Source organism: Siccibacter turicensis LMG 23730 (assembly GCF_000463155.2).
Lineage (GTDB): Bacteria > Pseudomonadota > Gammaproteobacteria > Enterobacterales > Enterobacteriaceae > Siccibacter > Siccibacter turicensis.
In genome coordinates this window covers 566,052-623,722 of record NZ_AWFZ01000028.1, presented here as the reverse complement: position 1 = coordinate 623,722, position 57,671 = coordinate 566,052, and the positions used below count along the sequence as shown (strand labels likewise).

General features: G+C 58.9%; 47 protein-coding genes (2 of these 47 cut by a window edge). 20 read left to right on the top strand and 27 right to left on the bottom strand.

Annotation, left to right across the window (positions count from 1 at the left end; translation table 11 throughout):
- The 3 genes in view from DW58_RS07290 to DW58_RS07280 are tightly spaced (at most 34 nt apart) and all read right to left on the bottom strand, a layout consistent with a single transcriptional unit that may run on beyond the window.
- Positions 1-49: the 5' portion of a glycoside hydrolase family 88 protein gene (locus tag DW58_RS07290; RefSeq protein ID WP_024547761.1), read on the bottom strand. 1,142 nt of this gene lie to the left of the window's left edge; the window shows 49 of its 1,191 coding nt (coding positions 1-49); it begins with the start codon at positions 47-49; the stop codon falls past the left edge of the window.
- Between the two features lie 23 nt (positions 50-72).
- Positions 73-1,341, bottom strand: coding sequence for an oligosaccharide MFS transporter (locus DW58_RS07285; protein WP_024547762.1), 1,269 nt, complete (start codon positions 1,339-1,341; stop codon positions 73-75).
- A gap of 34 nt (positions 1,342-1,375) precedes the next feature.
- A complete protein-coding gene (locus tag DW58_RS07280) occupies positions 1,376-3,208 on the bottom strand; it encodes a DUF2264 domain-containing protein (RefSeq protein WP_024547763.1) in 1,833 nt (610 codons plus the stop codon).
- A 214-nt stretch (positions 3,209-3,422) separates the two neighbouring features.
- Here DW58_RS07280 and DW58_RS07275 point away from each other — a divergent pair, with 214 nt between their 5' ends.
- Complete coding sequence (locus DW58_RS07275; RefSeq protein ID WP_024547764.1) at positions 3,423-4,307, top strand: helix-turn-helix transcriptional regulator; 885 nt, start codon at positions 3,423-3,425, stop codon at positions 4,305-4,307.
- A 44-nt stretch (positions 4,308-4,351) separates the two neighbouring features.
- On the opposite strand, the gene artJ is transcribed toward DW58_RS07275, so the two are convergent.
- The 6 genes from artJ to DW58_RS07245 form a co-directional block, all read right to left on the bottom strand.
- Positions 4,352-5,080 carry an arginine ABC transporter substrate-binding protein ArtJ gene (gene artJ, locus DW58_RS07270; protein ID WP_024547765.1) on the bottom strand — a complete coding sequence of 243 codons (729 nt, stop codon included), beginning with the start codon at positions 5,078-5,080 and terminating at the stop codon, positions 4,352-4,354.
- Positions 5,081-5,347: 267 nt separating this feature from the next.
- A complete protein-coding gene (gene artM / locus DW58_RS07265; RefSeq protein WP_024547766.1) occupies positions 5,348-6,016 on the bottom strand; it encodes an arginine ABC transporter permease ArtM in 669 nt (222 codons plus the stop codon).
- On the bottom strand, positions 6,016-6,732 hold the full coding sequence (artQ, locus tag DW58_RS07260) for an arginine ABC transporter permease ArtQ (RefSeq protein WP_024547767.1): 717 nt from the start codon (positions 6,730-6,732) through the stop codon (positions 6,016-6,018). The genes artM and artQ overlap by 1 nt, the downstream gene beginning before the upstream one ends.
- Positions 6,733-6,740: 8 nt before the next feature.
- On the bottom strand, positions 6,741-7,472 hold the full coding sequence (gene artI, locus DW58_RS07255; protein WP_024547768.1) for an arginine ABC transporter substrate-binding protein ArtI: 732 nt from the start codon (positions 7,470-7,472) through the stop codon (positions 6,741-6,743).
- A gap of 19 nt (positions 7,473-7,491) precedes the next feature.
- Positions 7,492-8,220, bottom strand: coding sequence for an arginine ABC transporter ATP-binding protein ArtP (gene artP, locus DW58_RS07250; RefSeq protein WP_024547769.1), 729 nt, complete (start codon positions 8,218-8,220; stop codon positions 7,492-7,494).
- Between the two features lie 212 nt (positions 8,221-8,432).
- The gene (locus tag DW58_RS07245) at positions 8,433-8,966 is read right to left on the bottom strand and encodes a lipoprotein (RefSeq protein WP_024547770.1); all 534 of its coding nucleotides are present in this window, start codon (positions 8,964-8,966) and stop codon (positions 8,433-8,435) included.
- A 126-nt stretch (positions 8,967-9,092) separates the two neighbouring features.
- On the opposite strand from DW58_RS07245, the gene DW58_RS07240 reads away from it, so the two are divergent.
- Positions 9,093-9,416 carry a heavy metal-binding domain-containing protein gene (locus DW58_RS07240; protein ID WP_024547771.1) on the top strand — a complete coding sequence of 108 codons (324 nt, stop codon included), beginning with the start codon at positions 9,093-9,095 and terminating at the stop codon, positions 9,414-9,416.
- Positions 9,413-10,243, top strand: a complete 831-nt coding sequence (locus DW58_RS07235; RefSeq protein ID WP_024547772.1) for an N-acetylmuramoyl-L-alanine amidase — start codon at positions 9,413-9,415, stop codon at positions 10,241-10,243. Before DW58_RS07240 ends, DW58_RS07235 begins: the two co-directional genes overlap by 4 nt.
- A 435-nt stretch (positions 10,244-10,678) precedes the next feature.
- On the opposite strand, the gene DW58_RS07230 is transcribed toward DW58_RS07235, so the two are convergent.
- The 3 genes from DW58_RS07230 to poxB all read right to left on the bottom strand — a co-directional run bounded on the left by DW58_RS07230 (position 10,679) and on the right by poxB (position 14,592).
- Entirely contained in the window at positions 10,679-11,692 is a 1,014-nt protein-coding gene (locus tag DW58_RS07230) for an NAD-dependent epimerase/dehydratase family protein (protein ID WP_024547773.1), read from the bottom strand.
- Between the two features lie 145 nt (positions 11,693-11,837).
- Entirely contained in the window at positions 11,838-12,839 is a 1,002-nt protein-coding gene (gene ltaE / locus DW58_RS07225) for a low-specificity L-threonine aldolase (protein ID WP_024547774.1), read from the bottom strand.
- A 34-nt stretch (positions 12,840-12,873) separates the two neighbouring features.
- Positions 12,874-14,592 carry a ubiquinone-dependent pyruvate dehydrogenase gene (poxB, locus tag DW58_RS07220; protein ID WP_024547775.1) on the bottom strand — a complete coding sequence of 573 codons (1,719 nt, stop codon included), beginning with the start codon at positions 14,590-14,592 and terminating at the stop codon, positions 12,874-12,876.
- Positions 14,593-14,744: 152 nt separating this feature from the next.
- On the opposite strand from poxB, the gene DW58_RS07215 reads away from it, so the two are divergent.
- Positions 14,745-15,176, top strand: coding sequence for a DoxX family protein (locus DW58_RS07215; RefSeq protein WP_024547776.1), 432 nt, complete (start codon positions 14,745-14,747; stop codon positions 15,174-15,176).
- A 60-nt stretch (positions 15,177-15,236) separates the two neighbouring features.
- Here DW58_RS07215 and hcr read toward each other — a convergent pair whose 3' ends face one another.
- From hcr to aqpZ, 4 genes are all read right to left on the bottom strand, one after another.
- Positions 15,237-16,205 carry an NADH oxidoreductase gene (gene hcr / locus DW58_RS07210; protein WP_024547777.1) on the bottom strand — a complete coding sequence of 323 codons (969 nt, stop codon included), beginning with the start codon at positions 16,203-16,205 and terminating at the stop codon, positions 15,237-15,239.
- Between the two features lie 10 nt (positions 16,206-16,215).
- Positions 16,216-17,868 carry a hydroxylamine reductase gene (hcp, locus tag DW58_RS07205; RefSeq protein ID WP_024547778.1) on the bottom strand — a complete coding sequence of 551 codons (1,653 nt, stop codon included), beginning with the start codon at positions 17,866-17,868 and terminating at the stop codon, positions 16,216-16,218.
- Positions 17,869-18,011: 143 nt separating this feature from the next.
- The gene (locus tag DW58_RS07200; protein WP_024547779.1) at positions 18,012-18,911 is read right to left on the bottom strand and encodes a LysO family transporter; all 900 of its coding nucleotides are present in this window, start codon (positions 18,909-18,911) and stop codon (positions 18,012-18,014) included.
- A 133-nt stretch (positions 18,912-19,044) separates the two neighbouring features.
- Positions 19,045-19,740 carry an aquaporin Z gene (aqpZ, locus tag DW58_RS07195; RefSeq protein ID WP_024547780.1) on the bottom strand — a complete coding sequence of 232 codons (696 nt, stop codon included), beginning with the start codon at positions 19,738-19,740 and terminating at the stop codon, positions 19,045-19,047.
- A 319-nt stretch (positions 19,741-20,059) separates the two neighbouring features.
- On the opposite strand from aqpZ, the gene DW58_RS07190 reads away from it, so the two are divergent.
- Complete coding sequence (locus tag DW58_RS07190) at positions 20,060-21,712, top strand: ATP-dependent endonuclease (protein WP_024547781.1); 1,653 nt, start codon at positions 20,060-20,062, stop codon at positions 21,710-21,712.
- Positions 21,713-21,715: 3 nt separating this feature from the next.
- Here the strand turns inward: DW58_RS07190 and DW58_RS07185 are convergent, their stop codons facing one another.
- Positions 21,716-22,660 (bottom strand): VirK/YbjX family protein, encoded by a 945-nt coding sequence (locus DW58_RS07185; protein WP_024547782.1) that lies wholly within the window; start codon positions 22,658-22,660, stop codon positions 21,716-21,718.
- Positions 22,661-22,820: 160 nt separating this feature from the next.
- Between DW58_RS07185 and macA the strand changes: the two genes are divergently transcribed.
- Both macA and macB read left to right on the top strand, forming a co-directional pair.
- Positions 22,821-23,936 (top strand): macrolide transporter subunit MacA, encoded by a 1,116-nt coding sequence (macA, locus tag DW58_RS07180; protein ID WP_024547783.1) that lies wholly within the window; start codon positions 22,821-22,823, stop codon positions 23,934-23,936.
- Positions 23,933-25,879 carry a macrolide ABC transporter ATP-binding protein/permease MacB gene (gene macB / locus DW58_RS07175; RefSeq protein WP_024547784.1) on the top strand — a complete coding sequence of 649 codons (1,947 nt, stop codon included), beginning with the start codon at positions 23,933-23,935 and terminating at the stop codon, positions 25,877-25,879. The genes macA and macB overlap by 4 nt, the downstream gene beginning before the upstream one ends.
- 74 nt (positions 25,880-25,953) lie before the next feature.
- Here the strand turns inward: macB and cspD are convergent, their stop codons facing one another.
- A complete protein-coding gene (gene cspD, locus DW58_RS07170; protein WP_024547785.1) occupies positions 25,954-26,178 on the bottom strand; it encodes a cold shock-like protein CspD in 225 nt (74 codons plus the stop codon).
- A 321-nt stretch (positions 26,179-26,499) separates the two neighbouring features.
- Here cspD and clpS point away from each other — a divergent pair, with 321 nt between their 5' ends.
- Both clpS and clpA read left to right on the top strand, forming a co-directional pair.
- Positions 26,500-26,820, top strand: coding sequence for an ATP-dependent Clp protease adapter ClpS (gene clpS / locus DW58_RS07165; RefSeq protein ID WP_024547786.1), 321 nt, complete (start codon positions 26,500-26,502; stop codon positions 26,818-26,820).
- A 30-nt stretch (positions 26,821-26,850) separates the two neighbouring features.
- On the top strand, positions 26,851-29,127 hold the full coding sequence (clpA, locus tag DW58_RS07160; RefSeq protein WP_024547787.1) for an ATP-dependent Clp protease ATP-binding subunit ClpA: 2,277 nt from the start codon (positions 26,851-26,853) through the stop codon (positions 29,125-29,127).
- A 152-nt stretch (positions 29,128-29,279) separates the two neighbouring features.
- Here clpA and infA read toward each other — a convergent pair whose 3' ends face one another.
- The 5 genes from infA to trxB all read right to left on the bottom strand — a co-directional run bounded on the left by infA (position 29,280) and on the right by trxB (position 35,139).
- On the bottom strand, positions 29,280-29,498 hold the full coding sequence (gene infA / locus DW58_RS07155; RefSeq protein WP_001040187.1) for a translation initiation factor IF-1: 219 nt from the start codon (positions 29,496-29,498) through the stop codon (positions 29,280-29,282).
- A gap of 285 nt (positions 29,499-29,783) precedes the next feature.
- On the bottom strand, positions 29,784-30,488 hold the full coding sequence (gene aat / locus DW58_RS07150; protein ID WP_024547788.1) for a leucyl/phenylalanyl-tRNA--protein transferase: 705 nt from the start codon (positions 30,486-30,488) through the stop codon (positions 29,784-29,786).
- 46 nt (positions 30,489-30,534) lie between these two features.
- Positions 30,535-32,256, bottom strand: a complete 1,722-nt coding sequence (gene cydC, locus DW58_RS07145; RefSeq protein WP_024562460.1) for a heme ABC transporter ATP-binding protein/permease CydC — start codon at positions 32,254-32,256, stop codon at positions 30,535-30,537.
- Positions 32,257-34,023 carry a heme ABC transporter permease/ATP-binding protein CydD gene (gene cydD, locus DW58_RS07140; protein WP_024550909.1) on the bottom strand — a complete coding sequence of 589 codons (1,767 nt, stop codon included), beginning with the start codon at positions 34,021-34,023 and terminating at the stop codon, positions 32,257-32,259.
- Between the two features lie 147 nt (positions 34,024-34,170).
- Positions 34,171-35,139, bottom strand: a complete 969-nt coding sequence (gene trxB / locus DW58_RS07135) for a thioredoxin-disulfide reductase (protein ID WP_024550910.1) — start codon at positions 35,137-35,139, stop codon at positions 34,171-34,173.
- A 482-nt stretch (positions 35,140-35,621) separates the two neighbouring features.
- Here trxB and lrp point away from each other — a divergent pair, with 482 nt between their 5' ends.
- The 6 genes from lrp (at position 35,622) to DW58_RS07105 (ending at position 45,269) form a co-directional block, all read left to right on the top strand.
- Positions 35,622-36,116, top strand: coding sequence for a leucine-responsive transcriptional regulator Lrp (gene lrp / locus DW58_RS07130; RefSeq protein WP_024550911.1), 495 nt, complete (start codon positions 35,622-35,624; stop codon positions 36,114-36,116).
- A gap of 120 nt (positions 36,117-36,236) precedes the next feature.
- Positions 36,237-40,193 carry a DNA translocase FtsK 4TM domain-containing protein gene (locus DW58_RS07125; protein ID WP_024562461.1) on the top strand — a complete coding sequence of 1,319 codons (3,957 nt, stop codon included), beginning with the start codon at positions 36,237-36,239 and terminating at the stop codon, positions 40,191-40,193.
- Positions 40,194-40,328: 135 nt separating this feature from the next.
- Positions 40,329-40,940 carry an outer membrane lipoprotein chaperone LolA gene (gene lolA / locus DW58_RS07120; RefSeq protein WP_024548385.1) on the top strand — a complete coding sequence of 204 codons (612 nt, stop codon included), beginning with the start codon at positions 40,329-40,331 and terminating at the stop codon, positions 40,938-40,940.
- 8 nt (positions 40,941-40,948) lie between these two features.
- Positions 40,949-42,292, top strand: coding sequence for a replication-associated recombination protein A (locus tag DW58_RS07115; protein WP_024548384.1), 1,344 nt, complete (start codon positions 40,949-40,951; stop codon positions 42,290-42,292).
- A gap of 200 nt (positions 42,293-42,492) precedes the next feature.
- Positions 42,493-43,785: a serine--tRNA ligase gene (gene serS, locus DW58_RS07110; protein WP_024548383.1), complete on the top strand. Its 1,293-nt coding sequence runs from the start codon at positions 42,493-42,495 to the stop codon at positions 43,783-43,785.
- Between the two features lie 335 nt (positions 43,786-44,120).
- Positions 44,121-45,269 carry an MFS transporter gene (locus DW58_RS07105; RefSeq protein ID WP_024548382.1) on the top strand — a complete coding sequence of 383 codons (1,149 nt, stop codon included), beginning with the start codon at positions 44,121-44,123 and terminating at the stop codon, positions 45,267-45,269.
- Positions 45,270-45,331: 62 nt separating this feature from the next.
- On the opposite strand, the gene pflA is transcribed toward DW58_RS07105, so the two are convergent.
- From pflA to ycaO, 4 genes are all read right to left on the bottom strand, one after another.
- A complete protein-coding gene (pflA, locus tag DW58_RS07100) occupies positions 45,332-46,072 on the bottom strand; it encodes a pyruvate formate lyase 1-activating protein (RefSeq protein WP_024548381.1) in 741 nt (246 codons plus the stop codon).
- Positions 46,073-46,275: 203 nt separating this feature from the next.
- Complete coding sequence (gene pflB / locus DW58_RS07095) at positions 46,276-48,558, bottom strand: formate C-acetyltransferase (RefSeq protein ID WP_024548380.1); 2,283 nt, start codon at positions 48,556-48,558, stop codon at positions 46,276-46,278.
- 47 nt (positions 48,559-48,605) lie between these two features.
- On the bottom strand, positions 48,606-49,463 hold the full coding sequence (gene focA, locus DW58_RS07090; RefSeq protein WP_024548379.1) for a formate transporter FocA: 858 nt from the start codon (positions 49,461-49,463) through the stop codon (positions 48,606-48,608).
- A gap of 398 nt (positions 49,464-49,861) precedes the next feature.
- Positions 49,862-51,625 (bottom strand): 30S ribosomal protein S12 methylthiotransferase accessory factor YcaO, encoded by a 1,764-nt coding sequence (gene ycaO / locus DW58_RS07085; RefSeq protein WP_024548378.1) that lies wholly within the window; start codon positions 51,623-51,625, stop codon positions 49,862-49,864.
- A gap of 140 nt (positions 51,626-51,765) precedes the next feature.
- Between ycaO and DW58_RS07080 the strand changes: the two genes are divergently transcribed.
- The 5 genes from DW58_RS07080 to rpsA all read left to right on the top strand — a co-directional run.
- Positions 51,766-52,458, top strand: a complete 693-nt coding sequence (locus DW58_RS07080) for a DUF421 domain-containing protein (RefSeq protein WP_024548377.1) — start codon at positions 51,766-51,768, stop codon at positions 52,456-52,458.
- Between the two features lie 163 nt (positions 52,459-52,621).
- Positions 52,622-53,707, top strand: a complete 1,086-nt coding sequence (gene serC / locus DW58_RS07075) for a 3-phosphoserine/phosphohydroxythreonine transaminase (protein WP_024548376.1) — start codon at positions 52,622-52,624, stop codon at positions 53,705-53,707.
- A 71-nt stretch (positions 53,708-53,778) separates the two neighbouring features.
- A complete protein-coding gene (gene aroA / locus DW58_RS07070) occupies positions 53,779-55,065 on the top strand; it encodes a 3-phosphoshikimate 1-carboxyvinyltransferase (RefSeq protein ID WP_024548375.1) in 1,287 nt (428 codons plus the stop codon).
- A gap of 175 nt (positions 55,066-55,240) precedes the next feature.
- Entirely contained in the window at positions 55,241-55,924 is a 684-nt protein-coding gene (gene cmk / locus DW58_RS07065) for a (d)CMP kinase (protein ID WP_024548374.1), read from the top strand.
- A 119-nt stretch (positions 55,925-56,043) separates the two neighbouring features.
- Positions 56,044-57,671: the 5' portion of a 30S ribosomal protein S1 gene (rpsA, locus tag DW58_RS07060; RefSeq protein ID WP_024548373.1), read on the top strand. The gene runs 46 nt beyond the window's last position; only the first 1,628 of its 1,674 coding nucleotides appear in the window; the start codon lies at positions 56,044-56,046; the stop codon falls past the right edge of the window.

Here is a 57,671-nt window from a genome sequence, read left to right as displayed (position 1 = left end):
CGGACGCGGGCGGGGGCGTGAGAGGCTCGTAAGCGATATCGTGCAGCATGGTCTGCTCCTTTTGCTGGCAGGTTAGTTCTTCACCGGTTCGGCATGTTCAGGTTCGACGTAGCTCCCGTCGCGTTTGCTCTGGCACGCCGACAGGGTAAAGGCCGAAATCAGGGTAAAGGTGAGGGCAATGGCACCCATCAGAATGTAGGTCTGCTCGAAGCCGATGCGGTCATAGAGGTAGCCCGCCGGGGAGGAGATCACCACGTTACCGACGTAGAGCATCGCCTGATAGCCGAGCAGATACATGGTGGCATTGACGCGCTTGTCGAAATGCTCGGCGATGTATTTGAACACCGACACCAGCAGCAGGCAGATCTCCAGCCCGTAGAGCGGTTTGAGCACCGAAATCAGCAGGTGCGAGTCGCACACGCCGGAGATAATCAGGCGCGCGCCCACCACCAGCCCGACGATCAGCAGCCCTTTTTTGGCCCCGACGTAGTTCACGAACAGCGGGATCACCATGTACATCAGGAACTCCATCCCGGACTGCACGGTGCCGAGATAGCCGAACACCGCGTTGCCCTGCTGTACGTCGTCAAAGAAGGTGACGAAGTAGCGGGAGAACTGCTGCTCGGCGATAAACATCATCCAGGCAACCCCCGCCACGTAGAGGCAGAAGGCCCAGAATTTGCGGCTGCGCATCAGCTCCACCACATCGCTGAACACAATTTTCTGCTTCGACAGCACCTCACTGGCATTGGCGGTGTGGGCATTAACCTTGAGGCTCAGCAGCACGATCAGCATCACCACCGAGGTGACGCTGCCAAGAATAAAGTTCCAGGCCGGGGAGAGGTTGAACAGCAGGCCGGAGAACGAGGACGCCACCGCCCAGCCAAGGGAGCCCCACATGCGGATTTGACCAAACTCCATGCCGTTGAGCCGGCTGTAGCGGTCGGTGTAGGACTCGCAGGCCGCGACCCCGGCGTACCAGGCGAAGCTCAGGTAGATTGCCCCGACGATGATCCCCAGCATGGTGTGGGAGATAAGCAGCGGCTGGTAGACGTAGATAAAGAACGGCGCCATCAGCGCAGACATGCCCACCACGAAGTAGAGCAGGTACTTGCTCATGCCGATCTTATCGAGGATGTAGCCGTAGATTGGCTTTAAGATCACCGAAAAGATGCCGTTGACCGCAAACACCGTACCGATCACCGACCCGCTCAGGTTGGTTTTTTGCCCCAGCCAGATGGCGAGCAGACCGATGCTCGCCGACCAGGTGAAGAAATAGAGGAAGATAAAGGTACTGATCTTGAAATATTCTTTTTTGTTTGCCGCAGTAATATTTTTCATACGGGCCTCGCCAGAGAGAAGGATGGTCTTGCTATCAAAGGGAAATCATCGTTTCGCGGCCGTCCAGCGTGACGCACAGGGCATCGGCGCTGCGCGTCAGCCGCGGTGCCGCGGACGGTAAAATCGGTGCCGTCACGCCTGCCGCCACCGCGCAGCACAGCCAGTGCACGCCGGGCTGAAGGTCAACGCGCAGGTGCGGAATGACGGCGCATTCGGCAAACATGATGCTGCTGTTAGGAGGCGTGACCACGTGGCCCGCCGCGCGCGGCGTCGGATCAGCGAGATCGACGATGCAGCTGCTGCCAATCGCGCTGGTAATCAGCGTCGCACCGGGGCGTTCATCCACCTCCGTGACGCCCGGCTGGTGGATGGCCGCGAACCCGCCTTCAACGCTGTCGAGCGCCCGCGCGCTGTCGATGCGGTGCACCCGCACGTGCCAGTCGCCGCAGGGGATAAGCCAGGTTGAAACATGCACGTCGTGCCAGGGGGACCAGTGCGACAGAATGTGGGTGTCGGTGGTCTGAACGCTGTCGCACCCGCGTCGCCCGCGGTAGTAGCCGTCGTGCTCGCTCAGCAGCAGCATCGAATCGCAGGCGGCATGCCTGATGCCGTAGCGCCCGCGCTCAAGGGTGAACCCGAACACCGAGGAGTAGGCGAATTTGGTGTATTTCGCCTCGGTGTTGACGTAGTTGTTCAGCTCCAGCTGTCCGGAGGTCAGTAGCCAGGCGTGCCGGGAGGCTTCGCTGTGAACCAGCAGCTGATCGGCGGCCTTAATAGCGCGAGTGCGTGGCAGCGTGGGCAGCGGCTGCTCCTCGGCCTGCCAGAACGAATGCGATTCCGGCAGGGCAAGGATCAAAAAGGTTTTCAGCGCCCAGTACGGCGAGCCGGGGGAGTTGTAGTCCTCGCACATCACCAGATTGGGGCAGGCATAGCCGAGGGTCAGGATACCGTCGCGGTCAAGGATCGGTTTGTCGAACCACCAGCGCAGGTGCCGCAGCACAATGCCCTTCACCACGCCGGGAGAGAACCCCTCAAGACCGGCGAACGCGGCGGCGCTCCAGAAGGCGACCATCGCAAAGCGGTACGTGAGGCTGCGCCCGAACGGGATCGAGGCGCCGTCGGTGGCCGAGAAGTAGATAAAGTCGGCGGCAAACAGGCTGGCGCGGCTGCGCAGGGTAACGGCGCGCTCGGGGTCGTCATCGGCCATCAGGGTGGCGTAGAGCAGGCCGTAGAAGTGGAACGCCATTGAGATATAGTAATCTTTAGGCCGTCCCGGACCGTCGGAATACCAGCCGTCGCCCAGATAGTAGGCCTCCATCATCGCGAAACGGCGTTCAATCGCCTCACGCTTCCACGGCAGTCCGGCGCGCTTAAAGCCCAGCTGCACCAGAATCGCAAAGTAGTTCCAGTTGCTGTCCGGCATCTGCGCGTCGTCGATCTGGCTCAGCCAGGTAAACAGGTTCTCCCGTTCACGGGCGGAGAAGTGACGCGTCAGCCTGCCGTCAAGCAGCGCCAGGCCATAGCCGTAGGCCGCCATCTCGACCAGCCGCTGATCGTACGGGCCGGTGTTGCCCCAGTAGCCGGGGTGCTGCGGATCGGTACCGGCGCGGATCGCGCTGAGGTATTTCTCCGCCTCCGGCAGCGTATCGCCCCCGGCGAGCAGCGGGAAGACGCCCCACAGTGCCCGCGACAGCCCTTCCATGCGGGCGATCTCCGGCCCGTAATGGGCGCAGGTGTCACCGAGCGTGATACCGGTAGCGCCCGCGTCAAACTGTGCGTCAAGCGCCCGCAGCAGCAGGGTGAGCTGGTCTGCCACCTGCTGGCGGGTGGTCAATGGATTTGCGTTTTTCGCCTGCCCGTTAGCCATACTGTGCCTCTTCGTTCCTTGCTCTGCCGCCCGCCAGCGGCACGAATGCCGCGTGTGCCGGACGATGAATGGCAATGAGAATAGGCAACGGAGCCGGGGCGCAAATGTTAGCTGCGTCACAGGGCGCAACATTAAACAGCACGTTGTTCAGGAAAATTTAAAACTATGGTTTATAACTCGTCGGGTAGAGCCAAAAATTGAAAATGGTTGTCCTGTGAAAAACCCCTGCGAAAAATCTCTGCTGGAGCCGATTCCGCTGAACGACACCATTCTGTCGTTCAGTCGGCTGTTCGCCAATTCAATTCGCTATCATCACTGGCATCAATGCCTTGAGCTGCTGTACGTCGAGGAGGGAGCCGGGGTGGCGATCGTCGATAACCAGCACTACACCATGCGGCCAGGGCGGCTGTTTCTGTTCCCGCCGCTGTCGCTGCACAAAGTGATGGTGGAAGAGGCGGCGCGCGACCGCTACCGGCGCACGGTGATTCACCTTGATCCGCACGCTATGGACCGCCTGCTGACGCCGTTCCCCCGGCGTCAGGCGCGTTTCGCCGCCCTGAGCCAGCGCGGCAGCCGGGCGCAGGTGTACGACCTGGCGGCGGTTCACCCGCATATTGATCACGTTTTTGCCCACTATGAGCCGCTGCTCAATCGCGGGCAGTGCGAGGACGAGCACGTCGCCTGTTTTATTCTCCAGCTGCTCACCCTGCTGCCCGAAAGCGCCTCCGAAGCACCGCGCACCAGCGCGACCCTGTCGACGCAGGTGATGTACTGGGTGGAGGAGCACTACGGACGCAAGTTCAAGCTGGCGGAGATGGCGCAGGAGCTGAACCGCTCGGCGAGCTATCTGTCGCGGCGCTTTCAGCAGGAGACGGGAGAGCAAATTCACGACTATCTCACCAGCTTTCGCCTGCGCAAAGCGTGCGAGATGCTGCGCCACGAGTGTCCCTGGAGCATCAGCGACATCGCGCAGCGGGTCGGGTTTTCTGATACCACCTATTTCATTAGCTGTTTTAAGAAGCGGCTGGGCGAGACGCCGTTGCAGTATCGCAAGCAGCTGCGTCAGGCGGGAAATGCAGGGGCGTTACAAACGTCGTAGCAGTGCGAGCAGCGCCAACACAGACGCTGCTCGCGGAGAGGGGGTTACTGCGGGAACCACTGGTCGTTGATTTTTTTCAGGGTGCCGTCAGCTTTGATGGCTTCCAGCGCGTCGTTAAGCTTTTTCAGCAGCGCAATGTTGTCCGGACGCACGGCGATACCCAGCCCGGTGCCGAAGTATTGCGGATCGGTCACTTTATCCGTGGCGGTACCCAGCTGCGGGTTCGTTTTCAGCCACTCATTGACCACGGCGGTGTCGCCGAACACGCCGTCAAGACGACCGCTTTTCAGATCGATAATGGCGTTCTGGTAGCTGTCATAGGCCACGGTTTTCACTTCCGGGTGCTTGTCCTGGAGGTACTTCTGGTGGGTGGTGCCGTTTTCCATACCGATACGCTTGCCTTTCAGCTGATCGAACGAGGTGTAGGCGCCTTTCTTCGCAATCACCACCGCGGAGTTGGCATAGTAAGGGGTGGTAAAGGCCACCTGCTTGCTGCGCTCCGGCGTGATGTCCATCCCGGAGATCACCGCATCGTATTTTTTGAATTTGAGGGCCGGGATCAGGCTGTCGAACGCCTGGTTGGTGAAGGTGCACTCGGCCTGCATTTGTTTGCATAATGCTTTGGCCAGATCGATATCAAAACCGACGATCTGATTGCTGGCGTCGAGGGATTCAAACGGCGGGTAGGTCGCCGAAGCGGCGAAGCTGATTTTATCCGCAGCCGTGGCGCTAAAGGCGCTGGCAAGTAAAGCGACCAGTACTAACTTTTTCATTTCTGAGGCTCCCGTCTGTCACACTTATTATTATCGCCATCAAGCGGCATGGGCTTACCTTGCCACTATGTGAATTTATATGCAATAAAAATGTATAAGTATTTGCTTTGATGCCGGACCGATCCACACCCTGGCTTCTGTATAATTTTTGAATAGGGGGCACGACTTATCCATGCCAGCGGCTGAAGCGGCGTGACATACAGAGGAAGGGTTGAACGTGGAAAGCGCAGCGCACCCGAGGTTCAGGCACGCTGCGACAGAAGGGGATTAACTGCGATGCTCAAACGCCAGCGCGCGGCGCTCGATAAGGCGCATCATCAAGGTGAGCAGGCCGTTAACCACCAGGTAGATCAGGCCGGCTGCGCCAAACACCATCACATCGTAGGTCCGTCCATAGAGCAGCTGCCCGTAACCCATCACTTCCATCAGCGTAATGGTATAGGCGAGCGACGTGCTCTTAAACACCAGCACCACTTCGTTGGAGTAGGAGGAGAGCGCGCGCTTGAAGGCGTAAGGCAGCAGGATCGCGAGGGTATCCTTTTTGCTCATCCCAAGCGCGCCGCAGGACTGCCACTGACCGTCAGGGATGGCGCGGATCGCCCCGTAAAACAGCTGGGTGGTATAGGCCGCGCTGTTCAGGGAGAGCGCAATCAGCGCGCAGAGCCAGGGCTCAGACAGCAGGTGCCACAGCCAGGGCACCTGTTGCAGCGACGGGAACTGCCCCGGACCGTAATAGATCAGGAAGATCTGCACCAGCAGCGGGGTGCCGGTAAACAGCGTGATGTAGCCGCGCACGATCCATACCAGCACCGGCGTTTTCAGGGTCAGCACGATGGTGAACAGCAGCGAGAGCACCAGCGCCACGGCGATAGAAGCCGCGGTCAGCGTCAGGCTGGTTTGCAGCCCCTTCAGGAGTTCGGGTAAATAGTCGAGCATCAGCCGGGTCTCCGTTCAAAACGCGTGGCGCGTTGGTCAATGCGTTTCAGGACGTACTGGCTGAGCAGGGTAATCACCAGATAGATGGCGGCCGCGATAATGTACCAGGTGAACGGCTCCTGGGTGCGGGTGGCAATGCTGCGGGTTTGCAGCATCAGGTCGTTAACGCTGATAAGCGACACCAGCGCGGTATCCTTCAGCAGCACCAGCCACTGGTTTCCCAGTCCCGGCAACGCATGACGCCACATCTGCGGCATCACCAGCCGAAAGAAGATCGCCGCTTTCGACAGGCCCAGCGCCTGGCCGGATTCCCACTGGCCAAGCGGCACCGCCTTGAGCGCGCCGCGCAGGGTCTGGGAGGCATACGCCGCGTACAGCAGCGACAGCGCAATCACCCCGCACAGGAACGGACTGACGTCGAAGTTCTCAATCTGCATCTGTATCGGGATCTGCACGATGCCGAGGTTGAGGGTAAACCCGTCAGACAGCACCAGCAGAAGCTGTGAGGCGCCGAAGTAGATAAACAGCACCACCAGAATTTCCGGCAGGCCGCGCAGCAGAGTGACGATGCCGGTGCCAATCCAGGCCACCGGACGCCAGGTCGCGGATTCCCAGACGGCAAACAGCATCGCCAGCGCGAGGCCGATGACCAGGGCGCAAACCGCAAGGCCGACGGTCATCCCGGCGGCGCTTGCTAATGGAAACATTTCGTTCATTCAGATACTTACTTCTGGAACCATTTTTTATAGATCGCGTCGTAGGTGCCGTCCTGCTTCACTTTCTCCAGTGCAGTGTTGAATTTCTGCTGAAGCTCGGTGTTGCCCTGACGTACGGCGATGCCCAGACCGGTGCCGAAGTAGTCTTTATCGGTGACTTTATCACCCACGGCGGCCAGCTTGTCGTTGGCTTTCAGCCACTCGGTTACCACTGCCGTGTCGCCAAATACCGCATCAATACGGCCGTTTTGCAGGTCCAGACGCGCGTTCTGGTAGCTGTCATAGGAGACCGTCGTGATTTCCGGGTGCTTATCGGTGATGAATTTCTGGTGGGTGGTGCCGTTCTGCACGCCCACTTTCTTGCCTTTCAGCTGATCGATGCTGGTGAATTTACCCTGCTGGCCGATAAACAGCGCCGAGTTATCGTAGTAAGGTTTCGAGAACAGCACCTGCTTTTCACGCTCCGGCGTGATGTCCATCCCGGCCATGACCGCGTCGAAACGGCGGAACTTCAGGCTCGGGATCAGGCTGTCGAACGCCTGGTTGGTAAAGGTACAGGTCGCATCGATCTCTTTGCACAGCGCGTTAGCCAGATCCACGTCGAAGCCGACGATCTTGTTGTTCGCGTCCATGGATTCAAACGGAGGGTAGGAGGCTTCGGTTGCAAAGCGGATGGTCTGCGCAGCGGTGGCAGACAGGCTGAAGCTTACGATCAGTGCGGCAAGCAGAACTTTTTTCATTGTTATTTCCCGATAGACATCAGTGAGATAAGTAGTTTTTAAACGCGTCGGTCTGCGGACTGGTAAAGCAGTTCGCACCACCTTGTTCAACGATATGGCCATTTTCCATATACACCACGCGGCTTGCTGTTTTGCGCGCCACTTCCACTTCATGTGTCACGATGACCTGAGTAATACCGGTTTGCGAGAGTTCGCGGATAATGCTGACAACCTGGGCGGTGATCTCAGGATCGAGCGCCGCGGTGGGTTCATCAAACAGCAGCACCTGCGGTTCCATCATCAGCGCCCGGGCAATCGCCACGCGCTGCTGCTGGCCACCGGAGAGGTGCAGCGGAAAACGATCGCTGAACGCGGTCAGGCGCAGACGCTCCAGCAGCTTTGCCGCGCGCTCGCGGGCGGCGTCTTTGGTCAGACCCAGCACGCGGCAGGGCGCTTCAATCAGGTTTTGCAGCACCGTCAGGTGCGGCCAGAGGTTGTACTGCTGAAACACCATGCCCACGTTCTGGCGCAGCTCGCGGATCGCGCTGTCAGACGGCGTTTTTGAGAAATCGAACTGGGTACCGGCGATACGCAGCGTACCGGAACGCGGCATCTCCAGCAGGTTGAGTACCCGCAGCAGGGAGCTTTTACCCGCGCCGCTCGGACCAAGCAGCACCAGCGTTTCGCCCTGAGGGCATTCGAGGTTGATATCAAACAGCGCCTGATGCGCGCCGTAGAAGCAGTTAATGCCGTGTAATTGAATACTCATGCGAAACAGTCGAATAGCTATTGAGGCCGCAAATAGTAACGTTGGCAGAATAGTTATGCAATATTTCTGCGTCAAAACCTATAAACAACGCACGTATAGTAATAAAGCTAGCACAAACCGTGGCGGCGGAGGGGCGGCGGGCATAAATATCGGCAATGCGGGTCGATTGCCAGACTATTTACGGGCCGCGGCTTCCGCCGCTGCGGCCGCGCTTAGCTGCCGCGTTTTTCCAGCGACTGGCGCAGCGTGCCCGCCGGCGCATGGGCCGCGCCGCCCAGGTAGCGTACGTCGTCCACCACCCAGCACTGGCCTTCGCGAATCATCAGCACTTCATCCACCCAGCGCTGGTCGCCCTGAGATTGTTCGATGCGCAGCGGGATATTGCGCGCGTCGGTGTTCGGGATGCGCGAGCTGCTGGCGACCGCAACGCTGTCGGGCGTGGTGGCGCGGCTGGAGAAGATATCCCCCTTCAGGAATACCGCCTGCTCAGGATGGGTCTGGTTCGCTTTCTGCAGCGTCTGCCACAGGGAGTCGCTCAGGTACGGGCGCAGTGCCGACACGTCCCCGGCGTTCTGGCCGCGGTGCTGAATACGGTAGTCATAGAACTGCTGTGCCACGCTGTCCGGGCCGCCGTCAACGCACGGGCCGCTGCGGGTGCCGATATCCTTAAACGCGGGAGTCACGGCGGTGCAGGCGCTCAGAGCCAGGGCGCACGGCACAAGTAAGGTCTTAGCAATGTGGCGCATTTTTTATTTCCTTATTTGTCTACTACGGTTCTTGTCAGAGGACTTTTTCAGCATAGCGTATAGCACACCATTGTGGCTGTGATATTGTGCCCTAACGCATTGATAGCCAAAGCAGGAGAGAGGTTTATGCAATTTTCCACTACCCCTACGCTTGAAGGACAGACGATTACCGAGTACTGCGGCGTCGTGACCGGCGAAGCCATTCTTGGGGCGAATATCTTCCGCGACTTCTTTGCCGGCATCCGCGATATCGTCGGCGGCCGCTCCGGGGCCTACGAGAAAGAGCTGCGTAAAGCCCGTGAAATCGCCTTCAGCGAACTGGGCGAACAGGCGAAAGCGCTGGGTGCCGATGCGGTTGTCGGGATCGATATCGACTACGAAACCGTCGGCAAGGAGAGCAGCATGCTGATGGTCAGCATCACCGGCACCGCGGTGAAAACCCGGCGATGAAGCGGCGGCTGTGGCTCTGCGCGCTGGCGCTTCTGCTGGCGGGCTGCGCAGGTGAAAAAGGCGTTATCGATCGGGGTGGCTATAAGGTCGATACCCGCCGTCAGGCGCAGGCGGCCTATCCGCGTGTGAAGGTGCTGGTTATCCACTACACCGCGGATGATTTCGATACCTCGCTGGCGACCCTCACCGACAAGCACGTCAGCTCGCACTATCTCATCCCGGCCACCCCTCCGCTGGAGGGCGGCAAGCCGCTTATCTGGCAGCTGGTGCCGGAGCGTGAACTGGCGTGGCACGCCGGGGCCAGCTTCTGGCGCGGGGCAAACCGCATCAACGACACCTCGATAGGCATCGAGCTGGAAAACCGCGGCTGGATTAAGGTGAACGGTGCGAAGCAGTTTGTGCCGTTTAACCCGCCGCAGATCGCGGTGCTCACCGATCTGGCGCGCGACATCATCGCCCGCTACGACATCAAACCGCAGAACGTGGTGGCGCACGCCGATATCGCCCCGCAGCGTAAGGATGACCCCGGCCCGCTGTTCCCGTGGCAGCAGCTTGCCGCCCAGGGCGTTGGCGCCTGGCCCGAGGCGTCACGCGTGGCGTTCTACCTCAACGGTCGCGACCCTTACTGCCCGGTGGATACCGCCCTGTTGCTGGACGCGCTGGAGCGATACGGCTATCCGGTCACGCCTGACATGACGCCGGCCCAGCAGAAGCGGGTGATTCAGGCGTTTCAGATGCATTTCCGCCCGGCGCTGTGGAGCGGGGTAGCCGATGCGCAAAGCCTCGCGATTGCCGAGGCGTTGCTGGAGAAGTGTGGGCAGGGGTAAGCGGGGTGCACCCATCGTTCTGGCGTAAGGTCTATGTGATTGCGGTGCCGTCCACCGTTGTACCGCGCTTAACCGAGGTTTTTTACAGCACGTCTATGTGATGGCGGTGTCGGTGCCGTTCACCGTGGCACCGCACTTACATGCAAACACGGTCGCTCGTGAACGGGTGAAGGGGGTTCGCCGCCACCCCCTTCACAATCCCGGCTCCCGGCCAACAAAACCGGCCCTGCGGGCTACCCTTGCCTCCGGCGCCTCGCTCCGGTCGGTCGCGATACCCCATCCCGGGGCTCACGCCCTCTGGCGGTTCCCGACCGCCAGCGCGGGCTCAACGCCTGCAGCGCGGCGGTTTTGATGCCGGACGGGTCCACGCTTCGGTTTGTGTGTTTATGGTGGGTGCACCTCGCACACCTGCCGTTTGTCGCGCAATCGCCATTGCTAGCGCTGCCAGGTGCCGTGATCCCGCAGCCACAGTGCGGTGCGCTCAATCCCTTCATCCAGCGACACCACCGGCTCATAGCCCAGCTCGTCACGGGCGCGGGTGATGTCGAGAGTGAAATCGAAATGCAGCTTGGAGACGCTGAAGTGGGTCAGCACCGGCTCTTTGTCGGATTTATTGGCCAGCCGCTCCATGCTGCGCGCCATCATATCGAGCATGGCGTAGGGCACGGAACGGATGCGGCAGGGGATCGCCAGCTCGTCAATCAGCTTCTGGACGATGCTCCGCAGCGAACGCGGCTCGCCGTTGGTGATGTTGTAGGCCCGACCAGAGGGCAGCGCATCGCAGGCGCTGGAGCTGGCGAGCCACATCGCATGGACCGCATTCTCATGGTAGGTCATGTCCACTACCGCCTCGCCGCCGCGCGGCAGCGGCAGGTTGCCGTAATGGCGCATCAGGTGCATCAGACGCGGGAAGAACACCGTGTCGTGCTGCCCAAACAGGCTCTGCGGCCGCAAAATCGTAAAGCGCGTATGGGGGTTAGCCTGCGCCAGCATGGTCACCACCTCTTCGCTGGCCGCCTTGCTGCGGGCGAACTCGTTGGCGAAACGCGGCGGGCGAAAGCTTTCGTCGATGTTGTGGTGGTGATGAAAATCGAAATAGAGCGACGGCGAGGAGATGTGCACCACGTTGCGCACGCCCCAGGCGACGGCCCACTCCCCGAGTCGACGGGTTGCCCGCACGTTGGCGAGATCAAACGCCGCCTGCTTGCCCCAGGGGGAGGTCAGGCTGGAGCAGTGCCACAGCGTGTCGATATCGGCCAGCAGGACTTTCGCCTGCGAGGAGACCAGCTCGGTGAGATCCGCGGGGATAAACTCCGCCCCCATCTTCTGGAGCAGACGACCCATCGCTTCATTGCGCCCGGTGGCGCGCACGCGAACACCGCGCTTTAATAAATACTCGACTGCGTTCCGGCCTAAGCCGCTGGTGGCACCCGTTACCAGTACCTTCATAACAACCCGCTGTGGTGGTGACATGTCGCTGCGCATTCTTTCGTGAAATCAACAATCATGCAATGGGCTGTCTGGTCCAAATGTAACAAAAGGCAGGATAAGCGATAAAAAGCGGAGCGGCGCGCCGTTGCGCACCGCTGTTGGCTCAACGGGCCAGGAAGGTGCGCCAGTGCGTGACCACCTGCGCCAGCTGCTCGCGGTTCACGTCCAGATGCGTCACCAGACGCACCGCCGGCGAGGCGTTAATCAGGACGCCGTTGGCCGCCATATGCTCGCCCAACGCGGCGGCGCGGCCCTCCGGGGCACGCACGAACACCATATTGGTATCCTGACGCAGCACGTCGGCACCGATCTCGCGCAGCTGCGCAGCCAGCCAGGCCGCATTGTCGTGATCGTCCTTAAGGCGCTGAACGTTGTGCTCCAGCGCGTAACGCCCGGCCGCCGCCAGAATGCCCGCCTGGCGCATGCCGCCGCCGGTCATCTTGCGCCAGCGGTTGGCGCGGTGAATATACGCCGCGCTGCCCACCAGCAGCGATCCGACCGGCGCACCCAGCCCCTTGGAGAGGCAGATGGTAAAGGTATCGCAGTACTGCGCCACGTCTTTCAGTTCGCAGCCGTACTCCACCACCGCATTAAAGATGCGCGCGCCGTCTACGTGCAGGCCGAGCCCGCGCTCGCGGGTAAAGGTCCAGGCGTCGCGCAGATAGTCACGCGGCAGCACTTTGCCGTTATGGGTGTTCTCAAGGCTCAGCAGGCGGGTGCGGGCGAAGTGGATATCGTCCGGCTTGATTTTCTCGGCCACTTTATCCAGCGGTAGCGTGCCGTCGCGGCTGGCGTCAATGGGCTGCGGCTGAATGCTGCCCAGCACCGCCGCACCGCCCGCTTCATAGAGATAGTTGTGGGCCAGCTGGCCCACAATATACTCTTCGCCGCGTTCGCAGTGGGTAAGCAGCGCCACCAGGTTCGCCTGGGTGCCGGTAGGCAAAAACAGCGCGGCCTCTTTACCGGCCAGCGCCGCGGCATAGTCCTGAAGCGCGTTAACGGTGGGGTCGTCGCCGTAGACGTCATCCCCGACCGGGGCATCCAGCATAGCCGCTTTCATGGCGGCACCCGGACGGGTGACGGTATCACTGCGTAAATCGATCACGGGAAATCCTTATCGTCAGTAGGTTTCCCTCTTTTTACCGAAACCAGTTGGTTTTCGCCAGCTCCATCACTTCATCGCCGCGGCCGTTGATGATGGCGCGCAGCATATAGAGGCTGAACCCTTTGGCCTGTTCGAGTTTGATCTCCGGCGGCATGGCCAATTCATCTTTGGCGACCACCACGTCCACCAGTACCGGGCCATCGTGGGCAAAGGCGCGTTCCAGCGCGCTGTCCAGGTCGGCAGATTTCTCAACGCGGATACCGGTGATGCCGCAGGCTTCGGCGATGCGTGCAAAGTTAGTATCACCCAGTTCGGTACCGTCGGTGAGGTAGCCGCCCGCTTTCATCTCCATCGCCACGAAGCCCAGGGTGCTGTTGTTGAACACCACGATCTTCACCGGCAGCTTCATCTGCGCCACCGACAGGAAATCCCCCATCAGCATGCTGAACCCGCCGTCGCCGCACATCGCTATCACCTGACGCGACGGATCGGCGGCTTTCGCCCCGAGCGCCTGCGGCATGGCGTTGGCCATCGAGCCGTGGTTGAACGACCCAATCAGGCGGCGCTTGCCGTTCATCTTCAGGTAGCGCGCTGCCCACACCGTCGGGGTGCCGACGTCGCAGGTAAACACGGCGTCCTCATCGGCGTAGTGGCTGATCTGCTGCGCCAGATACTGAGGGTGGATCATCTCCTTGCCCGGTTTGGCCAGCTCGTCCAGCCCTTTGCGTGCGTCGCGGTAGTCCTCCAGCGCCTTATCAAGGAAGCGGCGGTCGGTTTTCTCCTCCAGCAGCGGCAGCAGGGCGCGCAGGGTCGATTTGATGTCGCCCACCATCGCCATATCCACCTTGCTGTGGGACCCCAGGCTCGCCGGGTTGATATCGATCTGAATAATTTTCGCATCGTTTGGGTAGAACGCGCGGTACGGGAACTGGGTGCCGAGCAGGATCAGGGTGTCGGCGTTCATCATGGTGTGGAAGCCCGATGAAAAACCGATCAGCCCGGTCATGCCGACGTCATACGGGTTGTCGTACTCGACGTGCTCTTTGCCGCGCAGGGCATGGACGATGGGCGCCTTCAGGGTGGCGGCGAACTGAAGCAGCTCCTCGTGCGCCCCGGCACAGCCGCTGCCGCACATCAGGGCGATGTTGCTGGAGTAGCGCAGCACCTGGGCCAGCTTTTTGAGTTCATCGTCGTTCGGGGTTACCACCGGCGCGGACGGGGCGTACCAGTGGGTGGAGGCGTCTTCCGGCGCGGGCTTCAGCGCCACGTCACCGGGCAGGACGATCACCGATACCCCGCGGTTGAGGATGGCTTTGTGCATGGCGATAGCCAGCACCTGCGGGATCTGCTCCGGGGTGGAAACCAGCTCACAGTAGTGGCTGCACTCGCGGAACAGCTCCTGCGGGTGCGTCTCCTGGAAGTAGCCGCTGCCGATTTCGCTCGACGGGATATGCGCCGCGATGGCGACCACCGGCACGTGGTTGCGGTGGCAGTCAAACAGACCGTTGATCAGGTGAAGGTTGCCCGGCCCGCAGGATCCGGCGCAGACCGCCAGTTCACCGGTGAGCTGCGCTTCCGCGCCCGCGGCAAACGCGGCCACTTCCTCATGGCGGGTCGGCATCCAGTCTATCGTGCCCATGCGGTTGAGGCTGTCGCTCAAGCCGTTAAGGGAATCGCCGGTCACCCCCCAGATGCGCTTCACGCCGGCCTGTTCGAGAGTTTTTGCGATATACGCGGCAACGGTCTGTTTCATCGGTCCTCCATACCCTGTTTGTGATAACGCTTACAAGCTTAGTTCATTTTCCGTGACAGACCGCCGCGTAGCCCCGTAGTTTGTAGGGGTTTTATGATGGTGAAATGTGACGCATTCCGGCGTTTATCTTTGGGCAAAAGGAAAACATTCAGATGGTTACCCATATACTGACCACATTTAACCGAACCCTCGAGCATGAGGATTTCGGAAAGCTTTTGTTACGACTTGCCGTAGGCGGTCTGATGCTGTTTCACGGGGTGCATAAACTGATCGACGGGGTGGACGGCATCGCCGGCATGCTAACGGCGCAGGGGCTACCGGCATTTATCGCTTATGGCGTGCTGGTGGGCGAAGTGCTGGCCCCGTGCCTGATTATCCTCGGTATCGCTACCCGTCCGGCGGCGCTGGTGCTGGCTTTTACCATGATCGTCGCCTGGCTGATGGTCGGGACAGGCAAAACCTGGCTGCTGGATAACACCGGGGCATGGGCAATTGAGAACCTGATGTACTTCTTTGTTGGCGCGCTGGCGGTGGCCTGCCTCGGCGCCGGGCGTTACGCGCTCGGTCAGGCGCAGTGGCGATAGTCATCGAATAAAAAAAGGGCGGTGAAGACCGCCCGTTCTGTTACCGATGACGCGGCAGGACTAGGCCAGCGCCAGGTCACTCTGCGGATGGCAGGAGCAGGCCAGCACGTAGCCGTCGGCAATCTCTTTGTCGGTGAGGGTCATGGTGCTCGACACCGTATATTCTCCCGACAGCACCCGCGTTTTACAGCTTCCACACACCCCGGCGCGACAGGCGGCATTCACCGGCACGCGGTTGCTCTCCAGCGCCTCCAGCAGCGTGGTGCCCACCGGGCCGTAAAATTCACGCGCCGGATGCAGGGTGGTGAACTTCAGCCCACCGGACGCCGGTGCGGCAGCGGGGGTAAAGAACGTCTCTTTACGGACGCGCGTGACGCCCAGCTCCCGCGCCATCTGCTCCACGGCGTCCATATAGGGCGCCGGGCCACAGACCATCACGGTGCGTGAGGCGATATCCGGTACCGCGGCCAGCACCTCGCGGCTGATGCGCCCCTCCAGAAAGCCGAGGGTAGCCTGCTGCTCCGCCATCAGCGTGACCGGATACTCCCGCCACTCGTCGGCAAAGATCACGTCCTGCGGGGTACGCACGTTATAGATCACCGCGACATCGGCCTCCGGGCGGTATGTTGCCAGCCAGCGGCGCATGGAGATAATCGGCGTCACGCCGCAGCCCGCGCCCAGCAGCAGAAAGCGGTCGTTATCGTCGCGGTCGCAGGTGAAGTCTCCCTGCGCGTCCGAAAGCCACAGGTAATCCCCGCGCTTCACCTGCCCGGTCAGCCACCCTGAACCCACACCGTTTTCGATACGGCGCACGGTGAGGGTGATAAACGGACTGACGCCCGGCGTGGCCGAAATGGTGTAGGCGCGCAGCGTGTCCGGGCTGTTGTTAATGCTCACCAGCGCGTACTGACCAGCGCGCCAGTGGTACTGGTCGTGGCACAGCAGCGCCAGCGTCCAGACGTCGGGCGTCTCCTGGGTAATGTGGTGAACCTGCATACGCCATGGGCAGAGGGGAGAGGGCATCGTCATATTTTGCTCCTTACGCGTTCAGCAGCTCGCGCATATCCTGCTCGACGGTGGTCACCTGACGCAGGCCGAATTTCTCATTCAGCACCGCCAGCAGGTCCGGGGTCAGGAAGCCGGGGGCCGTTGGGCCGGTGATGATATTGGTGACGCCAAGCGACAGCAGGGTCAGCAGAATGACAATCGCCTTCTGCTCGAACCAGGAGAGCACCAGGCTCAGCGGCAGGTCGTTAACCCCGCAGCCCAGTTTCTCCGCCAGCGTCACCGCCAGAATAATCGCCGAGTAGGCGTCGTTGCACTGACCGGCATCCACCAGGCGCGGCAGCCCTTCGATATCGCCGAACTCGAGCTTGTTGAAGCGGTATTTACCGCAGGCGAGGGTGAGGATCAGGCAGTCGTCCGGTACGCTGGTGGCGAAGTCGGTAAAGTAGCTGCGCTCCCCGCGCGCGCCGTCGCAGCCGCCCACCAGGAAGATGTGGCGCAGCTTCTCGCGGCTCACCAGATCGATCAGGGTATCCGCCGCGCCGAGCAGCGTCTGGCGACCAAAGCCGACGGTAATCAGGTGCTCAATTTCGCTGTACGGGAAGCCGCCGAGCTGCTGTGCCTGGCCAATAACCGGGGCAAAATCATCGCCCTCAAGGTGGTTGACGCCCGGCCAGCCGACGATGCTGCGCGTCCAGATGCGGTCGTTGTAGCTGCCGACGTGCGGGTCGATGATGCAGTTGGAGGTCATGACGATCGGGCCCGGGAAGCGGGCAAACTCGGTCTGCTGGTTCTGCCAGCCGCTGCCGTAGTTCCCCACCAGGTGTTTGAACTTGCGCAGTTCCGGGTAACCGTGCGCCGGCAGCATCTCGCCGTGGGTATAAACGTTCACCCCGGTGCCTTCGGTTTGCAGCAGCAGGTTATAGAGATCCTTCAGGTCATGGCCGGAGATCAGAATGCATTTGCCCGCGACCGGCTTAACGTTGACCTGGGTTGGGGTCGGGTGGCCGTAAAGCGAGGTTTCCCCGTTATCCAGTATGCTCATCACGCTGAAGTTCATCTGGCCGATGCCCATCGCGCACTCAAGCAGGGCGTTCATGTCCGCAGGCCAGGTGCCGAGCCAGGCCATGAACTGATGGTAGCGGGCATAAATCTCGTTATCGTACTGGCCCAGCACGTGGGCGTGTTCCATGTAGGCCGCCGCCCCTTTCAGCCCGTACAGGCACAGCAGGCGCAGGCCGAGAATATTGTCGCCGATAGTGGCTTTATCGATGTTGGGCGCGAAAGCCGCGGCCTGGCGCTGGAGTTCACCCAGGTCGTCGCTGATTAGCTGTAACGCCGCCATTGGGTTATCCACCGTCGCGGCGGGGTCCACCGCCAGGCAGCGGGCTTTCAGCTGCTCACGCAGGGAGATGGCCTGACGCGCGTAGCCGACGATGCGCACCGAGTCGAAGTTGACGTTGGTCAGCGTCGAGAAAAACGCCCGCGGCGCGAAGCTGTCCACCTCGTGATCGATGATGTCATACGCCCGCGCCTTGACTGCCCAGGCGGAAAGCCCCTGCAGCGCGGCGATCAGCAGATCCTGCAGATCGGAGGTTTCGGCGGTTTTGCCGCACATACCCTGCGCATAGGCGCAGCCATCGCCCGCTGGCGTACGGATAGTTTGTTCACATTGCACACAAAACATGATGACACCTTATAAGTTGTATTTAATATGCATGTTTAAGGTTAAGGCAGGGGCAGGGGGTTTAAAAGGGGATTTACCCGCTAGTTGGCGAGAAGTTGATTTAGCGCAATTCCGGTGGCAGCGAGGCTACCACCGGAGAGGTATCAGGCGGTAAAGAAGGCCATCAGGATTGGTACCAGCAGGCTCAGGATAAAGCCGTGCACGATGGCGGCGGGCACCATCTCGATACCACCGCTGCGCTGCAATACCGGCAGAGTGAAATCCATCGATGTGGCACCGCACAGTCCCAGCGCGGTGCTGCGGCTGTGGCGCACCAGGCCTGGAATCAGCATGATGGCGATAAGCTCCCGGGCGAGATCGTTGAAGAAGGTGGCGCTGCCGATCACCGGCCCGTAAGCGTCGGTCATCAGAATGCCCGAGAGCGAGTACCAGCCAAAGCCGGACGCCATCGCCAGGCCGGTTTTCAGCGGAAGGTCGAGCACAAAGGCGTTAATCACGCCGCCCACCAGCGAGCTGGCGACCACTACCACTGCGACGATCATGCCCCGACGATTAAGCACGATCTGGCGCAGCGTCATGCCGTTATTGCGCAGCTGAACGCCAATCAGGAACAGCAGGAATATCAGCGTGTACTCGCTGGCGGCGGTGGCGTGTTGCAGCCATCCCAGACCGCTTAAGCCCACCACGAAACCCAGCACCACCACGCCGCACAGCTTGAGCGACTCCAGCGCCATCGCGATGCGCGAGGGCAGCGCTTCCTGATGATGCGTGTGCCGCCACGGCATGCGGCGCTCAAGCCACAGCAGGGCGGCACAGTTGCACAGCAGGATCACGGCCACGCTGACCGCGCTGTAGTGGGCGATAGCAAGCAGGTTATCCGCCAGGTTATCGAGAAACGCCAGGCTGATACCCATAAAAAACAGGATCAGATAAACGATGTAGCTTAACAGACGATTGATCAGCCGGAGCGCGCCGTCGTGGCGCAGGGGAATGAGGTAGCCGACGATAAGCGGGGCGAGAATAATAAGCAGTCCAGAGAGCATGAAATCAGGGAATCCTTGCAGAGAAACAACGCATTGCCACACTACCGAAAGCGTGACGGTGAGTAAAGCTGCTAAATTTAAGCGTGTTTATGCAAGTTGGATGGGAAGTGGCCCGGCGTACCGGGCCGAAAAATCAGTCGCGTTTTTCCAGCAGCACGCGATAGACGGTTCCACCGAGGATACCGCCGGCAAGCGGCATCATCCAGAACAGCCACAGCTGCTCCAGCGCCCAGCCGCCCTGGAACAGCGCAACCGCGGTGCTGCGCGCCGGGTTAACCGAGGTGTTGGTGACCGGAATACTGATCAAATGAATCAGGGTGAGCGCGAGGCCAATGGCGAGCGGGGCAAAACCGGCCGGTGCCTGTTTATCCGTGACCCCCAGAATAATAATCAGGAAGAACGCGGTTAATACCACTTCAATAAGTAAAGCCGAGAGCATGGAATAATGATTAGGGGAGTGTTCGCCGTACCCGTTAGCAGCAAATCCGCTGGCGGCAGCATCGAAATCGGCATTGCCGCTGGCGATGGTCCAGAGTATTGCCGCTGCAATAATACCGCCCGCCAGCTGGGCAATAATATAGCTGACAATCTCTTTCGCTGGAAAACGTCCGCCCGCCCATAAACCGAGGGTTACCGCCGGATTAAAATGGCCGCCGGAAATATGCCCCACCGCATACGCCATGGTTAATACCGTCAGGCCGAATGCCAGCGCCACGCCGGTAAAGCCTATCCCCAGCTCCGGGTACGCCGCCGCCAGCACGGCGCTGCCGCAGCCGCCGAAGACTAACCAGAAGGTACCGAAACACTCTGCTGCTAATTTTCTAAACATAATTGCCTCAAATAATCCATCATTTATATTGCGCTGTCTCTTTTGGTATATACATCCCACAGCGTTGTAATGCGCGGCGATTCTAATTTCGCCATCGGGGCTTTACCACTGCCAACGCGGAATTTATTGATTTAACGCAAGGGAGAGTCTTCGTCACGAAGGGAAATAATTCATAAATAGCGGCGCGTATTTATCGATGGGTAAATATATATAAATGGTGGTGATAATATAGATATTTATAATTAATCCCGTTTTATCGAGGCGGGCGCTATACTTGCGCCACGAGCCACCCAACTAAATAGATCGTACCGGAGGGATGATGTTCCTGGAGCGCGTCGACGTCGTCGGCTTTCGCGGTATCAACCGTCTGTCGCTCATGCTTGAGCACAATAATGTGCTGATTGGTGAGAACGCCTGGGGGAAGTCGAGCCTGCTGGATGCCCTGACGCTGCTGCTCTCTCCCCACGCTGCGCTCTATCGCTTTACCCGCAACGATTTCTGGTTTCCGCCGGGTCAGGCTGCGGTACGCGAACGCCACCTGCATGTCATCCTGACCTTCCGCGAATCCGGGCCGGGGCACCATCGCGCGCGGCGCTTTCAGGGGCTGGCCGATGCCTGGGTCAAAAACGACGACGGCGTTGCGCGCCTGTTCTATCGCCTTGAGGGCGAAAGCGCCGCCGACGGGACGGCCACCACCCGATGCTCCTTTCTTGACGCGCAGGGAGACGCGCTGCCTCTCGGGGACACGGACGCGCTGGCGCGCGAGCTTATCCGTCTGCATCCGGTGCTGCGGCTGCGCGACGCCCGCTTTATGCGCCGCATTCGGGAGGGTGACCTGCCGGGGGCGCCAGACGTTGAGGTCACGGCCCGCGAGCTGGATTTTCTCGCCCGGGAGCTGGTGGCGCGCCCGCAGCATCTGAGCGATGCGCAGATCCGCCAGGGCCTGACGGCGATGGTGCAGCTGCTTGAGCACTATTTTTCCGAACAGGGCAGCGGCGAAGCGCGTACCCGGCTGCTGCGGCGTCACTCCCACGATGAGCAGCGCAGCTGGCGCTATCTCGACGTCATCAACCGTATGATTGACACCCCTGGCGGCCGGTCGCACCGGATGATTCTGCTCGGCCTGTTCTCCACGCTGCTTCAGGCCAAGGGCAACGTGCGTCTTGACCGCGACGCCCGCCCGCTGCTGCTGGTGGAGGACCCGGAAACGCGGCTGCACCCGATTATGCTGTCGGTGGCCTGGAACCTGCTCAACCTGCTGCCGCTGCAAAAAATCACCACCACCAACTCCGGCGAGCTGCTGTCGATGACGCCGATGGAGCAGGTGTGCCGCCTGGTGCGCGAATCAGCACGGGTCGCGGCCTGGCGGCTGGGGCCGGGCGGCATGAACGCCGAGGACAGCCGGCGCATCGCGTTTCACATCCGCACCAACCGCCCCTCGTCGCTGTTTGCCCGCTGCTGGCTGCTGGTGGAGGGGGAAACCGAGGTGTGGGTGATGAACGAGCTGGCGCGTCAGTGTGGCTACCACTTTGAGGCCGAAGGCGTAAAGGTCATTGAGTTTGCGCAGTCCGGGCTCAAGCCGCTTATCAAGTTTGCCCGGCGAATGGGCATTGAGTGGCACGTGCTGGTGGACGGGGACGAGGCCGGAAAGAAATATGCCGCCACGGTGCGCAGCCTGGTCAATAACGATGCCGAGCGCGATCACCTGACGGCGCTGCCCGCGCTCGACATGGAGCACTTTATGTATCGCCAGGGGTTCGCCGACGTTTATCACCGGGTAGCCCAGCTGCCGGATCGCGTGCCGATGAACATGCGGCGCATTATCGGCAAAGCGATCCACCGCTCGTCAAAGCCGGATCTCGCCATCGAAGTGGCGCTGGAAGCCGGACGACGCGGAGTGGATGCGATCCCGCCGCTGCTGCGCAGCATGTTTTCCCGCGTGCTCTGGCTGGCACGCGGGCGGGCGGACTGACGGCTACAGCGCCTGTAAAATCTGTGCGGTCATATCGTCAAGCAGCGTATAGCGGCGACGGTACTCCGCGCGTTTCTTACTGGCGATCTCCTCCATCGGCTTGCGGGCAACGGCCTGCGGCAGATGATAGTACCCCTGCGGCGTGCGCTCTCCGCCCAGCGACTCCCAGAAGCTGTCGTAGTCGGCGTGCAGCTGCGCTTTCTTATCCCGGTAACGCAGGCTGCGATAGACGTGCGCCTCGTTACTGACGGCCAGAATGGTGCTCAGATTGAAATGCTGCGCCAGGGCGCAGGCCGCTTCCATCACCAGCCGTTTCGGGAACAGGCCGTTGCAGGATTTGGTAGCCTGCTGGATCACGCTGTGCGGCACCTCGGGTTTCGGCCCCTGCAATCCCCCGATAAACAGGGTATTACGCCCGTCCACCTGACAAAGGGTAAACGTCAGTTCGGCGATAATGGTCTGATTCTCATCGCGCAGCACCAGCGTGCTTTCCCCTTCTTTATCCAGCGAGACCAGGGTGACAAAGTCGATGAAGTAGCACGCCTCATCACGCCCCGTCAGGGTTGCGAGCCGCAGACCGGTCTGGCTCATATAGGCGGCGAACTGCGCCGGGCTTAGCGCTGCGCTGAGCGTCTGATAGTGAAAACAGAGCGCCTCGAGGGCGGTTTTGCGGTTAAGATTAGCGGCCAGATAGGGACGATGCAGGCGGCACGGTAGCCGCGGCTGACGCATCAGCAGGCTTTGCGACGCGGGATGCGCGGTCAGCACGTTTAACAGTTTCCGGGTGGAGAAGGGCATCAGCATTGAGCGCAGCATAAATTTGCGGCGAAAACTCGGTTTACGCCAGAATTTAGCGGGCTGCCAGGCCCCGGTGGTCAACGCAACGAACAGCTGCCAGCTGCTCTGCTGAAGCTCCTGCGGAGCGCTATTTTCGATGACGTGCGACATGATGATTACTCAGGTAACGATAGATGGCGCTATTTCATCACCGCGAAACTCAACGAGATGTAAATCAGTTTCAGGGCAGTGAGGCTATCCTCAGGTTGTTGACCCGACGTTTAACCTTGCACGCTCATCCGAACTTATTGCCGAAAGACGCAGGAATCACATGGTACTCAAGGGAAAATTTAAAAAGCGCTATCTGTTGTTGCTGGTGGTCGTACTGCTGGCAGCCGTCTGGATCTGGCGGACGCTGAACGCCCCGCCGCCGCAGTACCAGACGCTCATCGCGCGCAAGAACGATCTCCAGCAAAGCGTGCTGGCCACCGGTAAGCTCGACGCGCTCCGCAAAGTAGACGTCGGCGCCCAGGTCAGCGGCCAGCTGAAAACCCTGTCGGTAAACATCGGCGACAGCGTGAAGAAGGATCAGCTACTGGGGGTGATTGACCCGGAGCAGGCCGAGAACCAGATCAAAGAGGTGGAAGCCACGTTGATGGAGCTGCGCGCCCAGCGCCGCCAGGCGCAGGCCGAAACCGCGCTGGCCCGCGTCACGCTGTCGCGTCAGCAGCAGCTGGCAAAAACCCAGGCGATATCGCGTCAGGATCTGGATACCGCCGCCACCGAACTGGCGGTGAAAGAGGCGCAGATCGGCACCATCGACGCCCAGATCCAGCGTAATCAGGCCTCGCTCGATACCGCTAAAACCAACCTCGATTATACGAAAATCGTCGCGCCGATGGCGGGCGAGGTCACGCAGATCACGACGTTGCAGGGCCAGACGGTGATTGCCGCGCAGCAGGCGCCGAACATTCTTACCCTCGCAGACCTGGGCACCATGCTGGTCAAAGCGCAGGTATCGGAAGCGGACGTAATCCACCTTAAGCCGGGCCTGCAGGCATGGTTCACGGTGCTGGGCGATCCGCTCACCCGCTACGAGGGCACCCTGAAAGACATTCTTCCCACCCCGGAGAAGGTCAACGATGCGATTTTCTACTATGCCCGCTTTGAGGTGCCGAACCCGAAACGCGTGCTGCGCCTCGACATGACCGCCCAGGTCCATATTCAGCTCAGCAACCTGAAAAACGTCCTCACCATTCCGCTGTCGGCGCTCGGCGACCCGGTGGGGGAGAACCGCTATAAAATTCGTGTGCTGCGTAACGGCGAGGTTCGCGACCGCGAGATCGTTATCGGCGCGCGCAACGATACCGATGTGCAGGTGGTGAAAGGGCTGGAAGAGGGCGAAGAGGTGATTAGCGGGCAGATGGTCGCCGGGAGCGCGCCATGACCGCTCTGCTTGAGCTGAAGGATATTCGACGCAGCTATCCCTCCGGGGATGAGCAGGTTGAGGTGCTTAAGGGCGTGTCGCTCAGCATCTTTGCCGGCGAGATGGTGGCGATTGTCGGGGCGTCCGGCTCCGGGAAATCGACGCTGATGAACATTCTTGGCTGCCTCGATAAGCCCACCAGCGGCAGCTATCACGTGGCGGGCACCGACGTCGCTACCCTCGACGGGGATGCGCTGGCGCGCCTGCGTCGCGAGCATTTTGGCTTTATTTTCCAGCGCTATCATCTGCTGTCGCACCTGAGCGCGGCGCAGAACGTGGAAGTGCCCGCCATCTATGCCGGGGTCGCGCCAAAAGTGCGCCACCAGCGGGCCAGCGAACTGCTGACCCGGCTGGGGCTGGCGGAGCGCATCGACTACTCGCCGGCGCAGTTGTCCGGCGGGCAGCAGCAGCGCGTCAGTATCGCCCGCGCGCTGATGAACGGCGGCCAGGTAATCCTTGCCGATGAACCCACCGGGGCGCTCGACACCCACTCCGGGGAAGAGGTAATGGCGACCCTCAAGCAGCTGCGCGACCGCGGGCACACCATTATTATCGTCACCCACGACCCCAGCGTCGCGGCGCAGGCCGAACGGGTGATTGAGATCCGCGACGGGGAGATTATCGCCAATCCGCCGCCGGCGCCCGGCGTGCATGACGCAACGCCGATCACCGATAAGCCCCGGCATACGTCTGCCTGGCAGCAGTTTATCGGCGGCTTCAAGGAAGCGCTGATGATGGCGTGGCTGGCGATGGTGGCCAACAAAATGCGCACGCTGCTCACCATGCTCGGCATTATCATCGGTATCGCCTCGGTGGTGTCTATTGTGGTGGTCGGCGACGCGGCTAAGCAGCTGGTGCTGGCGGATATCCGCTCGATTGGCACCAACACCATTGACGTCTACCCCGGTAAAGATTTTGGCGACGACGATCCCCAGTACCAGCAGGCGCTGAAATATGACGACCTGACGGCCATTCAGAAACAGCCGTGGGTGCAGTCGGCCACGCCGGCGGTGTCGCAAAACCTGCGCCTGCGCTACGGCAACATGGACGTGGCGGCCAGCGCCAACGGCGTCAGCGGGCAGTATTTTAACGTCTACGGCATGACCTTTAGCGAAGGCAGCACCTTCAACGAGAGCCAGCTTAACGGCCGCGCGCAGGTGGTGATCCTCGACAGCAACAGCCGCCGCCAGCTGTTCAAAGACAAGCTCTCGGTGGTTGGCGAAGTGGTGCTGGTCGGCAATATGCCGGCGACGGTGATTGGCGTAGCCGAAGAGAAACAGTCGATGTTCGGCAGCAGCAAGGTGCTACGCGTCTGGCTGCCCTATACGACTATGTCAGGCCGCATTATGGGTCAGTCGTGGCTCAACTCGATTACGGTGCGCGTCAAAGACGGCTACCCGAGCGCGGAGGCCGAGCAGCAGATCACCCGGTTGCTCACCCTGCGCCACGGCAAGCAGGATTTCTTCACCTGGAATATGGACGGCATCTTGAAAACCGCTGAAAAGACCACACGTACTCTTCAGCTGTTCCTTACCCTGGTGGCGGTTATCTCGCTGCTGGTCGGTGGTATAGGCGTAATGAATATTATGCTGGTCTCGGTGACCGAACGTACCCGCGAGATCGGCATCCGCATGGCGGTGGGCGCCCGTGCCAGCGACGTTCTGCAGCAGTTCCTTATTGAAGCGGTACTGGTGTGCCTGGTGGGCGGCGCGCTGGGGATCTCCCTGTCGCTGCTTATCGCCTTTACCCTCAAGCTGTTCCTGCCTGGCTGGGAGATCGGCTTCTCCCCGGTGGCGCTGGTCACGGCGTTTTTGTGTTCCACGATAACCGGGGTGGTGTTTGGCTGGCTGCCGGCGCGCAACGCGGCGCGGCTGAACCCGGTGGATGCCCTGGCGCGGGAGTAGTGAGCGGGGCAATAAAAATGCCAGTCACTGGGGCTGGCATTTTGGCGAGGGGATGTACACAATAAAACAGAGCGTCAGGCGACGGTCTCAACCTCAACCAGAGGCACGATGAGACTCGCGTGGTTGCCTTTAGGGCCCTGATGTACATCAAACCTGACGAGTTGTCCGGCTTTGAGCGTTCTGTAACCATCCATCTGGATAGTGGAATAGTGGGCGAAAATATCCTCGCCGCCGCCCTCAGGGCAGATGAATCCAAACCCTTTGGCGTTGTTGAACCATTTAACTGTACCCGTTTCCATGCTTCGACATCCTTCGTAAGTCTTATAACTAAGATGGAATGAACCGGAAGTGAGCCCGGGCTGTTCAAAACCTCGCCAGCTCACGCCAGTACAATTTAGAGAAATCATGCGGGCCGTCAAGCGATCGCCGGAGAGTGGCGGGAGGGAATGATTCAAATTTTGAAGCAGTTAACGCTATTGGCCGAACTGTGACAGAGCTCGCGGATGGCAACAATAGATGATAGTTATAGAACATATCAGGTAGATTCAGGATGGCGGATTGCTCATCCATCACGCAGGTCAGGGACCTTACGTAACGTTAACCAATGATGATGACGGGCAATGGGTAAGACAAATAGCTGGTTCGATTTTGAACAAATGGCGGAAGATAAGCTTCGCGAAGCGCTAAAACCGCCATCTATGTATAAAGTTATATTAATGAACGATGACTACACGCCAATGGAATTTGTTATTGACGTGCTACAAAAGTTCTTTTCTTATGATGTTGAACGTGCAACGCAGCTGATGCTTACGGTTCACTATCAGGGCAAGGCCATCTGCGGTGTCTTCACCGCCGAGGTTGCCGAGACGAAAGTCGCCATGGTGAACGAGTACGCCAAGGAAAACGAGCATCCGCTGCTGTGTACGCTGGAAAAAGCCTGAATACAGGCAAACTTTTGAGGGGGGTGCCCTATGCTCAATCAGGAACTGGAACTCAGTTTAAACATGGCTTTCGCCAGAGCGCGCGAGCACCGACACGAGTTTATGACCGTCGAGCATCTGTTACTGGCTCTGCTCAGTAACCCATCAGCACGCGAGGCGCTTGAGGCGTGCTCCGTGGATCTGGTGGCGCTTCGTCAGGAACTTGAAGCCTTCATCGAACAAACCACACCGGTGCTGCCTGCCAGTGAAGAGGAGCGCGACACGCAGCCGACGCTCAGCTTCCAGCGCGTACTGCAGCGCGCGGTGTTCCATGTCCAGTCCTCCGGGCGCAGTGAAGTCACCGGCGCGAACGTGCTGGTCGCGATTTTCAGCGAGCAGGAGTCGCAGGCCGCCTATCTGCTGCGCAAGCATGAAGTGAGCCGCCTCGACGTGGTGAACTTTATTTCCCACGGCACGCGTAAAGATGAACCGAATCAGGGGGCTGACTCCACCAATCCGGTCAACGACGAGCAGGCCGCAGGCGGGGAGGAGCGCATGGAGAACTTCACCACCAATCTCAACCAGCTTGCCCGGGTGGGCGGTATCGATCCGCTGATTGGCCGCGACAAAGAGCTTGAGCGCGCCATCCAGGTGCTGTGCCGTCGCCGTAAAAACAACCCGCTGCTGGTGGGTGAGTCCGGCGTCGGGAAAACCGCGATTGCCGAAGGGCTCGCCTGGCGCATTGTGCAGGGCGACGTGCCGGAAGTGATTGCCAACTGCACCATCTACTCGCTGGATATCGGCTCGCTGCTGGCGGGCACCAAATACCGTGGTGATTTCGAAAAACGCTTCAAGGCGCTGCTCAAACAGCTTGAGCAGGACACGGACAGCATTCTGTTTATCGATGAAATCCATACCATCATCGGTGCTGGCGCGGCGTCGGGTGGACAGGTGGATGCGGCTAACCTGATCAAACCGCTGCTCTCCAGCGGCAAGATCCGGGTGATGGGCTCCACCACCTACCAGGAGTTCAGCAACATCTTCGAAAAAGACCGCGCGCTGGCGCGTCGCTTCCAGAAGATCGATATCACCGAGCCGAGCGTCGATGAAACCGTGCAGATCATCAACGGCCTGAAAACCAAGTACGAAGCGCATCACGATGTGCGCTATACCGCGAAAGCGGTGCGTGCGGCGGTGGAGCTGGCGGTGAAATACATCAACGACCGTCATTTGCCGGATAAGGCAATTGACGTTATCGATGAAGCGGGCGCGCGGGCGCGTCTGATGCCGGTCAGCAAGCGTAAGAAAACGGTCAACGTGGCGGATATCGAATCCGTGGTGGCGCGCATTGCGCGTATCCCGGAGAAGAGCGTCTCCCAGAGCGATCGCGATACGCTGAAAAACCTTGGCGACCGCCTGAAAATGCTGGTGTTCGGTCAGGATAAAGCCATTGAGGCGTTAACCGAAGCGATCAAAATGAGCCGCGCGGGTCTGGGTCAGGATCACAAGCCGGTCGGCTCCTTCCTGTTCGCCGGGCCAACCGGGGTCGGGAAAACCGAGGTGACGGTACAGCTGGCGAAAGCGCTGGGTATCGAGCTGCTGCGCTTTGATATGTCCGAGTATATGGAGCGTCACACCGTCAGCCGTCTGATCGGTGCGCCTCCGGGCTACGTCGGCTTCGATCAGGGCGGGCTGCTGACCGATGCGGTGATCAAACATCCGCACGCGGTTCTGCTACTCGATGAGATCGAAAAAGCGCACCCGGACGTGTTCAACCTGCTGCTGCAGGTGATGGACAACGGTACGCTGACCGATAACAACGGCCGTAAAGCGGACTTCCGCAACGTAGTGCTGGTGATGACTACCAACGCCGGGGTGCGCGAGACCGAGCGTAAGTCTATTGGCCTGATTCGTCAGGACAACAGCACCGATGCGATGGAAGAGATCAAGAAGGTGTTCACGCCAGAGTTCCGTAACCGTCTGGACAACATCATCTGGTTCAACCATTTGTCGACCGACGTTATCCATCAGGTGGTGGACAAGTTCATCGTCGAACTGCAGGTGCAGCTGGATCAGAAAGGCGTGTCGCTGGAAGTCAGTCAGGAAGCGCGCGACTGGCTGGCCGAGAAAGGCTACGACCGTGCGATGGGCGCTCGCCCCATGTCGCGTGTGATTCAGGATAACCTGAAGAAACCGCTCGCTAACGAACTGCTGTTCGGTTCGCTGGTGGACGGCGGGCAGGTGACGGTCGCGCTGGATAAAGAGGGCGATAAGCTCACTTACAGCTTCCAGAGCGCGCAGAAACACAAACCTGAAGCCGCACACTAAGCGGCAGAAACGAAAAAACCGGGCTCAGCCCGGTTTTTTTATGCGCCGACCAGGCGTCACGAACGTGCCGGGCCAAACGACAGGCAAAGAAAAGGCCGGGATTTCCCGGCCTTTACAATCAGGTCGCCACAGGCTGGCGCGATGAAAAAAGCTTATCGGCTACGGAAGACAATGCGGCCTTTGCTCAGGTCGTACGGCGTCAGCTCTACCGTCACCTTGTCGCCCGTGAGAATGCGGATGTAGTTTTTGCGCATTTTACCGGAAATGTGAGCAGTTACCACGTGACCGTTTTCCAGTTCAACGCGGAACATGGTGTTAGGCAGCGTCTCAAGAACGGTACCCTGCATTTCAATATTGTCTTCTTTGGCCATCTAATCCTCTGGGGTATCACTACCGTAGTTTTGAACCGGCAAGATAATGCCGAAATTTGTCTATTAAGTAAAGATTTCGGGTTGAAATCACAACAAAGTTTGTCTGCGCATTGCCCGACGCACGCACGAACACCGCAGTGCACTATAAGCAGTGTGTGGGGGAACGATGAGATAAGCGGTGGGCGTTACCGGAGTCGATCGGGTCCCAAACGGCGGTGGGCAATCAGCAGATTATCCTCTGCGGGCACAATTATAACACCCTGATAAAAAATGTGCCGAAAACATTCACTCGCTTCGTTCAAACAATATTTTTGGCACCCAGCAGTGCGGGTTGCACAGTAATTGTCTCAATGAATCAAGGTGTTGGAGGTAGTCGCGGCGTGGGATTTCCACGGCCCCCAGCGAAGCGGTATGGGGATTGATCACCTGGCAGTCAATAAGCTTGCCGCCGCTGCGCGAAAAGTAGTCACAAAATACCAGCAGCGCGGTTTTCGAGGCGTTGACGCGACGGCTGAACATCGACTCGCCGCAGAACAGCGCGCCCTGGGCCACGCCGTACATTCCGCCCACCAGCGTTTCCCCTTCCCACACTTCAATGGAGTGCGCATACCCGAGCTCGTGCAAACGATGGTAGGCCATGACGATATCCTGGGTTATCCAGGTGCCCTCGTCGCGATCGTCGGCGCAGCCGGCAATCACCTGGCCAAACGCATGGTTGAGCGTGACGCGATAAGGGGAGCGCTGATGAAAGCGCTTCATGCTGCGGCTGATGTGAAAGGTTTCTGGCCACAGCACCGCACGCGGATCGGGGGACCACCAGAGGATCGGGTCACCCGGCGAGAACCAGGGGAAAATACCGCGCTGGTAGGCCATCAGCAGCCGCGCCGGGCTGAGATCGCCACCCAGCGCCAGCAGTCCATTAGGTTCGCGCAACGCCACGTCGGGAGACGGAAAGGCGATAGAGTGACGAGAAAGCTGAACCAGGCGCATGACAACGAAGCTCCCACGATGCGGCACATAACCGTTCAATCATAGTTTATACGCGGCGATGGAACTGATAATAACGTCCCTGGTTCGCCATCAAATTAGCGTGATTACCTTGCTCAATAATTTGACCGTTGTCCATCACAATTATGCGGCTGAAACGCGACAGGCCTTTCAGACGGTGCGTCACCAGCAGCACGGTTTTACCCTGCGTAACCTCAGTAAGCAGATCAAGGATTTGACCCTCGGTTTCCGCGTCCAGCCCTTCGGTTGGCTCGTCGAGCAGCATCAGCGGCGCATCGTGCAGCAGCGCGCGCGCAATAGCCAGACGGCGCAGCTCGCCGCCAGAGAGCTGGCGTCCGCCCTCGCCAAGCCAGGCGTTCAGCCCGGCATCGTCGAGCAACTTTTCCAGGCCGGTGCGGGTCAGCGCCTCGCTAAGCTGCGCATCGCTGGCCTGCGGGTTAGCCAGCAGCAGGTTATCGCGCAGGGTAGCGCTGAACAGGTGCACGCGCTGGGTAACGACGCTCATGGTGGCGCGCAGCGCGGCTTCGTCAAGGTCCTTGAGCGCGCTGTCATTGAGCCGCAGCGAACCGTTGTCCGGATCCCAGGCGCGGGTGATGAGCTGCAGCAGCGTTGATTTCCCACAGCCGGTGCGGCCCAGAATGGCGATGTGTTCTCCCGGGCTCACCGTCAGGTTGATGCCGGTTAACGCCGGTTGCGGCTGGCCCGGATAGGTGAAGCTCAGGTCGGTTATGGTCAGCGCCACCTGCTGAGGCACCGGCTGTGCAGTCTCCGGGAAGGTGACGTCCGGTTTTTGATCGGTAATCTGGGAGACCCGGACCGCGGAGGCGATCACCTGGCCCAGGTGCTGGAAGGCCCCGGTCACCGGCGCCAGCGCTTCAAACGCCGCCAGAGCGCAGAACACAGACAGCGCAATCAGCGCGCCCGGCGACGTATCGCCCCCCACGCCGCCGGCCGCCATCCACAGAATCGTCACCACCGCCGCACCGCTGATCAGCTGCATCGCTGCCTGGGATAGTGCGGTCAGGGAAGCCTGCTGACGCTGCGCGTCGTGCCACGCCTGCTCGGTTTCATCCATGGCCTGACGATAGCGGGTGCTGGCTCCGAAAATGGTCAGCTCCGCCTGGCCCTGTAGCCACGCCGTGAGCTGTTGACGCCACTGGCCGCGCAGGCGGGTCAGGGCTTCGCCGCCGGGTTTGCCGGCGCGGTAAAACAGCGGGGGCAGCAGCAGCAGAGTCAGCAGCATAATGCCACCCAGCGTCAGCGCCAGCGTAACATCCAGCAGGCTGAGACCGAAGGTCACCACGATGATGACCACCAGCGCCCCTACCAGCGGGGAGATAACCCGCAGGTAAAGGTGGTCGAGGGTGTCGACATCCGCCACCAGGCGGTTGAGCAGTTCGCCCTGGCGAAAGCGTGCCAGCCCGGCAGGGGAGAGCGGCAGCAACTTACTGAAGGTGCTGACGCGCAGATGCTCCAGCACCCGGAAGGTGGCGTCGTGGCTCACCAGCCGCTCGAAGTAGCGGCCTGCGGTACGGGCGATAGCCGACCCGCGCACCCCGGCGGCGGGCAGCATAAAGTTAAAGCTGTAGAGACCGGCAAAGCCGACCACGGCGGAGGCCGACAGGAACCAGCCCGACAGCGTCAGCAGGCCGATGCTGGCCAGCAGCGTCACAATCGCCAGCACCACGCCGAGGGTTAACAGCCAGACATGGCGGCGCCAGAGCGCAAGATAGGGAAGCAGGGCGCGCATTTAAATTTCCTCCTGACGATGGGCAAGCAGGGCGGCAAAAGGACCGTTGGCCTGGCTGAGCGTGGCGACGTCGCCCTGTTCAACCAGCATGCCGTTGCGCATCACCCACACGTCATCCCAGTCGGTGATGTAGTCCAGCTGATGGGTGACCATCAGGGTCGTTTGCTGGCGGGACGCCTCGGTCAGGGCCTGCATCACGTGCCGCTCGCTGTTGGCGTCAAGGCTGGCACCCGGCTCGTCAAGCAGCAGCAGGCGGCAGCGATAGAGCAGGGCGCGCGCCACGGCGACGCGCTGCGCCTGGCCTACCGACAAGCGGGAGGCGTTATCGCCAATCGCGCTGTCGAGGCCGTTATCCAGCAGCGGTAAAAACTCACTCACGCCGGCTTTATCAAGCACCGCCTGCAGCTGCTCATCCCCAGGATGACCGCCCGCCAGCAGTAAATTCTCACGCAGCGTCGCCCCCGGCAGCTGAGGGTTCTGCCCCACCCAGCTCAGCTGTTCGCGCCAGCGATCCGGCTCCAGCTCGCGCAGTTCAACGCCGTTAATCAGCAGCTCGCCCTGATAGGGGAGAAAGCCGGACAGCACGTTAAGCAGTGAGCTTTTACCGGCGCCGCTTTGCCCGACCAGCGCCACGCGTTTACCCGCCGGCACCACGAAGTTGAGCGGCCCGGCAAGGGTTTTCCCGTCCGGAGAGAGGATCACCAGGTCCCGGGCGGTGATCTCCAGCGCATCGCTGTTGTTGAGCGTGGCGCAGCCGCGCTGCGGCTGCTGAATGGGGGTTTCCAGGAAGGTTTTCAGGCTGTCGGCTGCACCGATGGCCTGCGCTTTGGCGTGGTAAAAGGTACCGAGATCGCGCAGCGGCTGGAAGAACTCCGGCGCGAGGATAAGCGCCAGGAAACCGGCAAACAGCGTCACGCCGGTCCCGTAATGGCCGAAGTTGAGCTCGCCTAAATAGGAGAAACCAAAGTATACCGCCACCAGCGCAATGGAGAGCGAGGTGAAAAACTCCAGCACGCCGGAAGAGAGAAACGCCAGGCGCAGCACTTCCATGGTGCGCTTGCGGAAATCCTGCGAGGCGAGGCGGATATTCTCCTGCTCCGCTGCGCCGCGATGGAACAGGCGCAGCGTCTCCATGCCGCGCAGGCGATCGAGGAACTGCCCGCTCAGGCGGCCCAGGGCCAGAAAGTTGCGGCGGTTGGCGTCGGCTGCCCCCATGCCCACCATCGCCATAAACATCGGGATCAGCGGTGCGGTGCCGAGCAGGATCAGCGCCGCGACCCAGTTTGACGGGAAAATGGTGATGACGATCAGCAGCGGCACCATCGCGGCCAGCGCCATCTGCGGCAGATAGCGGGCGTAGTAGTCGTGCATATCGTCAATCTGCTCCAGGATAAGCGTCGCCCAGCTCCCGGCGGGCTTACCCTGAATCCAGGCCGGCCCGGCCTGCTGGAGCCGGTCCAGCACCTGGCGGCGAATGGCGTAACGGATTTTCAGCCCCGCGTGATACCCGACCTTCTCACGTATCCACACCACCCAGGCACGCAGAATGAATACCAGCACCAGCAGGGCAAACAGCAGCAGCATGGCTTCACGGGGAATACCATCCATAATCAGGTGATTGAGCAGACGCGCCAGAATCCACGCCTGCGCCACGATCAGCAGACCGCTTATCAGACCAAGCAGACGAGAAAGCATGAGCCAGCGGCGTGACAGGGCGCTTTGCGCCTTCAGCCAGCGGGTAAGTTCTTGTTGACGGGTTTTGTTCATGGGGTGCTATGCAGTTACGGGAAAAGGCTGCCCGGGTGAATTTGCACCGAATGTTACAACGAGCCAAAAAGAAAGGCGACACATTGTCGCCTTCTTTACTTGTGATTGACTCACAAGGCTATTTTATTGACTGACGTGACGCGCCGCTTACTTAATGCCCTGCGCGAGGCCGTCAAGGTAGCGCTCTGCATCCAGCGCCGCCATACAGCCGGTACCGGCCGAGGTAATGGCCTGACGGTAGATGTGATCCATCACGTCGCCGGCGGCAAACACGCCCGGAATGCTGGTCTGGGTGGCATTGCCGTGGATACCAGACTGCACTTTGATATAGCCGTTTTCCAGTTCCAGCTGACCGTCGAAAATCGCGGTGTTCGGGCTGTGGCCGATAGCCACAAACAGACCGGCAACCTCGAGGTTTTCAACGTTGTCGCTGTTAACGGTATCGCGCAGACGCAGACCGGAAACGCCCATCTGATCGCCGGTCACTTCTTCCAGCGTGCGGTGGGTGTGCAGCACGATATTGCCGCTTGCCACTTTCTCCATCAGACGGTTGATGAGGATTTTCTCCGCACGGAAGGTGTCGCGACGGTGAATCAGGTGCACCTCAGACGCGATGTTGGCCAGGTACAGCGCCTCTTCAACGGCGGTATTGCCGCCGCCGATCACCGCGACTTTCTGGTTACGGTAGAAGAAACCGTCGCAGGTGGCGCAGGCGGAGACGCCGCGGCCTTTGTACGCTTCTTCAGACGGCAGGCCCAGGTAGCGAGCGGATGCGCCGGTGGCGATGATCAGTGCATCGCAGGTGTACTCGCCGCTGTCGCCAAACAGGCGGAACGGACGGTTTTGCAGGTCAACGCGCGAAATATGGTCGAACAGGATTTCGGTGTCGAACTTAACGGCATGCTCGTGCATGCGCTCCATCAACAGCGGACCGGTCAAATCATGCGGGTCGCCCGGCCAGTTTTCCACGTCGGTGGTGGTGGTCAGCTGACCGCCTTTTTCCATACCGGTAATGAGTACCGGATTCAGGTTTGCGCGCGCAGCATAGACCGCAGCGGTATATCCCGCCGGGCCGGAGCCAAGAATAAGCAGCTTACTGTGTTTCGCCGTGCCCATGAGATCCTCATTGTTGATTGGCAAACAATGGGCTGGATTGTAGGGAATTTACTGCGCTAAAAAAAGGGCGTAGCGCTTTTGTTAACGATTCATGTAATAGCGTAAGCCGATGGATAACCGGTTCAGCCATAACCTTTTACGCTGAAAAACAGGGGCTAAAGGGGTGATAAAATGAGGAATAATCGCTACTCGTTACTAATTGCTGGCACGTTCTACTAAAAAACGATGTTTTACTTTGACAATCCCCTGCGCTTTTGCGAAAACATTCGATGAAGAAAAAGCGCATTTGTTCCGGGAGTGGCACCCCTGCCACGCTCACACATGCATTTTCCGGGTAATTGACATCTACGCATGGCGTGGACAGACGCCATGCGTGATATCGATACCAGCCTCCGGCCCCGGGCTTCTCAAAATAGACCCTGAACAATGATGTGAACAGGGTAATGGCAGGTGTAGGGAAGGAATACAGAGAGACAATAATAATGGTAGATAGCAAGAAGCGCCCTGGCAAAGATCTCGACCGTATCGATCGTAACATTCTTAATGAGCTGCAAAAGGATGGGCGCATTTCCAACGTCGAGCTTTCAAAACGAGTGGGACTTTCCCCTACGCCATGCCTTGAGCGTGTGCGCAGGCTGGAACGACAAGGGTTTATTCAGGGATATACCGCCCTGCTGAACCCGCATTATCTGGATGCCTCTCTTCTGGTGTTCGTTGAGATTACTCTGAATCGCGGCGCGCCGGATGTATTCGAGCAATTTAACGGCGCGGTTCAAAAACTTGAAGAAATTCAGGAGTGTCATCTGGTTTCCGGCGATTTCGACTACCTGTTGAAAACCCGCGTACCGGATATGTCTGCTTACCGTAAGCTGCTGGGCGAAACGCTGCTGCGCCTGCCTGGCGTTAACGACACCCGCACCTACGTGGTGATGGAAGAGGTGAAGCAGAGTAATCGTCTGGTTATTAAGACCCGTTAAGACGGATCAGGTGCAAAATCACCGTATTTTGATTACACTCCTGTTAATCCATACAGCAACAGTGCCGGGGCGACCCGGCACTGTTTGCCATTTTAGCATCAAGGACCTGGAGTGCCTGTCTTGAGCCAGGAATACACTGAAGACAAAGAAGTAACACTGACCAAACTGAGCAGCGGACGTCGCGTTCTTGAGGCGTTGCTGATCCTCGTCGCCCTGTTTGCCGTATGGCTGATGGCCGCCTTACTCAGCTTTAACCCGTCCGATCCCAGCTGGTCGCAAACCGCCTGGCACGAGCCTATCCATAATCTTGGCGGCGGCCCGGGCGCATGGCTTGCCGACACCCTGTTTTTCATCTTCGGCGTGATGGCGTATACCATACCGGTGATGATCGTGGGCGGCTGCTGGTTTGCGTATCGCCACCGTGCCAATGAAGACTATATCGACTACTTCGCCGTAGCCCTGCGCCTGATTGGCGTGCTGGCGCTTATTCTCACGTCGTGCGGCCTCGCCGCGATCAACGCCGATGATATCTGGTACTTCGCCTCAGGTGGGGTAGTGGGGAGCCTGCTGAGTACCGCCATGATGCCGTTGCTGAACAGCACCGGCGGCACCATCGCGCTGCTTTGTATCTGGGCCGCGGGTCTGACGCTGTTCACCGGCTGGTCATGGGTCAGCATCGCTGAAAAAATCGGCAGCGTCGTCCTGACCGTGCTCACCTTCGCCAGCAACCGTACCCGTCGGGACGATACCTGGCAGGATGAAGAGTACGAAGAGGACGACTACGAAGACGACGAAGAGGACGATCTTCCGGTCGAGAAAAAAGAGTCGCGCCGGGCGCGTATTCTTCGTGGCGCGCTGGCGCGTAAACAGCGCGTTGCTGAAAAGTTTGCTAATCCGATGGGCCGTAAAACCGACGAAGCGCTGTTTTCCGGCAGGCGTATGGACGACCCGGACGACGTGCTGTTCAGCGCGCGCGGTGTCGATGCCGATCCGGACGATGTCCTGTTCTCCGGCCATAGCGTAAGCCAGCCGGAGCAGGAGAGCGACGATCCGCTGTTCAGCGGCCACTCTGCGCTGGCGCCGGTTGCCGCCGCGAGCGCCGCGACCGCAGCCGCCTCCAACGCGTTTGCCGCCCCGGTCGAGGCCGTGATGCCGCAGGTGTCCGCCGTGACCGCTGCCCCGCAGCCGCACGCCGCACCGGTGGCATGGCAAACGGCCCCGGCCGCGCATACGCCTGAACCGTCCATCTCGCCGGAGCCTGCAAGCTATGTAGCGCCCGCGCCGGTGCAGCCTGATGCCTGGAGCCCGCAGCCTTCTGCCTGTGTAGCCGAAGAGGAGTGGCATAACGTGCAGCAGCCTGCCGCTCAGGGCTGGCCGGAGAAGGCTCCTGACGATCAGACCGAGCCGCAGCAGCCTTACGCGTCGCAGCCGGTGGAATCCCCGGTTGAAGATGCACTGCCGCAGGAAGAGACCAAACCCACTCGTCCGCCGTTGTGGCACTTCGAGGAAGTGGAAGCCCAGCGCGCCCGCGAACGCGAGCAGCTCGCAGCCTGGTATCGCCCTGTGCCCGACGTGCAGGAGACACCGGCTCCGTCCCGTCCTGCCGCACCTGCTACGCCGCCGCCGTCTGTTGATAACGGCTTTAACGCCGCGCCGTTCGGTAGCGAACCCGCTTCTAATCCCACTGCCGCTGCACCAGAGGCGGGCGGTGTATCCCTGCCTGACGGTTCAGCTGTCGCCGCGGGTGCCAGCGCCGCAGCCCATGCCGCAAGCGCCGGGGCTGCGTTTACCCCGGTGTTTGGTCTGGCGGCAGATGCGCCACGCCCGCAGGTTAAAGAGGGCATTGGCCCCCAGCTTCCGCGTCCCAACCGGGTGCGTGTTCCAACCCGCCGCGAACTGGCGTCTTACGGGATAAAATTGCCTTCTCAGCGTATGGCTGAAGAAAAGGCGCGTGATGTGGAGCAGAACCCGGCGATGAGCGATGACGACGCCGAGGTCTTCCATCAGGACGAGCTGGCCCGCCAGTTCGCGGCGCAGCAAAACCAGCGCTATGGCGAGCCAGACACGCACGTAGACGAAGAGATGGATGATGAGGCGCAGTTTGCCGCCGAGCAGGCCGAACTGGCGCGCCAGTTTGCCAGCCAACAGCAGCAGCGCTATGAAGGCCAACCTCAGCATGCACAGCCACAGCAGGCTGCCGCGCAGCCGCAATATGCGCAACCGCAGCAGCCTGCCGCCCAGCCGCAGTACGTCCCACCGCAGCAGCCTGCCGCGCAACCGCAGTATGCACAGCCACAGCAGCCTGTGGCCCAGCCACAATACGCTCAACCGCAGCAGCCTGCCGCGCAACCGCAATACGCTCAGCCGCAGCAGCCTGCCGCGCAGCCGCAATACGCTCAGCCGCAGCAGCCTGCCGCGCAGCCGCAGTACGCACAGCCACAGCAGGCTGCCGCGCAACCGCAGTATGCACAGCCACAGCAGGCTGCCGTCCAGCCGCAGCATGCGCAACCGCAACAGCCTGCCGCGCAGCCGCGCGAGAGCCTGATTCACCCCCTGCTGATGCGCAACGGCGACGATCGTCCGGTGCAGCGCCCGAGCACGCCGCTGCCTTCCCTGGATCTGCTGACCCCACCGCCGTCTGAAGTGGAGCCGGTAGACAGCTTTGCTTTGCAGCAGATGGCACGTCTGGTCGAGGCCCGCCTGGCCGATTTCCGTATCAAAGCGGACGTGGTGAACTACTCTCCCGGTCCGGTGATTACCCGTTTTGAACTGAATCTGGCGCCTGGGGTGAAGGCTGCACGCATTTCCAACCTGTCGCGCGACCTGGCCCGTTCGTTGTCCACCGTCGCAGTGCGCGTGGTTGAAGTGATCCCCGGAAAGCCTTACGTTGGCCTTGAACTGCCGAACAAGAAGCGTCAGACCGTTTATCTGCGGGAAGTGCTGGATTGCGCGAAGTTCAAGGATACCGCCTCGCCGCTCGCCGTGGTGCTGGGGAAAGATATCGCCGGTGAACCGGTGGTTGCCGATCTCGCCAAAATGCCACACCTGCTGGTTGCCGGTACCACCGGTTCCGGTAAGTCGGTGGGCGTGAACGCCATGATCCTCAGCATGCTGTTTAAAGCGACGCCGGACGATGTGCGCTTCATCATGATCGACCCGAAAATGCTGGAGCTGTCGGTCTACGAAGGCATTCCGCACCTGCTGACCGAAGTGGTCACCGACATGAAAGACGCGGCCAACGCCCTGCGCTGGAGCGTCAACGAGATGGAACGTCGCTACAAGCTGATGTCCGCCCTCGGGGTGCGTAACCTTGCCGGCTACAACGAGAAGATCCTTGAGGCCGAGCGCATGGGGCGTCCGATCCCGGATCCTTACTGGAAACCGGGCGACAGCATGGATGCCACGCATCCGGTACTGCAGAAGCTGCCGTATATCGTGGTGATGGTGGATGAATTCGCCGACCTGATGATGACGGTAGGCAAAAAAGTGGAAGAGCTAATTGCCCGTCTGGCCCAGAAAGCCCGTGCGGCAGGCATCCACCTGGTGCTGGCAACCCAACGTCCGTCTGTGGATGTGATCACCGGCCTGATTAAAGCCAACATCCCGACGCGTATCGCCTTTACCGTGTCGAGCAAAATCGACTCCCGCACCATTCTCGATCAGGGCGGCGCCGAGTCGCTGCTGGGAATGGGCGATATGCTCTATTCCGGGCCAAACTCGACCATGCCGGTGCGTGTCCACGGTGCCTTTGTACGTGATGAAGAAGTTCACGCCGTGGTACAGGACTGGAAAGCGCGCGGTCGTCCGCAGTACGTGGACGGCATCACCTCCGACAGCGACAGCGAAGGCGGCGGTGGCGGCTTCGACAGCGGTGAAGAGCTCGATCCGCTGTTCGACCAGGCCGTAGCGTTCGTGGTTGAGAAACGCAAAGCGTCGATTTCCGGGGTGCAGCGTCAGTTCCGTATTGGCTATAACCGGGCGGCGCGCATCATTGAGCAGATGGAAAATCAGGGCATCGTCAGCGAGCAGGGGCATAACGGTAACCGTGAGGTGCTGGCACCGCCCCCGTTTGAATAAATAACGCGCAACCTGTGCAAAGATCGGTAAACCGCCGAAAACCAGGCATTTTCTCCTGTCGGAGTGGGCCAGTATGTGGCTACAGTATCTGACAGAAGGCCTGCATGGTGGGCTAGTGAACACTGGAGAATAAAAATGAAAAAATTGGCGATTACCTGTGCACTGCTGTCTAGCTTTGTCGCCAGCAGTGTCTGGGCCGACGCGGCAAGCGATCTGAAAAGCCGTCTTGATAAAGTAGGGAGCTTCCACGCCAGCTTCACCCAGAAGGTAACGGATGGTAGCGGAGCGGCGGTACAGGAAGGTCAGGGCGATCTGTGGGTTAAACGTCCGAACCTGTTCAACTGGCATATGACCCAGCCGGACGAAAGCGTGCTCATCTCCGATGGGAAAACGCTGTGGTTCTACAACCCGTTCGTGGAACAGGCCAGTGCCACCTGGCTGAAAGACGCCACCGGCAATACGCCGTTTATGCTGATTGCCCGTAACCAGAGCAGCGACTGGCAGCAGTACAACATCAAGCAAAACGGCGATGACTTTGTGCTGACGCCGAAATCCGGAAGCGGCAACCTGAAGCAGTTCACCATCAACGTGAGCAGCAATGGCACCATCAATCAGTTCAGCGCGGTGGAGCAGGATGACCAGCGCAGCAGCTATTCGCTCAAATCGCAGCAGAATGGCGCCGTGGATGCCAGCAAATTTACCTTCACACCGCCGCAGGGCGTGACGGTGGATGACCAACGCAAGTAGAGGTCTGAGTGAGCAATCTGTCGCTCGATTTTTCTGAGAATTCCTTCCAGCCTCTGGCCGCACGTATGCGGCCAGAAAATTTAGCGCAGTATATCGGGCAACAGCATCTGCTGGCGCCCGGTAAACCGCTGCCCCGGGCTATCGAAGCTGGCCATCTTCACTCCATGATTTTATGGGGGCCGCCGGGCACCGGCAAAACCACGCTTGCGGAAGTGATTGCCCGCTACGCCGATGCCGACGTGGAGCGTATCTCCGCGGTGACCTCCGGAGTGAAAGAGATCCGCGAGGCCATTGAACGGGCGCGGCAGAGCCGCAACGCCGGGCGCCGCACCATTCTGTTTGTTGATGAGGTTCACCGCTTCAATAAAAGCCAGCAGGATGCCTTTCTGCCGCATATAGAAGATGGCACCATCACCTTTATCGGGGCGACCACCGAAAACCCGTCGTTCGAGCTCAATTCTGCACTGCTTTCCCGGGCGCGCGTCTACCTGTTGAAATCGCTGACCACCGAGGATATTGAGCAGGTGCTCGATCAGGCGATGCAGGATAACGCACGCGGCTACGGCGGGCAGGATATCGTTCTGCCGGATGAGACGCGGCGTGCCATTGCCGAGCTGGTCAACGGCGATGCGCGTAGAGCGCTCAACACGCTGGAAATGATGGCCGACATGGCAGAGAACGATGCCAGCGGCAAGCGCGTGCTGCTCCCGGCGCTGCTTACCGAAATTGCCGGCGAACGCAGCGCGCGTTTTGATAACAAAGGCGACCGGTTTTACGACCTGATCTCCGCCCTGCACAAATCAGTGCGTGGGTCGGCACCGGATGCGGCGCTCTACTGGTATGCACGCATCATCTCGGCCGGCGGCGACCCCCTTTATGTCGCGCGCCGCTGCCTCGCCATCGCCTCTGAAGACGTGGGCAATGCCGATCCGCGTGCCATGCAGGTGGCGATCTCGGCATGGGATTGCTTCACTCGTGTCGGCCCGGCAGAGGGCGAGCGCGCGATCGCGCAAGCCATCGTCTATCTCGCCTGCGCCCCGAAAAGTAACGCCGTCTACACCGCCTTCAAAGCCGCGCTGCGCGACGCCCGCGATCGGCCCGACTATGACGTGCCGCCGCATCTGCGCAATGCCCCGACGAAGCTGATGAAAGAGATGGGCTACGGGGACGAATACCGCTACGCGCATGACGAGCCCAACGCCTATGCCGCAGGCGAGGACTACTTCCCGGCTGAAATGGCACAAACGCGCTACTATCGCCCGACAAACAGAGGTCTTGAAGGCAAAATTGGCGAAAAGCTCGCCTGGCTTGCTGAACAGGATCAGAAAAGCCCCACAAAACGCTACCGTTAGCGCAGGCCTTGCGGTAAGGTTGTCAGACGTGCCTTTGCGACGTATTTCGCGTTGCCGCTGGCATTTGCCGCCCGTTATTTCAGCGCCTTATCAGGCGAGGTGGGGCGGTAGGTCAGCCTGAAAAGGCAGAGACTCAATTATTTGTATGGCCGCAGGCTGTGGCCATATTTTCACTTTTATTCGATAAGCACAGGATAAGCATGCTCGATCCCAATCTGCTGCGTACCGAGCCAGACGCAGTCGCTGAAAAACTGGCACGCCGGGGCTTTAAGCTGGATGTTGATAAGCTGCGCGCTCTTGAAGAGCGACGCAAGGTTCTTCAGGTAAACACCGAGAACCTGCAGGCGGAGCGTAATGCCCGATCGAAATCCATCGGCCAGGCGAAAGCGCGTGGAGAGGATATCGAGCCACTTCGTCTGGAAGTGAACACGCTGGGCGAGGAGCTGGACGCGGCCAAAGCGGAACTGGAAACGTTGCAGGCAGAAATCCGTGACATCGCACTGGCGATTCCAAACCTGCCGGACGACAGCGTACCGGTCGGCAAAGACGAGCATGATAACGTGGAAGTCAGCCGCTGGGGCACCCCGCGCGCGTTCGACTTCGAGGTTCGCGATCACGTTACCCTGGGCGAAATGCATGGCGGGCTTGATTTTGCGGCGGCGGTGAAGCTGACCGGCTCCCGTTTCGTGGTGATGAAAGGGCAGATTGCCCAGATGCATCGCGCGCTGGCGCAGTTTATGCTCGACCTGCACACCGAACAGCACGGCTACAGCGAAACCTACGTTCCCTATCTGGTGAACCACGATACGCTGTACGGTACCGGTCAGCTGCCGAAGTTCGCCGGCGACCTGTTCCACACCCGTCCGCTGGAAGAAGAGGCTGACAGCAGCAACTATGCGCTGATCCCGACCGCCGAAGTGCCGCTGACCAACCTGGTGCGCGACGAGATCGTTGATGAAGAGTCGCTGCCGCTTAAGTTTACCGCGCACTCTCCATGCTTCCGCTCTGAAGCAGGCTCTTACGGACGCGATACCCGTGGTCTTATCCGTATGCACCAGTTCGATAAAGTTGAGATGGTGCAGATCGTACGTCCGGAAGACTCCATGGACGCGCTGGAAGAGATGACCGGGCATGCAGAGAAAGTGCTGCAGCTCCTGGGTCTGCCGTATCGTAAAGTGCTGCTGTGCACCGGCGATATGGGCTTCGGCGCCTGCAAAACCTACGACCTGGAAGTGTGGGTGCCGGCGCAGGATACCTACCGTGAAATCTCCTCCTGCTCTAACGTGTGGGATTTCCAGGCGCGCCGCATGCAGGCTCGCTGCCGCAGCAAAACCGATAAGAAGCCGCGTCTGATGCATACGCTTAACGGTTCCGGGCTGGCGGTTGGCCGTACTCTGGTGGCCGTGATGGAAAACTACCAGCAGGCTGATGGCCGCATTCAGGTGCCAAAAGCGCTGCGTCCTTATATGAAAGGGCTGGAGTTCATCGGTTAAGCGACCTTTGATCATCATTAAAAAAGCGCCTGCGGGCGCTTTTTTATTTTCTGCTTTACTCCGCTTCCCGCTCTCTATGCAGTTACCCCCCGAGGTGATTTATATCGTTGAAAGATTGATGAAATTTTTCTACTGATGATGCTCGTCGCCTTTCTGGTAAACATTCACTAAATCAATGAGATAACCCCGGATTAACACAGCCGGTTGGTTAAGTGGATGAACGAATCAAATCGTCGGGGCTGAAAACCCATTTCGCGCCATTTCGGGTGGATTGACAATGTTTTTGGCGGTGGCATGATGCGCACGAATTCTGAACTTCCTCACGGTTTTAATCCATGACCACTTACACCCGGCCAGTGCTGTTATTGCTCTGTGGCCTGCTTTTGTTGACCCTGGCTATCGCGGTGCTGAACACCCTGGTACCGCTCTGGCTCGCCCATGAAAACATGCCTACCTGGCAGGTGGGCATGGTCGGATCATCCTATTTCACCGGCAACCTGCTGGGTACGCTGGTTGCCGGGGCGCTGATCAAACGCTTTGGATTTAACCATAGCTACTACATCGCCTCGGCGATCTTTGCCGTGGGCTGCGTCGGGCTGGGCATTACCGTGGGGTTCTGGAGCTGGCTGAGCTGGCGCTTTATCGCTGGGGTAGGCTGCGCCATGATTTGGGTCGTGGTCGAAAGCGCACTGATGTGCAGCGGCACCTCACGTAACCGTGGACGCCTGCTGGCGGCGTATATGATGGTGTATTACGTGGGAACCGTGCTGGGCCAGCTGCTGGTCAGCAAAGCTCCTACCGGTCTGATGGACGTGCTGCCGTGGGTGACGGGCCTGGTACTGGCCGCTATCCTGCCACTGCTGTTCACCCGCATTGTGAACGAGCGTAGCGAGCATCAGGAGGCGTCCCATATCTGGCCGATGCTGCGCCTGCGTCAGGCACGTCTGGGCGTTAACGGCTGCATTATTTCCGGTATCGTGCTTGGCTCGCTGTATGGTCTGATGCCGCTCTGGCTGAACCATCAGGGCGTCAGCGATTCCGGAATTGGCTTCTGGATGGCCGTTATGGTGAGCGCCGGTATTCTGGGACAGTGGCCGATTGGCCGCCTGGCGGACCGGTTTGGTCGTCTGCTGGTGCTGCGCGTGCAGGTGTTTGTCGTGATCATGGGCTGCCTCGCCATGCTCAGCAATGCGGCAATGGGGCCGGCGCTGTTTATTCTCGGCGCGGCGGGCTTCACGCTCTATCCGGTGGCGATGGCCTGGGCCTGCGAGAAGGTGGAACATCATCAGCTGGTTGCCATGAACCAGGCGCTGCTGCTGAGCTATACCATCGGCAGCCTGCTTGGCCCGACGTTAACCGCGGTGCTGATGCAGAGCTACTCTGACAACCTGCTGTTCATCATGATTGCCAGCGTAGCGTTTATCTACCTGCTGATGCTGCTGCGTAAAGCCGGCGAGCATCCCACGCCGGTGGCGCATGCCTGAAACGCGGCGTAACGCCCATATAAAAGCCTGTCAATGACAGGCTTTTTTGTCTCTGCAGAGACTCAGTACATCACTTTGTGACCGTACTGCTCGAGGATGCCTTTCACGCGCTCCATGGTCTCTTTCTTCGGCGGCTTCACGCCATCCAGCTTGTACTCTTCGCCCATAGCAACCCACTTGTGCTTGCCGAGTTCATGGTAGGGCAGCAGTTCGATTTTTTCGACGTTGCCCATATCGCGGGTGAACTCGCCCAGCCGGTGCGCGGAGTCATCATCGTCTGACCAGCCTGGCACCACCACGTAGCGGATCCAGACCTTAATATTTTTATTAGCGAGATACTTTGCGAACTCCAGCGTGCGCTGATTGGAGACACCCACCAGGTTCTGGTGGATCTCATCGTTCATCTGCTTAAGGTCCAGCATCACCAGATCGGTGACCTCGAGCAGTTCATCGATCACCGGATCGTAGCGGCGTACAAAGCCATTGGTATCCAGACAGGTGTGGATGCCTTCTTTGTGGCAGGCGCGGAACCAGTCGCGCACGAATTCGGCCTGCAGGATGGCCTCTCCGCCGGACGCGGTCACGCCGCCGCCGGAGGCGTTCATAAAGTGGCGATAGGTGACGACCTCTTTCATCAGCTCTTCAACGGTAATCTCCGTGCCGCCGTGGGTGTCCCAGGTATCGCGGTTGTGGCAATAGAGGCAGCGCATCAGGCAGCCCTGGAAGAAGGTGATAAAGCGGATGCCCGGGCCGTCAACGGTGCCACAGGATTCAAATGAGTGAATGCGACCAATAACTGACATTGCGGTGGTTCTCCAACAACGGCCTTCCGTGACCATGTATATGCACAACGGCTGCCGGCCCGAAGGCGGAAGGTTGTGTCGAGTCTGTTTTGGCGGATATCCATAACTATAGATAACTGACAAAACAGGCTATGGAGAAGGGTGATAAAAAGGCCCCACGGTTGTGGAGCCTTTATTGTACGCTTTTTCAGTCCGACCGTGAATTACAGGGTCTGAGTGAAGGTACGAGTAATAACATCCTGCTGCTGTTCTTTGGTCAGGGAGTTAAAACGTACCGCATAACCGGATACACGGATGGTCAGCTGCGGATATTTTTCCGGGTGTTCCATCGCGTCGAGCAGCATATCGCGGTTCATGACGTTAACGTTCAGGTGCTGACCACCTTCGATGCTGGCTTCATGGTGGAAGTAACCATCCATCAGACCGGCAAGGTTGGTTTTACGCACTTCGTCGTCTTTACCCAGCGCGTTCGGAACGATAGAGAAGGTGTAAGAGATACCATCTTTAGCGTAGGCGAACGGCAGTTTTGCAACGGAGGTCAGAGAGGCAACGGCACCTTTCTGATCGCGGCCGTGCATCGGGTTTGCACCTGGGCCAAACGGCGCACCGGCGCGACGACCATCCGGAGTGTTACCGGTTTTCTTACCGTACACCACGTTAGAGGTGATGGTCAGAACCGACTGGGTCGGGATAGCGTGACGGTAAGTAGGCAGTTTCTGAATTTTCTTCATGAAACGTTCTACCAGGTCAACCGCCAGGTCATCCACGCGCGGGTCGTTGTTACCGAACTGCGGGTATTCGCCTTCGATTTCGAAGTCAATAGCCAGGCCGTCTTCATCGCGAATCGGTTTTACTTTCGCGTATTTGATGGCAGACAGGGAGTCAGCAGCAACGGACAGACCTGCGATACCACACGCCATGGTGCGGATAACGTCACGGTCATGCAGCGCCATCAGCGCAGCTTCGTAGCTGTACTTGTCATGCATGTAGTGGATGATGTTCAGGGCGGTGACGTACTGTTTCGCCAGCCAGTCCATGAAGTGATCCATACGTTCCATGACTTCGTCGTAATTCAGAACGTCGCCTTTGATCGGCGCAGATTTCGGACCTACCTGCATTTTCAGTTTTTCGTCCACGCCACCGTTGATTGCGTAGAGCATGGTTTTCGCGAGGTTAGCGCGAGCACCGAAGAACTGCATCTGTTTGCCGACAACCATCGGGCTTACGCAGCATGCGATAGCGTAGTCATCGTTGTTGAAGTCCGGACGCATCAGATCGTCATTCTCATACTGCAGAGAAGAGGTATCGATGGAGACTTTTGCCGCGAATTTTTTGAAGCTCAGCGGCAGTTTTTCGGACCACAGAATGGTGATGTTCGGCTCCGGAGACGGCCCCATGGTGTACAGGGTGTTCAGGAAGCGGAAGCTGTTTTTGGTTACCAGCGTACGGCCGTCAACGCCCATACCGGCGATGGATTCGGTTGCCCAGATCGGGTCGCCGGAGAACAGCTCATCGTATTCAGGGGTACGCAGGAAGCGGACCATACGCAGTTTCATGACCAGGTGGTCAATCATTTCCTGTGCGTCTTGCTCGGTGATTTTGCCTGCTTTCAGGTCGCGTTCGATGTACACGTCAAGGAAGGTAGACACACGACCGAAGGACATTGCGGCACCGTTCTGCGATTTAACCGCAGCCAGGTAACCGAAGTAGGTCCACTGTACGGCTTCCAGGGCGTTGGTTGCCGGACCGGAGATATCGCAGCCATATTTCGCTGCCATCTCTTTAATCTGGCCCAGCGCACGGTGCTGTTCAGCAATCTCTTCACGCAGACGGATAATCGCTTCCAGATCGACGCCGTTTTCCAGTTTGTCCTGCAGAGACTGGAACTGGGCGTATTTGTCTTTCATCAGGAAGTCGATACCGTACAGCGCCACGCGACGGTAGTCACCGATGATACGGCCACGGCCATACGCATCTGGCAGACCGGTCAGCACGCCGGATTTACGGCAGTTCAGGATGTCTTTGGTGTAAACATCGAATACACCCTGGTTGTGGGTTTTACGGTATTCGGTGAAGATTTTTTTCAGTGCCGGATCCAGCTCGCGGTTGTACGCTTTGCAGGAACCTTCAACCATTTTGATCCCGCCGAACGGGATGATGGCGCGTTTCAGCGGAGCATCAGTCTGCAGACCAACGATTTTCTCCAGCTTCTTGTTGATGTAACCCGCGTCGTGAGAGGTGATAGTTGAAGCGAGGTCAGTGTCAAAGTCTACCGGCGCATGGGTGCGGTTTTCCAGCTTGACGCCTTCCATCACGCGATCCCACAGCTCGGTGGTTGCATCGGTCGCACCGGTCAGGAAGGATTCGTCACCCTCATACGGGGTGTAGTTTTTCTGGATGAAGTCACGGACGTTTACTTCATTCTGCCAGTCGCCTTTCGCAAAACCTTCCCAGGCTGTGGCCAATTTTTCATTAAGCTCGGACATGTAACACCTACCTTCTTAAGTGGATTTCTTATTACTGCACGACGCAATCAACGGTGATCGTCGCCACGCAGGTAAATTACCCAGTACGTCAACCCAACCAGCAAACCCCCACCAATGATGTTCCCGATAGTCACCGGGATAAGATTGTCGGTGATGAAGTTCATGATAGTCAGATGTGGAAAACTTTCCGGAGAGGAGCCAACCGCGCTCCAGAACTCCGGGCTGGCAAAGTGGCGAATAACAATCCCCATTGGGATCATGAACATATTCGCGATGCTGTGTTCAAAGCCGCTGGCAACAAACATGCCTACCGGCAGAACCATGATGAAGGCTTTATCGACCAGACTGCGGCCGGAATAGCTCATCCACACGGCAAGACACACCATCAGGTTTGCCAGGATACCGAGGCTTACCGCTTCGATAAACGTGTGATGCAGCTTGTGGTCCGCCGTTTGGAGTACGTTCATTCCCCATGCGCCGTTAGCGACCATATGCTCGCCGGCCAACCACATCAGCAGGACGAACAGGAGTGCACCAATCAGGTTACCGACGTAGACGTTAAGCCAGTTGCGGCCTAACTGCCCCCATGTGATGCGTCCGCTGGCTTTCGCCACGACAATCAGTACCGTAGAGGTAAACAGATCCGCACCGCAGATAACGCATAAAATCAAACCCAGGGAAAAACAGATGCCGCCAATCAGTTTCGCAATACCAAAAGGCATCGCAGCGGTACCGGTTGTGGCAGTGATATAAAAAACAAAGGCAATTGAGATAAAAACGCCCGCGGTAATGGCCAGATAAAAGGTTTTCAGCGGATGCTTCGTTGCTTTATAAACTCCGGCTTCTTCGGCGACTTTCGCCATCGCTGCTGGAAGTAAAAGATCAAAAGGGTTGTCAGCTTTCACACTAACTCTCTCTTTATTAAGTCGGCAAAGAGATACTAACAAAGCATTATAGAGCAAAATTTGACATGGATCATAAAGCGCCAGATTTATAGCCCTTTGCGGGGTGGGGTTAATTGAAATTTTATTGCTAAATATTTGTAAGTTAAAGGGAAAATATTTTTTAAGTTTTACAAAAAGAGTTGAAAGTAGGCGCGGCGGGAAATGAAAAATGGTTAATTATAATGGGGTATTCTGCCTCCAGGGTTGCGATTTCTCTCGAAAAATAATTATCTTCAACCACTAGTTAACTTATCAGTTACAAATTTATTTCGTTTTAATTTTAATAATAATAAAGGGGCAACATTTGCCGCCCCTGTAATTATCCTCGTAAGAAGGAAAATGCGTAACGCAATTACCGCTTAGTTTGTTTTCCAGAAGGCTGCTTTGGCACGCTGCAGTTTCTCATAGGCCGCGAGCAGAGCCTGATGCGCCGGGAAAGCACTCAGCGTACCGTCCGCCGGCTGCAGGTCATAGAACGGCTCTTCACCGCTCAGCGCCGCGCTTGCCGCTTCCACGGTTTCAGCACCGAACATACGTACGAAGGCGTGATGATACTGCAGCGGCTCGCGCTCTTCTTCCATCGCCAGCAGCAGCAGGGTTTGCAGGCAGCGGTAGTAGTTGGCGCGCGCCGGACTGAACAGCGACGCGTTGAACTCCATGGTCCATTCGGTCCAGATCAGTGCCTGTTCGATATCACCGCCGGCCAGCGCCAGCATCGCTTTCAGCTCGCCGATACGCAGGGTATACCAGCCGTTATCTTTCCCGGTGGCGATGCCCAGCAGTTCGCGAACGCGGGTGAAGTCGTCATGGCCTTCTTCATCCAGCTGAGCGATAAGGTTGAGGTAGTCCTCTTTCTCCCACTCGCTGCCCGGCAGAGACAAAATCGTCTCGCGCAGGTGCGCGCCCATGCTGTTGTTCGCCAGCCACAGATCTTCCGCCGGATAGATGTCAGACATGCCGGGCACGATAATACGGCAGGCGTAGACGTCCAGATGCTGATAGTCGGCGATATACACGTCTTTATCTTCCGCTTTGAAAATCGCCATCAGGGTCGCGAACTCCTGCTCGGTGGTGCCGGAGAAGCTCCAGTCAACGAACGGGTAATCGGCATCCTGCTTAAACAGATCCCAGGAGATAAGGCCGCTGGAGTCGATAAAGTGCGTCTCCAGGTTGGCGTGCTCTGCCACTTCTTCATCGTCGAACGTCGGCGGGGTGAAGACATCAAGGTCTTTCAGGCCGCGACCCTGCAACAGTTCGGTAACGGTACGCTCCAGCGCCACGCCGAAGTCCGGGTGCGCGCCGAAGGAGGCGAAGCAGGTGCCGTTGGCCGGGTTGAACAGCACTACGCAGATCACCGGGTATTTGCCGCCCAGCGAGCCGTCATAGGCGAAAATCGGGAAACCTTCGGCTTCGAGTTTTTCAATCGCTTCCACCACGCCCGGGTAGCGCGCCAGTACGTCCTGCGGGATTTCCGGCAGGCTGATGGATTCGGCGATAATGCGGTTTTTAATATGGCGCTCAAACACTTCAGACAGCCCCTGCACGCGCGCTTCATTGCGCGTGTTACCCGCGGACATGCCGTTAGAAACATACAGGTTACCGACGATGTTCATCGGAATGTACACGGTCTGCTCGTCAGACTGGCGGGTGAACGGCAGGGCGCAGATGCCGCGATCTTCATTACCGGACTGAAGGTCGATAAGCATGCTGGCCGCCAGCTCGTTTTCCGGATCGTAGAAAGCGCGCAGGCGTGCATCCAGGATCCCCTCAGGCAGAGAATCATCGTCCGTCAGCGGGAACCACTTCTCATCGGGATAGTGCACAAACGGACCGTTCGCGATGGCATCGCCCAGCCAGAAATCGGCGAAGAAATAGTTGGTGGAGAGACGCTCGAAGTACTCGCCCAGCGCAGAGGCCAGCGCCGCTTTTTTGGTGGCACCTTTGCCGTTGGTGAAGCACAGCGCGCACTCTTTATCGCGAATATGAACGGACCAGACGTTCGGCACCGGATTCAGCCACGACGCTTCCTCGATGTTGAAACCAAGGTTGCTCAGCTGCGTTTGAAAACGGGCGATGGAGTCTTCCAGGGCGGCATCTTTGCCTGGGATGAAAGTTTGAGTCATGAGGGGTTCACTTTAGTCGTACGCAAAGTGCGCAATGATACGGGTTTTAGCTGACAGGCGCTATCGTCGCGGCGGCGCAGGCGAAAATAATTCTGAAGGCTATTATTAAGCTGAATAACCCTCTGTAATGGCAAATAAAAATGAAAACCTTTGATATCCAGCGCATGGCCTTTGACAAAGTGCCGCCGGATTTTTTATGGGAAGTGGCAACCCGCAGTTTCTACACTTTTATTCTGGTCTTTTTGTTCCTGAAGCTGACCGGGCGCCGCGGCGTGCGGCAGATGTCGCTGTTTGAAGTGTTGATCATCCTCACCCTCGGCTCGGCGGCAGGCGACGTGGCATTTTACGACGATGTGCCGATGATCCCGGTGCTGGTGGTGTTCATCACGCTGGCCGTACTCTACCGGCTGGTGATCTGGCTGATGACCCACAGTGAACGCATGGAAAATTTCTTTGAAGGGAAACCGGTGGTCGTGGTGGAGGAGGGCGAACTGGCCTGGGACAAGCTTAACGCCGAGAACCTGACCGAGTTTGAATTCTTCATGGAGATGCGCGGCTGCGGCGTGGAGCATCTTGGCCAGGTGCGGCTGGCTATCCTGGAAACCAACGGACAGATAAGCGTTTACTATTACCCGGACGACGGGGTACGCCCGGGCCTGCCTATTTTACCGGAGTACTGCAATGAGCGTTTCCGGGTGGTGCCGGAGGATGGCCACTACGCCTGTATCCGCTGCAGTGAAGTGGTGATATTACGCGCCGGAACGAAAGAATCCTGTCCGCGCTGCGCAAACCACGTCTGGGTGAAAGCGAGCATCGCAAAACGGGTCACCTGACAGCGCATTTCACGGCGTGAAGCGGGGATGACCGAACAATCTGTTGTGTGATTTTGCGCACATTGCTGCCCCGGGCCGCATTACCCGTTGCAGCCTCCGCGGCGCAATGATAAAACCGATAGCCACAGTAAAAACTTATTGCTTTCAAGCGTGGTGAAGGGAAATGACTCAGGTCTACAATTTCAGTTCTGGTCCGGCGATGCTGCCAGCGGACGTGCTCCGTCAGGCTCAGGAAGAGTTAGTTAACTGGCAGGGGCTCGGCACATCGGTGATGGAAATCAGCCATCGCGGTAAAGAGTTTATTCACGTGGCCGAAGAGGCTGAAAAAGATTTTCGCGACCTGCTGCAGATCCCTTCCAATTATAAAGTTCTTTTCTGCCACGGCGGCGGTCGCGGGCAGTTTGCTGCGCTGCCGTTAAACCTGCTGGGCGACAACACCCGCGCAGACTACGTGGACGGCGGCTACTGGGCTGCCAGCGCCGTGAAAGAGGCGAAGAAGTACTGCCAGCCGAACGTTATCGATGCCAAAGTCACCGTTGACGGCCTGCGTGCCCTGAAGCCGATGCGCGACTGGCAGCTCTCCGACAACGCCGCCTACGTGCACTACTGCCCGAATGAAACCATCGATGGTATTGCCATTGACGAAACCCCGGACTTTGGCGATGCCATCGTGGCGGCGGACTTCTCCTCCACTATCCTTTCAGGCCCCCTGGACGTCAGCCGTTTCGGTGTGATTTACGCCGGCGCGCAGAAAAACATTGGCCCGGCCGGTCTGACGCTGGTTGTCGTGCGCGAGGACCTGCTCGGTAAGGCGCATACCGCCTGCCCGTCGGTGTTAGACTACACCGTGCTGAGTGAAAACGACTCCATGTTCAACACGCCGCCGACCTTCGCCTGGTACTTGTCCGGGCTGGTGTTTAAGTGGCTGAAAGCCCAGGGCGGGGTAGAGGCAATGAACCGAATCAATCAGCAGAAAGCCGACCTGCTGTATGGCGTGATTGATACCAGCGGCTTCTACCGTAACGACGTGGCACCGGCCAACCGCTCGCGGATGAACGTTCCCTTCCAGCTTGCCGACAGCAACCTCGATAAGCTGTTCCTGGAAGAGTCCTTCGCTGCCGGCCTTCACGCCCTGAAAGGGCATCGCGTGGTTGGCGGAATGCGCGCTTCTATCTACAACGCCATGCCGCTCGCTGGCGTGCAGGCGCTTACCGACTTCATGAAGGATTTCGAACGCCGTCACGGTTAAGATAGCCTTTCATTTTCTTACCCCGCGGACCAACCGCGGGGTTATTCTTTTGTTTATCTGAGAGTTTGTTCATGCAGGAATCCCTGACGTTACAACCCATCGCGCTGGTCGACGGCACGGTTAATCTTCCCGGTTCTAAAAGCGTTTCCAACCGTGCACTGCTGCTGGCGGCCCTGGCACACGGCACTACCGTTCTGACGAACCTGCTCGATAGCGATGATGTGCGTCATATGCTTACCGCGCTGAGCGCCCTGGGCGTACGCTACACCCTGTCTGAGGATCGCACCCGCTGCGAGCTGACCGGCATGGGCGGCCCGTTGCAGGCGCAGGGCAGTCTGGAGCTGTTTTTAGGCAATGCCGGTACGGCGATGCGCCCGCTGGCTGCCGCGCTGTGCCTCGGGCATAACGATGTGGTGTTGACCGGTGAGCCGCGCATGAAAGAGCGTCCAATTGGTCATCTCGCCGATGCGCTGCGTCAGGGCGGCGCGCAAATTGAGTATCTTGAGCAGGAAAACTATCCGCCGCTGCGCCTGCGCGGCGGTTTTGTTGGCGGCGAGGTGGAGGTGGACGGCAGCGTCTCCAGCCAGTTCCTTACCGCGCTGCTGATGACCGCACCGCTGGCGGAGCAGGACACCCACATCGTCATCAAAGGCGATCTGGTGTCTAAACCTTACATTGATATCACGCTCCACCTGATGAACACCTTCGGCGTGAACGTGGAGAACGAGAATTACCAGCGCTTCGTGGTACGCGGCGGGCAGCACTACCAGTCGCCGGGCCAGTATCTGGTGGAGGGCGATGCCTCGTCGGCGTCCTATTTCCTCGCCGCTGCGGCCATTAAAGGCGGCACCGTGAAGGTAACGGGCATCGGGCGTAACAGCGTGCAGGGCGATATCCGCTTTGCCGACGTGCTGGAAAAAATGGGCGCGACCATCACCTGGGGCGACGATTTTATCGCCTGCACCCGCGGTGAGCTTAACGCCATTGATATGGACATGAACCATATTCCCGATGCCGCGATGACCATTGCCACCGCTGCGCTGTTCGCCAACGGCACCACCACGCTGCGCAATATCTTCAACTGGCGCGTGAAAGAGACCGACCGCCTGTTCGCGATGGCCACCGAACTGCGCAAAGTGGGCGCACAGGTGGAGGAGGGGCATGACTTCATCCGTATCACGCCGCCGGCATCGCTTAACTTTGCGGAAATCGGCACCTATAACGATCACCGTATGGCAATGTGCTTCTCGCTGGTGGCGCTCTCTGACACCCCGGTCACCATTCTGGATCCGAAGTGCACCGCGAAAACCTTCCCGGATTACTTCGATCAGCTGGCGCGCATCAGCCGTCCTGCCTGATTTTTACGCTCTCCCCGATGGACCGAAGCGGATCGGTCCATCGCACATCTTCATTTCTCCGGCACCTGGCCTGATTCACGTCTATATTTCGCGGTAAAGATAACAGTCTGTGGCGTTGACGCGTATAATGCGCCGCGTTCACGTTCAGGCTCGCCTGATAATAAAGGAGAAGAAGATGACGGCATTAGCCCCGGTAATCACCATTGATGGCCCAAGCGGAGCAGGTAAAGGCACGCTGTGTAAGGCCATGGCAGAAGCATTGCAGTGGCACCTGCTGGACTCCGGCGCTATCTATCGCGTTCTGGCGCTGGCGGCACTGCATCATCATGTTGATGTCACCTCCGAAGAGGCTCTGGTTCCGCTGGCCGCCCATCTTGATGTGCGCTTCGTGTCAACCGACGGCCATCTCGAAGTGATTCTTGAAGGCGAAGACGTCAGCGCCGAAATCCGTACCCAGGATGTAGCCAGCGCCGCCTCGCAGGTTGCGGCCTTTCCTCGCGTGCGTGAAGCCCTGCTGCGCCGCCAGCGCGCCTTCCGCGATGCCCCCGGTCTTATCGCCGATGGGCGCGACATGGGCACCGTTGTGTTCCCGGACGCGCCGGTGAAAATCTTTCTTGATGCCTCCTCTGAAGAGCGCGCGCACCGTCGCATGCTACAGTTGCAGGAGAAGGGCTTTAGTGTTAACTTTGAACGCCTTTTGGCCGAGATAAAGGAACGCGACGACCGCGATCGGAACCGTCCCGTAGCGCCATTAGTGCCGGCAGCAGACGCGCTGGTGCTTGACTCAACCAGTCTGAGCATCGAGCAAGTCATTGAAAAAGCGCTGCAATATGCCAGAGAGAAACTGGCTCTCGCGTAATAGCGCGACCTTATTCTGAAGTACCCACTGCAATGGATTGTGAGTGGGCATGTTAAACAACCCCATCCGGAAGTGAAGCCAGGTGGACGTTAAATTGAAGAATCCTGAAGATTATCAATATGACTGAATCTTTTGCTCAACTATTTGAAGAATCCCTTAAAACAATCGAAACCCGCCCGGGTTCCATCGTTCGTGGCGTAGTTGTCTCTATCGACAAAGACGTAGTTCTGGTTGATGCGGGTCTGAAATCTGAATCTGCAATCCCTGCAGAGCAGTTCAAGAACGCAGCCGGCGAACTGGAAATCCAGGTTGGCGACGAAGTTGACGTTGCTCTTGATGCAGTGGAAGACGGCTTCGGTGAAACCCTGCTGTCCCGTGAGAAAGCTAAGCGTCACGAAGCCTGGATCACGCTGGAAAAAGCTTACGAAGATGCTGAAACTGTTACCGGTGTTATCAACGGCAAAGTTAAAGGTGGCTTCACTGTTGAGCTGAACGGTATTCGTGCGTTCCTGCCGGGTTCCCTGGTTGACGTGCGTCCGGTCCGTGACACCCTGCACCTCGAAGGCAAAGAGCTTGAGTTCAAAGTAATCAAGCTGGACCAGAAACGTAACAACGTTGTGGTTTCCCGTCGTGCGGTTATCGAGTCTGAGAACAGCGCTGAGCGCGATCAGCTGCTCGAAAACCTGCAGGAAGGCATGGAAGTCAAAGGTATCGTTAAGAACCTCACTGACTACGGTGCATTCGTGGATCTGGGCGGCGTAGACGGCCTGCTGCACATCACTGATATGGCCTGGAAACGCGTTAAGCATCCGAGCGAAATCGTGAACGTGGGCGACGAAATCACTGTTAAAGTGCTGAAGTTCGACCGCGAGCGTACCCGTGTATCCCTCGGCCTGAAACAGCTGGGCGAAGATCCGTGGGTTGCTATCGCTAAGCGTTACCCGGAAGGTACCAAACTGACTGGTCGCGTGACCAACCTGACCGACTACGGCTGCTTCGTTGAAATCGAAGAAGGCGTTGAAGGCCTGGTACACGTTTCCGAAATGGACTGGACCAACAAAAACATCCACCCATCCAAAGTTGTTAACGTTGGCGACGTAGTGGAAGTGATGGTTCTGGACATCGACGAAGAACGTCGTCGTATCTCCCTGGGTCTGAAGCAGTGCAAATCTAACCCGTGGCAGCTGTTTGCTGAAACCCACAACAAGGGCGATCGCGTTGAAGGTAAAATCAAGTCAATCACTGACTTCGGTATCTTCATCGGCCTGGACGGTGGCATCGACGGTCTGGTTCACCTGTCTGACATCTCCTGGAACGTTGCTGGCGAAGAAGCCGTTCGTGAGTACAAAAAAGGCGACGAAATCGCTGCCGTTGTACTGCAGGTTGACGCAGAGCGTGAGCGTATCTCTCTGGGCGTTAAACAGCTCGCAGAAGATCCGTTCAACAACTACGTTGCACTGAACAAGAAAGGCGCCATCGTTACTGGTAAAGTAACTGCAGTTGACGCTAAAGGTGCTACAGTTGAATTAGCAGACGGCGTTGAAGGTTACCTGCGCGCTTCTGAAGCTTCACGTGACCGCGTAGAAGACGCTACCCTGGTTCTGAATGTAGGTGATGACGTTGAAGCGAAATTCACTGGCATTGATCGTAAGAACCGCGTAGTTAGCCTGTCTGTTCGTGCGAAAGACGAAGCTGACGAGAAAGATGCAATCGCTACTGTTAACAACAAACAGGAAGAAGGCAATTT

What these genes read in the sequence shown, in the direction of transcription:
- DW58_RS07285 (WP_024547762.1), bottom strand. Translation starts at nt 1,341, where the DNA reads ATGAAAAATATTACTGCGGCAAACAAAAAAGAATATTTCAAGATCAGT.
- DW58_RS07280 (WP_024547763.1), bottom strand. Translation starts at nt 3,208, where the DNA reads ATGGCTAACGGGCAGGCGAAAAACGCAAATCCATTGACCACCCGCCAG.
- artJ (WP_024547765.1), bottom strand. Translation starts at nt 5,080, where the DNA reads ATGAAAAAGTTAGTACTGGTCGCTTTACTTGCCAGCGCCTTTAGCGCC.
- artM (WP_024547766.1), bottom strand. Translation starts at nt 6,016, where the DNA reads ATGCTCGACTATTTACCCGAACTCCTGAAGGGGCTGCAAACCAGCCTG.
- artQ (WP_024547767.1), bottom strand. Translation starts at nt 6,732, where the DNA reads ATGAACGAAATGTTTCCATTAGCAAGCGCCGCCGGGATGACCGTCGGC.
- artI (WP_024547768.1), bottom strand. Translation starts at nt 7,472, where the DNA reads ATGAAAAAAGTTCTGCTTGCCGCACTGATCGTAAGCTTCAGCCTGTCT.
- artP (WP_024547769.1), bottom strand. Translation starts at nt 8,220, where the DNA reads ATGAGTATTCAATTACACGGCATTAACTGCTTCTACGGCGCGCATCAG.
- DW58_RS07245 (WP_024547770.1), bottom strand. Translation starts at nt 8,966, where the DNA reads ATGCGCCACATTGCTAAGACCTTACTTGTGCCGTGCGCCCTGGCTCTG.
- DW58_RS07240 (WP_024547771.1), top strand. Translation starts at nt 9,093, where the DNA reads ATGCAATTTTCCACTACCCCTACGCTTGAAGGACAGACGATTACCGAG.
- DW58_RS07235 (WP_024547772.1), top strand. Translation starts at nt 9,413, where the DNA reads ATGAAGCGGCGGCTGTGGCTCTGCGCGCTGGCGCTTCTGCTGGCGGGC.
- DW58_RS07230 (WP_024547773.1), bottom strand. Translation starts at nt 11,692, where the DNA reads ATGAAGGTACTGGTAACGGGTGCCACCAGCGGCTTAGGCCGGAACGCA.
- poxB (WP_024547775.1), bottom strand. Translation starts at nt 14,592, where the DNA reads ATGAAACAGACCGTTGCCGCGTATATCGCAAAAACTCTCGAACAGGCC.
- DW58_RS07215 (WP_024547776.1), top strand. Translation starts at nt 14,745, where the DNA reads ATGGTTACCCATATACTGACCACATTTAACCGAACCCTCGAGCATGAG.
- hcr (WP_024547777.1), bottom strand. Translation starts at nt 16,205, where the DNA reads ATGACGATGCCCTCTCCCCTCTGCCCATGGCGTATGCAGGTTCACCAC.
- hcp (WP_024547778.1), bottom strand. Translation starts at nt 17,868, where the DNA reads ATGTTTTGTGTGCAATGTGAACAAACTATCCGTACGCCAGCGGGCGAT.
- DW58_RS07200 (WP_024547779.1), bottom strand. Translation starts at nt 18,911, where the DNA reads ATGCTCTCTGGACTGCTTATTATTCTCGCCCCGCTTATCGTCGGCTAC.
- aqpZ (WP_024547780.1), bottom strand. Translation starts at nt 19,740, where the DNA reads ATGTTTAGAAAATTAGCAGCAGAGTGTTTCGGTACCTTCTGGTTAGTC.
- DW58_RS07190 (WP_024547781.1), top strand. Translation starts at nt 20,060, where the DNA reads ATGTTCCTGGAGCGCGTCGACGTCGTCGGCTTTCGCGGTATCAACCGT.
- DW58_RS07185 (WP_024547782.1), bottom strand. Translation starts at nt 22,660, where the DNA reads ATGTCGCACGTCATCGAAAATAGCGCTCCGCAGGAGCTTCAGCAGAGC.
- macA (WP_024547783.1), top strand. Translation starts at nt 22,821, where the DNA reads ATGGTACTCAAGGGAAAATTTAAAAAGCGCTATCTGTTGTTGCTGGTG.
- macB (WP_024547784.1), top strand. Translation starts at nt 23,933, where the DNA reads ATGACCGCTCTGCTTGAGCTGAAGGATATTCGACGCAGCTATCCCTCC.
- cspD (WP_024547785.1), bottom strand. Translation starts at nt 26,178, where the DNA reads ATGGAAACGGGTACAGTTAAATGGTTCAACAACGCCAAAGGGTTTGGA.
- clpS (WP_024547786.1), top strand. Translation starts at nt 26,500, where the DNA reads ATGGGTAAGACAAATAGCTGGTTCGATTTTGAACAAATGGCGGAAGAT.
- clpA (WP_024547787.1), top strand. Translation starts at nt 26,851, where the DNA reads ATGCTCAATCAGGAACTGGAACTCAGTTTAAACATGGCTTTCGCCAGA.
- infA (WP_001040187.1), bottom strand. Translation starts at nt 29,498, where the DNA reads ATGGCCAAAGAAGACAATATTGAAATGCAGGGTACCGTTCTTGAGACG.
- aat (WP_024547788.1), bottom strand. Translation starts at nt 30,488, where the DNA reads ATGCGCCTGGTTCAGCTTTCTCGTCACTCTATCGCCTTTCCGTCTCCC.
- cydC (WP_024562460.1), bottom strand. Translation starts at nt 32,256, where the DNA reads ATGCGCGCCCTGCTTCCCTATCTTGCGCTCTGGCGCCGCCATGTCTGG.
- cydD (WP_024550909.1), bottom strand. Translation starts at nt 34,023, where the DNA reads ATGAACAAAACCCGTCAACAAGAACTTACCCGCTGGCTGAAGGCGCAA.
- trxB (WP_024550910.1), bottom strand. Translation starts at nt 35,139, where the DNA reads ATGGGCACGGCGAAACACAGTAAGCTGCTTATTCTTGGCTCCGGCCCG.
- lrp (WP_024550911.1), top strand. Translation starts at nt 35,622, where the DNA reads ATGGTAGATAGCAAGAAGCGCCCTGGCAAAGATCTCGACCGTATCGAT.
- lolA (WP_024548385.1), top strand. Translation starts at nt 40,329, where the DNA reads ATGAAAAAATTGGCGATTACCTGTGCACTGCTGTCTAGCTTTGTCGCC.
- serS (WP_024548383.1), top strand. Translation starts at nt 42,493, where the DNA reads ATGCTCGATCCCAATCTGCTGCGTACCGAGCCAGACGCAGTCGCTGAA.
- DW58_RS07105 (WP_024548382.1), top strand. Translation starts at nt 44,121, where the DNA reads ATGACCACTTACACCCGGCCAGTGCTGTTATTGCTCTGTGGCCTGCTT.
- pflA (WP_024548381.1), bottom strand. Translation starts at nt 46,072, where the DNA reads ATGTCAGTTATTGGTCGCATTCACTCATTTGAATCCTGTGGCACCGTT.
- pflB (WP_024548380.1), bottom strand. Translation starts at nt 48,558, where the DNA reads ATGTCCGAGCTTAATGAAAAATTGGCCACAGCCTGGGAAGGTTTTGCG.
- ycaO (WP_024548378.1), bottom strand. Translation starts at nt 51,625, where the DNA reads ATGACTCAAACTTTCATCCCAGGCAAAGATGCCGCCCTGGAAGACTCC.
- DW58_RS07080 (WP_024548377.1), top strand. Translation starts at nt 51,766, where the DNA reads ATGAAAACCTTTGATATCCAGCGCATGGCCTTTGACAAAGTGCCGCCG.
- serC (WP_024548376.1), top strand. Translation starts at nt 52,622, where the DNA reads ATGACTCAGGTCTACAATTTCAGTTCTGGTCCGGCGATGCTGCCAGCG.
- aroA (WP_024548375.1), top strand. Translation starts at nt 53,779, where the DNA reads ATGCAGGAATCCCTGACGTTACAACCCATCGCGCTGGTCGACGGCACG.
- cmk (WP_024548374.1), top strand. Translation starts at nt 55,241, where the DNA reads ATGACGGCATTAGCCCCGGTAATCACCATTGATGGCCCAAGCGGAGCA.